Raw genomic sequence first — 57,671 nt, 5'->3', positions numbered from 1 at the left:
AACACAGATGGACGCAGATGTGGGGCCGTGCCTGGGGAGATGCCGTGCTGCTTCGGAGGGGCCGTGCTCGGAGATGGCGTGGCCCTTCGAAAGGCACCGTGGGAGCGGATTTATCCGCGATGACAATTTCTCGGTTGGCACGCCGCCAAACCGAAACCCCCTGTAGGCGCGGATTTATCCGCGCAATGGTTGCAGCTGCCGTTTTATTCTCTATTTGGTAACCTCGGTTTACATGGATATCACGATTGCTGATGCTCCTGAAAACGAATCTCGACGCATCGACCAGTTCGGCAGACAGATATGGCCCCATCCAACTTGAACACCAAGAACGGCGTTGCCGGCACGGCGGCTGCGATCACCTTGATGATGTCGGGTGCAGCGGTAGCCGTGGAACATATGACAATGCTGCCGGGTCAGGAGGAGAACTTCCTGTGCCCCAAGGCCACGGAGAGAGGCCTCGAGTTCGCCGGAGATCAGTTCCGCCGCTACCTGGAAGACAAGGCGGGCGAATCCTTGGCACTTCCGGAGGAGAATGAGGATTTTCTCGACCCTCTTGATGACGATGACCATGCACTCACCTGTGCTGGCCTGAACCAGTACTATGCGGACATGATCAATGCGACCAGGACAGGTAACGACGGCATCAAGTATCCGCAATACAATGTGAGCTATTTCAAGGCAGACGGCACGATCGTCGTTTCCGCTGAAGCATTAAGAAGCCCGGGATTTTATTTTTCCGGGCGCCCCGGATTATTCACGATCTTCCATGATGAAGATTTGAATGTGCTGGAATGGGGGCCTAGGATCATCCCTGATATTGCAACAGACCTTCTGCCCGATGGGCTCCGAGAGAAGATCAGAGGCGACAGATAAAGTATCTCTGCGGCCTCCCCGGAGTCTCTGTGCCTGATCAGCCTGGGCTGGCATTAGCACCGATAGAGCAGGAAACAATGGGGCGTCGGATTCCGGCCATTGCGCGGATGAATCCGCGCCTACAGCGGGGTTATAGAGGATGGCGTGCCAACCGAGAAATTGCCATCGCGGATAAATCCGCTCCTACGGTGCCTATAGCCACCTTTTGCCCATCTTCGAGCACGGCCCCTCCGAAGCAGCACGGGGGTTCATCAGGCACGGCCCACATCTAGCGTCCATTTCGCGTCCATCTCGCGGCTAAATGGTTTTTGGTTTTATCTCGTGTCCATTTCGTGTCCATTTCGTGGTCCCGATCATTTCCCGGGATGCCGCCCCACCCCGCCGCGACTGGCCTTGGCAATGCGTTCCTTGTAGTCGGCCCAGTTCTTCTCGAAGTCGCGGCCCATTTCGTAGAGGAACTGCCAGCCGTAAAGGCCGGAGTCGTGGCCGTCGTCGAAGACCAGGCGCACGGCGTAGTTACCCACCGGCTCGATCCGATCAATGGCCACCTCCTCCTTGCCGGTGACGAGCATCATGGGGCCACCGTGACCACGGACTTCGGCGGAGGGGGAATACACCCGCAGGTATTCCGCCGGCAGGCGGAAGGTTTCGCCATTGCTGAAGACCACTTCCAGGTCGCGGGACTGGCGGTGGTAGATGAGATTGGTGGGTTTGGGGGTGCTGGTCGTCATGGTCTCGGTCTGCCGGTATTGGTTTTCATCGTTGTCGTTGTCGCTATCGTTGTCGTAATCGGGTTTTCGAAAGCAGTAACGAGCAGCGAGCTAAAAGACAAAACTCTCGCCGTGTCCGCTTTTATGGTTTTGCTCCTAGCTCGCTACTCGCCGCTCGTGGCTTGAATAAAAGCCGAATACGACAACGACTACGACACAAATGCGTCTGGAACGCATTTGAACTCGCGCTCCGCGCGAGGCCCCGACCAACGGGACGGGTAAGTCTCATGGATGAGACGCATAACGATGGCCGGGGCTGCTTAGAGGATGTATCTCGACAGATCCTCATCCACCGCCAAGGTCGCCAGATGCTCATCAACATAAGCGGCATCGATATCCACCGTGTTGCCACTCTTGTCGGAAGCCTCATAGCTGAGGGTTTCCAGCAAACGCTCCATCACGGTATGCAGGCGACGGGCGCCGATGTTCTCGGTGCGTTCGTTGACCTGATGGGCGATCTCGGCCAGGCGGCTGACGCCATCTTCGGTGAAGTTGACGGTGACGCCTTCGGTTTCGATCAGGGCCCGATACTGGCGGGTCAGGGACGCCGAGGGCTCGGTCAGAATGCGCACGAAGTCGGCGGCATTGAGTGCTTCCAGTTCCACACGAATGGGCAGACGGCCCTGCAGTTCGGGAATCAGATCCGAAGGCTTGGACAGGTGGAAGGCACCCGAGGCAATGAACAGAATGTGATCGGTGCGTACCTGGCCGTGACGGGTGTGGACGGCGCAACCTTCCACCAGGGGCAGCAGGTCGCGCTGGACGCCTTCCCGTGACACATCGGCACCGCCTCGCTGCTCGTGACCGGAAGCCACCTTGTCCAGCTCATCAAGGAACACGATGCCATTCTGCTCCACATTCTCCATGGCCTCGTGCTTGATCTCTTCCTCATTGATCATGCTGGCCGCTTCTTCCTCGGTCAACAGTTGCAGGGCTTCCCGCACGCGGACCTTGCGGGTGCGCTTCTTGTCGCCACCCATGTTCTGGAACATGCTCTGTAGCTGACTGGTCATTTCTTCCATGCCGGGCGGGGCCATGATCTCCACCCCGGGGCCCATGGCGGACACCTGGATTTCGATTTCGCGCTCATCCAGCTCCCCGTCCCGCAGCTTGCGGCGAAACTTCTCGCGGGTTTCGGAACTGACTTCGGACTGGGGCTGGGGCTCATTGGCGAAGCCCTGAGGGCGGGGACGCGGCAGCAGCGCATCCAGCACCCGTTCCTCGGCGGCCTCCTCGGCCCGGTAACGCACCTTCTCCATGGCCGCTTCGCGGGTCATCTTGATGGAGGCATCCACCAGGTCCTTGATGATGGAATCCACTTCCCGGCCCACATAACCCACTTCAGTGAACTTGGTGGCCTCCACCTTCACGAAGGGCGCATTGGCCAGCTTGGCCAGGCGCCGGGCGATCTCGGTCTTGCCCACGCCGGTGGGGCCGATCATGAGGATGTTCTTGGGCGTGATTTCCGGGCGCAGTTTTTCATCCACCTGCATGCGGCGCCAGCGATTGCGCAGGGCAATGGCCACCGCCCGCTTGGCCTGCTCCTGACCGATGATGTGACGGTCCAGCTCCTGGACAATCTCGCGCGGGGTCATCATGGGGGGTGTTGTAGCCATTAAAACTCCAGAAGGAAGTCAGTGTTTGTTCATTTCATCGTTGTCGTTGTCGTAGTCGTTGTCGTAATCGGCTTTTCGAAAGCAGCTACGAGCTTCGAGCAAGAAGCGGCGAGCTAAAAGACGAAAATCGTGCCGTGCCGATCTTTAAGGTTTCACTCGTAATTCGTAAGTCGCTGGTTCTGGCTGGCTCAAATGCCGATTACGACAACGACAACGACAACGACAACGACAACGACAACGACAACGACAACGAGTCAGTCTAAGGACTCGAGAACGATGTTGTTGTTGGTATAAACACAGATATCCGCCGCGATCTCCAAACTCTTCTTTGCCACGTCGGCGGCGGACAGGTCGGTGTTGTGGATCAGGGCGCGGGCGGCGGCCTGGGCGAAGCTGCCGCCGGAGCCGATGGCCATGATGCCCTCTTCCGGTTCGATCACATCGCCGTTGCCGGAGATGATCAGGGAGGCCTCGCGGTCGGCCACGCAGAGCAGGGCTTCCAGACGGCGCAGGGCGCGGTCGGTGCGCCAGTCCTTGGCCAGTTCCACGGCGGCGCGGGTGAGGTTCCCACCGTGCTTCTGCAGCTGACCCTCGAAGCGTTCGAACAGGGTAAAGGCATCGGCCGTACCGCCGGCGAAACCGGCCAGCACCTTGCCCTCGTGCAGAGTGCGAACCTTGCGGGCATTGCCCTTCATGATGGTGTTGCCGAGGGAGACCTGACCGTCGCCGGCCATGGCCACATCGGTTCCGCGTCGAATACTGATCACGGTGGTGCCGCGATACTGCTCCATGATGGGCTCCTGAACTGGATTGGACGGCCGCCGGCAGCCTCCCGGGACCGGCGAAGACCTCAATGATGGCGGCTATTCTACCGTCTTGCGGCGCCGCGCCCGAGGGTGTGCCTTGTCGTATGTGCGGGCGAGATGCTGGAAATCAAGGTGGGTGTAGATCTGGGTGGTGCTGATGTCGGCATGCCCGAGCAGTTCCTGCACTGCTCGCAGGTCGCCGGAGGACTCCAGCAGGTGGCTGGCAAAGCTGTGGCGCAGCAGGTGGGGATACACCGGGGTGTCCACGGCCATGCGCTGTGACCAGTAACGCACGCGGGCCTGGATGTTGCGGTGGCTCAGGCGGTCACCCCGTCGGGACAGGAACAGGGCGATTTCCTCCGGCCGGGCGAAGGCGGCCCGATCCTTGAGCCAGACGCGCAGGGCCTCCATGGCCTTGCGCCCCATGGGCACGATACGGGTTTTCTGGCCCTTGCCGGTCACTCGCACCGTGCCCTCGGCAAAATCCAGGTCATGCAGGTCGAGGCCGGCCAGCTCGGCCAGGCGCAGGCCGGCCCCGTAGAACAGCTCCATCACGGCCCGGTCACGCCGTGCCAGCGGCCCCTCGTCGGGGATCTCCAGCAGGGCACCGAGGTGATCCGCGTCGAGGGTGGCCGGCAAGCGCTTGGGTGCCTTGGGCGCACTGACTTCCGCCACCGGGTTGTGGGCGAGGCGGCGATCGCGGATCAGGTGGCGAAAGAGATTGCGCGCCGAGGACAGGCGGCGCTGGATGCTCTTGCTGGCCATGCCCTTGCGACGCTGCTCGGCGGCCCACTGGCGCATGTGCTGGGCGTCCACGCGCTCCCAGGCCTCCACGCCCTGCCCTGCCAGCCACTGGCGCAGGCTGTCCAGGTCGCGGCGATAGGCACTGACGGTGTGCGGTGACAGTCGCCGAACCTGGGCGATGTAATCGAGGAAGCGGTCTAGCTCGGTCTGGAGGGAATCAGCGGCCGTCATGCCGGGCGGCGTCACTGGCGCGGTCCAGCGCGGCAGCTACCAGTTCGGCCAGGCGCTCCAGGAAGACCGTGCCCTGGGTGGGTGTGAAATGATCCTTGTTGCGGCTGCCCACGGCAATCAGGCCCTGGCGGCTGCCGGGCCCCAGGGGAATGAGGGCGGCGGATCCGACCCGGCCCTCGGCCTTGTCACCAAACAGGAACTGGAGCTGATCCACACCCAGGCGGCCGAGCTGGGGGCGGGCATTGCGAAGGAAGTTGCGGAAGGCGGACAGGCCCGCATCGTCCGGATGCACGATCCGCGCCGGCGACAGATTCGCCTCCGCTTCACGCTCGAACAGGCAGATGACCACCTCATCGGCATCAAAACGGCTGCGCAGGACATCGTCCAGGCCGGCCAGCAGTTCCTGGCGATCACCCGCGTTGACCAGGGCCAGGGCCAGGTGGTGCATGCGGTCCACCAGGCCGTCATTGCTGCGGGCCACGTCCACCAGGTCCACCAGGCGGCGCTCCAGCTGGCGATTCTGCTTGCGCAGGACGGCCACCTGCTTTTCCACCAGGGAAATGGCGCTGCCGCTGTCGTGGGGAACCCGCAGGCGCCCGACCAGCTCGGGATGGCGGTCGAAGAAGTCGGGGTGGGCGGTGAGAAATTCAACCACACCCTGTTCTTCGGTCTGGCTGTCGTCATTGCCCAGTTTGCGTTCGGTGCTCATAGCCGAATACTTCCCCTGAATACATACTCGGCCGGACCCTGCATCCACAAGGGCCCACCGTCTGACTCAAAGCTTATCACGAGATTTCCGCCTTGCAGCCCCATCTTCACTTCCGGGCCGAACCAGCCGGCCCGCCGGCCCGCGGCCATTGCCGCGCAGGCCCCGCTGCCGCAGGCCAGGGTCTCGCCGGCCCCCCGCTCCCAGACCCGCAGACGGGCATGGGCGGTGTCCAGCACCTCCAGGAAGCCCACATTGACCCGCTCGGGGAAGGCGGGATGGGTTTCCAGCGCCCGCCCCAGGGTTTCCACCAGGGCCTCGTCCACGTTCTCGACGCGAATCACCGCATGGGGATTGCCCATGGACACCAGGTGCAGATCCAGGCTGCCCTCCGCCAGCGGCAGGGACACCGGATTGCGCGCATCGGGAAAACGGGCCGGCAGATCCTTTGGGGAGAATCGCGGCACGCCCATGTTGACGCGGATGTCACCCCCTGCCGCCACTTCGGCCACCATCAGGCCGTCGCGGGTGGCCAATCGCACCGGCCCCGGTGCGATGCGACCGCTGTCCACGGCCAGGCGCGCCACGCAGCGGGCGCCGTTGCCGCACTGGCTGACCTCGCCGCCATCGGCATTGAAGACACGGTAATGGAAGTCGCTGTCCCCATCCCGGGGCGCCTCCAGCAACAGCAGCTGATCACAGCCGATGCCAAAGCGTCGGTCGGCAAGACGCCGTACCTGGGCCGGCTCCAGGTGCAGGGGCTCGTCCACGGCGTCAAAGACCACGAAGTCATTGCCCAGACCCTGCATTTTCACGAAGGGCCGACCGTTGGCGAAGAGGGAAGGGCCTTCAGCCATGATGGGCCTGCATCAGCGGCACCCCGTCGCGATAGATGCAGCGGTCCATGACCACGAACAGACCGGCCTCACGGGCGCGCCGGGCGGCGGCCTCGTCCACCACCCCGTCCTGCAGCCACAGGGCCGGCACCCCGGCCTCGATGGCATCGTCCACCACCTCGGCCACATGCTCGGGCCGGCGAAACACCACCGCCATGTCCACCGGCTCGGGCAGATCGCGCAGGGTGGGCACCGCGGGGAAGCCCATGACCTCGTCCGCCCCCGGGCGCACCCCCGTGAGCTCAAAGCCGAGGCGCGCCAGCGCCGCGCTCACCCCGTGGCTGGGTCGATCCGTCTTCGGCGAGATACCCACGACGGCGATCTTGCGCGTACGCCCCAGACGGGCGGCAATCTCATCCTGACTCGGGTTATCGAATTCCGTCATCCCTGGCTCTCCCTGATAGGGGTGTAAGGAGCATTATGGGGGCAGGATCGGGGCTGTTGCCAGTGGGGGCCCCGGCGCCCCCTGCCGCCCCACTCCGATTCACGATTCACGGTTCGCGATTCACTCGGAAAGGCCGATTACGATTACGATTACGATTACGACTACGAGCGGCACGGCCCACTCAGCACTCAGCACTCAGCACTCAGCACTCAGCACTCAGAACTCAGTACTCAAAACTCACTCAATCCCCAACTGCCCCCAGATCTCGTCGACCCGCTGGCGTACCTCATCACTCATGCGGATGGGGCGACCCCATTCGCGGGTGGTTTCGCCGGGCCATTTGCTGGTGGCGTCCATGCCCATCTTGGAACCCAGGCCGGAGACGGGGCTGGCGAAGTCCAGATAGTCGATGGGGGTGTTCTCCACCATCACGGTGTCACGGGCCGGGTCCATGCGGGTGGTCATGGCCCAGATGACATCCTTCCAGTCGCGGGGATTGACGTCGTCATCCACCACCACAACGAACTTGGTGTACATGAACTGGCGCAGGAAGGACCAGGTGCCCATCATTACCCGCTTGGCGTGGCCCGGGTACTGCTTTTTCATGCTGATCACCGCCATGCGGTAGGAACAGCCTTCGGGTGGCAGGTAGAAGTCCACGATCTCGGGAAAGGTCTTCTGCAGGATGGGCACGAAGACCTCGTTCAGGGCCACACCGAGCACGGCCGGCTCATCCGGTGGCCGGCCGGTGTAGGTGGAGTGGTAGATGGGGTTCTCACGCTGGGTGATGCGGTCGATGGTGAAGACCGGGAAGCGCTCAACCTCGTTGTAATACCCCGTGTGATCGCCAAAGGGGCCCTCCGGGGCCATGTCGTCCGGAAGGATGTGGCCCTCCAGCACGATCTCCGCCGAGGCCGGCACCTGAAGGTCGGAGCCGATGCACTTGACCAGCTCGGTCTTGGCACCGCGCAGCAGGCCGGCAAAGGCGTACTCGGAGAGGCGATCCGGCACCGGGGTGACGGCGGCCAGGATGGTGGCCGGGTCGGCGCCCAGGGTGACGGCGATGGGAAAGGGCTCGCCGGGATGGGCCTGTTGCCAGGCCTGGAAGTCCAGCGCCCCGCCCCGGTGACCCAGCCAGCGCATGATGACCCGGTTGCGGCCGATCACCTGCTGACGATAGATGCCCATGTTCTGGCGCCCGCCATCCGGCCCGCGGGTGGTCACCAGACCCCAGGTGATCAGGGGCCCGGCATCCCCGGGCCAGCAGGTCTGGATGGGCAGGCGGCCCAGATCAACCTCCTCCCCTTCGAAGACCTGAGCCTGACAGGGCGCCTTTTTCACCACCTTGGGTGCCATGTTCATCACCTGGCGGAAGATCGGCAGCTTCTCCCAGGCATCCCGCATGCCCTTGGGGGGATCCGGCTCCTTGAGAAAGGCCAGCAGCCTGCCGATTTCGCGCAGGGATTCGATGGATTCCGCGCCCATGCCCAGGGCCACCCGCCCGGTGGTGCCAAAGAGATTGCCCAGCACCGGCATGTCATGAGCGGCGGGATTCTCGAACAGCAGCGCCGGTCCCTCGGCCCGCAGGGTGCGATCACAGATTTCGGTCATCTCCAGATCCGGGCTGACCGGATAGGAAACCCGCCGCAGCTCGCCCCGCTGCTCCAGCTGTTGAATGAAATCTCGAAGGTCTTTGTATTGCATGACGTCAGGCTGCCCCGATTGAGAAGGTCGGTTCTGGTGGATAGGAGGTGATGATAGCAGGGTGGCGGTCACGCCCCCGAAGGGGGGGGCGTAATCGTAATCGGCCTTTCGATATCACCTTGCACACCGCGCGATTCGGCCCCCTGTAGGCGCGGATTCATCCGCGCAATGGCCTGAATCCGACGTTTGATTCTCTAATGGGAAACTGGCGGTTGGCTCCATTCCCGCCGTGATACCGTTTCGACGGGACACGAATCATGGTTGTCCGGCGGATTTTGGCCATTGCGCGGATGAATCCGCGCCTACAGGGGGTTATTGGCAGTTCTGCTTTTTGCTCCTAGCTCCTAGCTCCTTGCTCCTTCTTTCTGTTTTCCAGCTCGCGCCTTGCGGCATCTCTCCTATACTTACGCCCAATGCTCACACCAGCTGAAGGAGTCGGCATGCGTCAGATCATGGTTCTGAACCCGAAGGGTGGCTCGGGCAAGACCACCCTGGCGACCAATCTCGCCGCCTATTACGCCAGTGAAGGATACGATGTGGTGCTGGCGGATTTTGATCCGCAGGAGTCGAGTCTTGACTGGCTGCGGCGCCGGGAAGACAAGTGGCCGGAGATTCGCGGCCTGGTGGCCCACGAGGAAGGCCTTCAAGGGGTGGGTCAGCCGGATTACGTGATCATGGATGCGCCGGCCGGGGCGCGGGGTGCGGAACTGACGGATTTGCTGCGGCGCACGGAGACGGTACTGATTCCGGTGCTGCCCTCGCCGGTGGACATGGAGGCGGCCACCCGTTTCATCCGGGAACTGAAAGACAATGCCCGGTACAACCGGGTCAAGGCCGCCCTGGTGGGCAATCGGGCGAAGGATTACACCCGCATTACCGCCTCCCTGTACCGCTTCCTCGAAAAACAGCGCGTGCCCTATGTGGGCGCCCTGCGGGACACACAGAATTATGTGCGCGCCTATGACCGCGGCATCGGGGTGTGGGAGATGGCACCCTACATGACCTACCGGGACTGGGAGCAGTGGGATCCGATCATCGAATGGCTGGGTTCGGCGCGAAGCCGCCCCTGATGCACCGGGGGCGGCCAGAGGCCGCCCCGCATTCAGACCTCAGACCGGCTCACCACCTTCTCGGGCCAGTGCCTGCCGGATGGCACGCAGCATGGGCCCGGGGTCGCCATCCTTGACCACCACCGCGTCCATGCCGGCTGCCCGGCATTCGGCATGTTCCTCAGACGACACCGCCGCCGTCAGGCCGACCACCCGCAGACCCTGGTGGCGCCCCGCACGGATGGCGCGCGTGGTGGCCAGACCATCCAGTCGGGGCATGTGGCGATCCATGAGGACCAGATCAAAGCGTTCCTGATCGAGACGCTCCAGTACCGCCCGCCCATCGCCGACCACATCCACCTGATATCCGGAATTCGCCAGCACATCACTCACCACCCGGGCGTTGACCGGATTGTCCTCGGCCAGCAGCAGCCGGACATTGCCCGCTTCCCTGGCGTCAGGCACCGGATCAGCCGCAGCGGCGGGATCCACCTTCAGCCCACTCAGGCGATCCAGCCACTCAGCGAGACGGGCTTCGCGAACCGGCCATTCGATGCAGTCCGAATCCGGCGCCTGAAGGGTGATGTTTTCGCAGCGGATGCCATTGGCATCCATGCGCAGATGCAGGGCGTCCTCCGGGACCGCATCGTCGGGCGTCAACAGGATATGACCGGCCTCGCTGAGACGTCGCCAGAACAGGGCGCCGGCCGGATGATCCGGCAGGCTGAGGCAGATGGGGCGATTGGATCGTGATTCGACCCGGGTGCCGCCGTCGTCACTTTCGGCCGAAAAGAGGACGGTAAAACAGCTGCCCTGGCCGGGGTCGGTCTCCAGGCTGATCTCCCCACCCATCAGGCGCGCCAGTTCCCGGCAGATCACCAGGCCAAGGCCATTGCCCTCGATGTCGGTGCTGCCCGGTGCACGGCTGAAGGGCTGGAACAGGCGGGAGACTGCCTCCGCGCTCATGCCCGGGCCGGTATCGCTGACGCGCAGGCAGAGCCGGGCGGCATCCTGGCGTTTCAGCTCCACGGTAATGGCACCGGTCTCGGTGAACTTCACGGCATTGCTGAGCAGATTGCCCAGAATCTGCCGGAAGCGGACTTCGTCACCGACAATGCGGGCCGGGATATCACGGCTGACATGCACCAACAGGGGGAGACCCTTCTCCCGGGCCGCCACTGCATGCAGCGCCGCGGTATCCTCCACGGCCTGGATCACCGGGAAGGGAGCCGGGTGGATCTCCATGCGCCCGGCCTCGATGCGGGCGTGATCCAGGATATCGCTGAGAATGGCCATCAACCCCCGGCCGGCACTGTCGATGGCCTGAGCGTAGTCACGACTGCGGGGCTCGAGCGATTCCCGCAGTAGCAGTCCCGCGAGGCCGAGAATGCCGCTCACGGGGGTGCGAATCTCGTGGCTGAGCTTGGCCAGAAAGGCGGACTTGGCCCGGTTGGCGGCATCCGCCTCCGCCACCAGCAGGAACATGTCCATGGCCTGGGCAGCCTGATCCGCCGCCGCCAGCGATGCCGCCCTGTCCCGCCGGCTCAGGGGGCGCCCGCCGGACGGGCGCACATGCAGTTCCCCGAGACGGCGCCGACCGGTTCTGAGCTCGAAGGCGGCCACATTGGCATCCGCGCTGCTCAAAGGGGGATGACCCGGCTGTTCCGCGGCCACACTCAATGGCGGCAGCCGGCCACTGCGCTCCAGGCGAACCCGTGCCGCCTCCACCGGAAGCAGGGCCATAAGGCCTTCCAGGAAGCGACGCAGCAGGGTGTGGCGATCCGCCGGTTCCGCCAACTGGCTGGCCAGGCCATGCAGCTGCTCAACCCATTGCCGCTGCTCCCGTTCCCTTTGAAGGACAGCACGGCGGCGCTGCCACTGCCGCCATTGCCAGAGGCCCACCAGCAGCACAAGCAGGGCCAGCAAGGCGTAGGCGATCAACGCCGCCGGGGAACGCCAGGGCGCCGGGTGCACGCGAACGGGCAATACCAGCTGCTGCTCCTGCCATTGACCCTGGCTGCCCCGGGCCTGCAATTCGAAGCGATAGTCACCCGGGCCCAGGTTGGTGTAGGTGGCGAACGCCCGGTCAGCACCGCTGTACTGCCAGTTCTCGTCCAGGCCGTGTAGGCGATAGCGATAGCGGTGGGCCGCCGGGTGCCGGAAGTCGAGCAGGGCAAAATCCAGCGACAGGGCCGGCTGGTCATGCCTCAATTCAATACCCTGCCGGGGCCAGGCCGGCTGGTCCTGCATCAGCTCTGGCCGGGCCTGAATGGATTCTCCCATGATGCGCAGGTCGGTGATGCGCAGCGCCACCTCCTCGCCATCTTCCACAAGGGCGTTCGGCTGAATGCGCAGCAGGCCATCGGCACCGGCGAAAACCGGCCCGTCCGGCAGGGTCGCGTGGGCGCCCACATGCATGACCAGAGGCGGCACACCCTGGGCCAGGGCATAGGGACGGACCGTCCCCTCGGGGGTAATGCGGACCAGACCCAGGTCGGTCATGACCCAGACATGATCCTCGCCATCCACCTCCAGGCCGATGGCCGTGTCACTGGGCAGACCCTGTTCGACACCGAAATGATGAATGCGACCGTCGGGATCAAGCCGGGCCACGCCACCATCGTAGCTGGCGACCCAGATGCGGCCACGGCGATCGTGGGCGATGGCCTCCACCATGCCGCCGACCAGGCCCTGAGGCGAGGGAGCAAGGTGGCGGAAGCGGTCTTCTCCCGGGGCCAGCATGAACAGACCCGATCCCTCCGTACCCACCCAGAGGCGACCGTCGCCATCCTCGTGCAGGCGCGTGACACGGTCGTCAGTGAGGCCGTGACGATCGGCCCCGCTGGCCCGCCAGACCTGAAGGTCGCCACTGGCGGGGTCATAGCGGTGCAAACCGTCACCGTTGGTACTGATCCAGAGCTGGCCCTGGCGATCTTCCAAGAGATCCCAGATGGCGGCGGCACGCCCCATATCCACCGCGGCCATGGCCGCCGGATGCGCACGCCGCCCCGTCCCGGCAATGGCGTGGATTTCCATGTCCTCGGTTCCCACCCAGAGCGCATCGCGGCCACCTGCCAGGGCCCAGATATTCTCGCCCAGGCCGGCGGCGGCATCGAAGAGATGCCGCTCCTGAATCTGCCCCTGCTCGTCCACGGCGACGACACCGTGACGATCCGTCCCCAGCCATAGCCGTCCCTGCCAATGGATAGCGGCCCACACGGCGACCGCTGTGCCCTTATCCTGCAGGCCGATGGCCCGAATGCCGGCGGGCGGACGGACCAGGCGCCACAAGCCCTGGCTTTCGCTGCCTACCCATAGCAGCCCCTGGGCGTCCAGGTGCAGGCTGCGCAGGGCACCGGACGGCAGCTGCAGACGGCCATGGCCGGCGGTGTAGCGCTCGGCCTGATCCGCTCCGCGTTCAAGCCGCCAGAGGCCGTGGCGGGAAGCCAGCCAGACCGTGCCCCTGTGATCCCGTTGCACGGCAGTCAATGCCGGGCTGAAATCATCGGCGCCCTGCAGGGTGACGGCGGAAAACACCTCATCCGGGGAATGGCCCTGCCACAGGCCGCTGGCGGCCGCGACCACCACCGGCCCACTGGAGCCGGCCTCGATGGCGTTGATGGCCAGGTAGTCACCCAGCTCTTCACGGCCCTGAAGTGACACCTCTTGAAGGATGTCGGCACCGTTGGCGAGGAAATAGAGGCGATCCGCACTGCCAATCCAGAGGCCGTGAAGACTGCTGGCGAGAGAAAGGATATCCGCCCCTTCCGGCAGACCGCGGGGATGTTCCGGACGGGCAAGGCCCTGTCTCACATCCACCCGGCTGAGGCCGGCACCGGGATGGGCCACCCAGAGAGACTCCCCGTCGTCGCTGGCGACCAGGTCACTGACCCGATCACTCGCAAGACCCTCCGCCGCACCGAGGCGACGCACCTGCCCGGTCGGCGGGTCGATCACCGCAAGACCGGCGTTCAGTGTGGCAATCCAGATATGGCCCCTGGCGTCCTCGGCCAGGGCACGGATGTGATTGCCCGGCAGACTGCCGGCATCGCGGGGATCACGCCGGTAGACCTGCATGCGATGCCCGTCCCAGCGGGCCAGACCGCCCTGGGTGCCAATCCAGAGCAGGCCGTTGCGATCACGCAGAACGGCTTCGACCGTCTCCTGGGGCAGGCCGTCACGATGGTCGACGCCGAGGAAGAAGGCCTCTTCCGACTTGAGCGGACCGGCAAACAGGGCCGAGAACAGGGACAGAATGACAAACCCGAACCCTGAACGGCGCCCGGCGCGAACCACGTTGGCCATGAATCTCCCCCTTTCTTCTCCCCGATACGGCCCGCCACGCGCCCCCACAGCGCGTCATCCACCCGTCAGGCGTCCGCGGGCTCCGCGAGACTGGCACGGATACCGTCGTGCATGTCCGCAAATCGCAACTGCACACCCAGCTCCCGCAGCATGCGATCGGCACGAATGCGGCGACTGGCGCGCAGGAAATCCGCCGCCGGATCCCCCTCGGCCTGACCGTCACGTGGCAGGCGCGGCAGGCCGAAGGCATCGGCACAGGCATCCAGGTAGGCACCGAAACTCTGCGGATGCCCATCCGAAACATTGTATACACCCCCGCCCTTGCCCTGCAGGGCGGCCTGAAAGAGCACGCTTACCAGATCGTCCACATGGATGCGGTTACCGGGCCGGTCGGCCAGATCCGCAGACAGGGGCTCGGCGGCCCGCAGGCGTGACAGCGGCAGTCGCCCCGGGCCGTAGATGGCCGCGATGCGCAGGCGGATCAGATCGACACCGGCGCTCGCCGTCATGGATTCAGCCTGGCGCTCGGCGGATACCCGCCGCCAGGCCCGGTCGCTGTCCGGGCGCAGGGGGCTGTCCTCATCGGTCCAGCCGCTCTCATTGCCCGGCCCATACACCCCGGTGGTTGAGGCCAGCACGAGTCGCTCCGGTTGCTGGGCGGCGAGCAGGGCGGGCAGATGCCGGCGAATGCGTTCATCTTCGCGCCCCTGCCGGGGCGGGGGTGCCAGCCACACCATGACACCGCCCACGGGCAGCTCGGGGGGCGGGGCATCGGCATCGAGGTCAAATGAAAGCCAGTGAACGCCGGGAAGATCGGGGCAATCGTGGATTCGCCGGCGCAGGGCCGTCACCGGCCCGCCACCGGCCGCATGCCAGCGGCGCGCCAGGCGCTGGCCGCTGTCACCCGCACCGACAATCAGCAGGGGGAGATCGCGCAGCCGGCCAGGCAAGTCAGCGGCCTCAGTGCTGGCTGCCGCCAGGGCGCGGCACGATGGGTGGGGAGGTGCCGGGCACGTCGGCCTGGCGGTCCACCGCCAGCTCCAGCCCGCGGCGATAGGCGTCGCTGGCCAGGCCTGTCTCGTCCAGGTGCTCCAGCAAGCGGCCCAGTTCTTCGAAACTGTCCGGCCGTGGCGCAACGGCAATGCTCTGATCCAGATATTGTCGGGCCTTGCCCCAGAGCTTGTTGCGAATACACAGGCGAGCCAGTGTCAGCAACAGGCTGCCGTCTCCCGGGTGGGATTTCAGCCAGGCCTCCGCCTGACGCAGACGACGCTCGGGATCACCCCCTTCCAGGGTCCCGTAGAACAGCACCATGTCGGCATTCCACTGGCGTTTCAGGGCATCCTCGATTTCCCGCTCCGCCGCCTCCTGGGCGTTCACGTTGAGCAGGGCCCGGATGTAGGCCAGTCGTACACTCGGCTCGCGACGCAGACGCCGGGGCATCTTGTCCCACAGTTCATTCACAGCCTGCGTCGCACCGCTTCGGCCACGGTCTGCCAGCAATCGGCAATAACAGTCTCGTTCGATGCGATCCGCTTCGGCCTCCTTGAAGACGTGGCGCTTGCGCATGGCCGGCAGCAGCTGGTGAAGGGATTCCCAGTCCTGCACCGCCTGATAGGCCCGTATCAGCAAGCGCAGGCCGAAGCGATGGCCCGGCGACAGCTCCTGCAGGCGACGCAGGGTCGCCAGGGCATGTTCATGCTGGCCATGGGCCAGTTGTAGCTCGGCCTGGGTCAGCAGAACCGCCACCGTGGCCGAGGGGGTCTGCTCGTAGGCGTTCTTGAGATAGACATCGCGCCGGCGGTGCGCTCCCTGGAGCTGGGCGGCACGGGCGGCAACGAGGTAGTTGATCAGCGGCGTGTCACTGTGTTCGGCCCATTTGCTGAGCGCGTGCTCCGCCGTCTCCCAGCGGCCCTCCGCCAGGTCGATCAGGCCCCGGGTCAGACCCACTCGGGCACGACGACGCCGCCAGTTGTCGATACGCGAGCGCAGTCGCCTGGGCGCCCGAACCATGGCACGGAGGGTGCGAAAGAAGGTGAACAGAACGGTCAGGCCGATGATCAGAACGATGGCCAGCATGGACAGGCTCATCTCCACTGTCCAGCCACCCCAGCCCAGCAGGGCGTAACCGGTGTCCGCCCGCAGCAGAAGGCCGAGGCCGATGGCAGCGAGCAGGATGATCAGCAGGAAGATGAGGCGGCGCATCAGTTACGGGCCTCCACGACCCGGCGCAGGCGCTCAAGGGATTCGGAAATGTCAGGCCGTTCGCTGCGGATGGTGGTCTCGCTCAGGCGAGCGAGTTCTTCGTCCACGGCCTGCACGGCGTCTTCTTCCATGGCGAAATAGCCGTCCAGCCAGTCACGGGCCTCCAGCAGGCTGGCACGCCAGACTTCCGGCTGTTCCCGCAACAGCGCCAGACGGGCCGTGGCCAGGCTCAGGGCCAGGTTGCGACGCAGGAAATACTCCTGCTCCGGCGCCAGCAGCGGCCGCAGGGGTACGTCTTCGTGGCGCACCGTCACCAGTTGCCGGAGCACACGGGTACTGCGCTCACGCAGGCGTGGCCAGAAGTTTTCCGCATCCAGGTCTTCATCCAGATCCGTTTGCGGTGTCCGTTGCACGCCATCGGCCAGTGGCAGGCGGTCAACGCGCTCGATCAGGCTGCCCAGAGTCAGGGCAAGGCCGGTCACATCCGGCTGTTCCAGTGCACGCAGGCGTTCTCGGTCCCGGCTGATGGCCTCGCGCACCGGGGTCATGCCTGGATCGGCCAGGGCCTCGAGACGTTCGTCAGCCGCATCCAGGGCTGCCAGGGCATTGACCGGCTTACCGGCCAGCTGCAGCTCCCGGTTGGCCCGCCGCAGGAGGTACTCCACTTCGGCAATGCGCCAGGCTGAGCGCCCGGCATCCATGAACTCGCGCAGGGTTTCCGTGCGCTCGTCCAGGCGCTCCAGATCCCGTTCGATGCGCTGCCGATGAGCGGTCATGTCATCAAAGGCATCACTCAGGCGATCACTGCGTTGCGGCAGGTCACGCAGTCGATCCAGGGCACGTTCATGCCCTTCCAGGCGATCCTGTTGCTGATCCAGTTCCGACTGCAGGGTCTCCAGTGCCGCCAGGCGTTCCTCGCTCTGCTCCCAGTACCACCAGGCAGCGGCCAGCAACGCCAGTGACAGGAGAAAAGCCAGGGCGGCGAGCACCCCGGCGGAACCGCTCCCCTGCCTGCCCGCAGGCCGGGCAGTGGTGGTGCCGCCCGTGCTGGTCGATGGTTTGGCGGTTGACTGCTTGTCCCCGTTCTTGCTGTCTTCACTCATGACGATGTCCTGTGTCGCTGCCACCAGTCGGCGGCGGCCCGGAGCATGCCGCCATCGCCGGCTTCACCGGCCAGAAGGCGCGGACCCTGAAAACCCTTTTCCGCTGCCTGTTGTAACACACGCTCACTCGGGGCCACCACTGCCAGACCCAGCAGGCGCTGGCGCTGACCCTCGGGAACCACATCCAGCAGATGCCGAAGCGCGGTGGCGCTGGTCAGCATGATCAGATCAATCGCGCCCTGCTGCAGCCAGTCGGCGAGCCGCTCCGGATCGCAGGCTGGCAGACGACGATGATAGAGCATGGCTTCCCGGAAACGGATCCCCCGCTCGCTCAGACCCCGATCCAGCACCCGGCGCCCGCCCTCGCCGCGGCAGATAATGACCTGCTCATCCTTGCCCGGTGCGAAATCCGGGTTGGCCAGCAGGGCAGCGGCGCCTTCACCGGCCCGGGGCATCACGCTGACCAGCCAGCCGGCGGTTGCCAGAGCCCGGGCCGTTCCCTCACCCACGGCCGCGAAACGCACGCCTGGGAGTTCGATATCGTGTTCGGCGAGGCACTCCACCAGGCGGGACACGGCACCGGGGCTGACGGGAACCAGCCAGTCATTCGCACGTGCGCTGCGCAGGGCTTCGATGGCCGGCCCCGGGTCTTCCGGCGGCACCAGCTCCAGGAGTGGAAAGATCAGTGGCCGTCCACCCCGCGCCTTCACCGCATCCGCCAGCCCCGTCATTTCCGACGCTGGCCGGGTGAGCAGAATGCCGGCACCGTTGAGGGAGGCCGCAGCCTCAGTCATGGCCGGCTTCCGCCAGACGGTCAAGGATTTCGCGTCCGCCACCGGCGATGATCTCCTCGGCCACTGTCTCGCCCAGTGTCTCGGCCTCGCTGGCGTCACCCTCGCGTTGGGCGCGAATGACATGGCTTCCATCCGGCCAGCCCACCATGCCCCGAATCCGCAGTTGCTGACCATCAAGTTCGGCATAAGCGGCGATGGGCACCGAGCAGCTGCCTTCAAGGCGGGCGTTCATGGCCCGCTCGGCCAGGGTACGGATCCAGGTATCGGGATCATTGACCTGGGCCAGCAACTCTCGAATCTCGCTGTCATCGGCCCGGCATTCGATACCGATGGTGCCCTGACCCACGGAGGGCAGGGACTCTTCGGGCGAGAGGCGACGGCGGATACGCTCCTGCAGGTCCATGCGATCCATTCCCGAGGCCGCCAGGATGATGGCGTCGTAATCTCCGGCGTCCAGCTTGGCCAGGCGGGTCTGGACATTGCCGCGCAGAAAACGCACTTCAAGCCCCGGATACTGGGCCTTCATCAGGCACTGGCGACGCAGGCTGGAGGTACCCAGCACCGAGCCCTCGGGCATCTCGGCCGGGCTGGCGAAGCGTTCGGAAATGAAGGCGTCACGAGGGTCGTGGCGGGCCAGTACGGCCGGCACCACCATGCCCTCGGGCAGATGCGCGGGCAGATCCTTCATGGAGTGCACGGCAATGTCCGCCTCGCCGGCGAACAGGGCCCGCTCCAGCTCCTTGATGAAAAGACCCTTGCCGCCGATCTCGGACAGGGGCGCGGACTGGAACTCGTCACCGCGGGTGGACAGGGGAACCAGCTCCACCTGAAGGTTCGGCCGCGCCCGGCACAGAAGGTCGGCCGCAAACTGCGCCTGCCACAGGGCCAGCTTGCTCTTGCGGGTGGCGATACGAAGGCGATGCATGGGGATCTGTCCCGGGTTTGGATTTGGTGGGGGGTATTCTAACGGCTTTGGCTGGGACGGTGGGTGTGTTCGGTTTCGTGATCGTAATCGTAGTCGTAATCGTAATCGGCTTTCCTCGAGCCACGAATGACGAGCAGCGAGCTACGAGCAAAACCATAAAAGCTGGCACGGCGAGGTTTTCGTCTTTTAGCTCGCTGCTCGTTGCTCGAAGCTCGTAGCTGCTTTCAAAAAGCCGATTACGATTACGATTACGACAACGACAACGACAACGATGGCCGGGGGCGCAGCCCCCGGCCTACAAACCCAATCTCTCCCTTACCGCCGGCAGCATGCGGCGGCTGACTTCCAGGCTTTCGTCGCAGTCGCGCAGGTAGAGACGGAAGCGGCCGCGGCCGACTTTCTCCAGGCGCGAGACCTGGTCGATGGCGACCAGGGCGTTGCGATGGATGCGCTGGAAGCGGCGGGCGAATTCCTCTTCCAGCTGCTTGAGGGGTTCTTCCACCAGCACTTCGCCTTCGCGGTGACGAACCACCACGTACTTGTGTTCGGCCCGGAAGAAGAACACGTCTTCGATGGGAATGAGGTGAAGCTGGTCACCCATGCGGGCGCGAATGTGCTGACGGCCCTGCTCTTCTTCCGGTTCGCCGGACTTGAGGCGCAGATCAGCGAGCTGGGCACGGCTGGGGCGCTTGGCCCGCTCCAGGGCCTGATGCAGGCGTTCGGCACGGATGGGCTTGAGCAGATAATCAACGCCCTGAGCCTCAAAGGCCTCCATGGCGAAACGGTCATAGGCCGTGGTGAAAATGACGGCCGGGGGCTGATCCAGCTCGGCCAGCTTGCGGGCGGCACTCAGGCCGTCCATGCCGGGCATGCGGATATCCAGCAGCACCACATCGGCACCGCTGCGGGAAAACACGTCCAGCGCCTCGGCACCATTGCCGGCTTCACCGACCACGTCCCAGCCATCCATGCCTTCGATGAGATGGCGAAGCCGCCCCCTGGCCAGCGCCTCGTCGTCGACAATGAGGACCTTCATGTAGGCATTCTCCCCGTCATTCTTCCTCCCGAGGCAATCTCAGGCGGGTGGTGAAGCGGCTTTCCGTTCGCCGAGTCTCCAGGCGGGCCTGTGGGCCCAGCTTCAGACGAAGCCGCTGGGTGACATTGTCCAGAGCCATCTGGTGGCCACGGCGGGCGGTGGGCCGTTGATCCGTATCCGGCAAGGGGTTCTCGATCAACACTTCCACATGATCCGCATGGGGAGTGGCGGTCACCTCCACCCGGCCGCCTTCCGGCCGCGTCTCTATTCCATGATAGACGGCATTTTCCACCAGGGGCTGAATAATCAGCCGTGGCACGCGAACACGCTCCAGATCCTCGTCCCGCACCCGCCAGTCCACATCGAGGCGGTCACCCAGGCGCAGGCCCTCAAGATTGAGGTAGCGCCGGGCCAGTGACATCTCATCGGCCAGGCTGACACCGTCCGGGGTATCCGACAGGCTGGCACGAAACAGATCGGACAGATCTTCCACCGCCTGCTCGGCTCGTTCGGGGCGAACGGTAATCAGTGCCGCCACGGTATTGAGGCTGTTGAAGAGGAAGTGAGGGCGGATGCGAGCCTGCAGGGCCTCGATTCGGGCCGTGGCCTCGCGCTGCACGTTCTGCTTCCACTGATTCTGAATGTGGAAATAGCGCAGCATGACACCGGCCACGATGGCGCCGATGGCGGTATTGCGAAAGAGAAACTGACCCTGATCTGCCGGCAGCCAGGGGCTGCCCAGGCCGCTCCAGTCGGCGAGGTGCCAGGCCAGCAGTGAGAGCAGCAGGATGGCGGCCACCAGAGCCAGATAGGTCAAGGCGGCCGCTTGAAGGCGCGGCCGTTCAGCAAGGGGCCGGCGCATGACACAGACCAGGCCGGCACACACCAGCGCCAGCCACTGCAGGAAGAGCGAGACCACCCCCAGATCCACCCAGAATCCCATGCCCAGCTCGGAACGGGTCAGAACCAGCAACAGGGCCAGCAACTGGGTGGCAAGCACCACCACCAGCAGATTGGGTGCGGAACAGAAATCCGGCAGAAAATCGGCGCCGGTGCCGGTTTCATTCCCCTGCGGTTTTGCCGCGTTCATCCTCTTCCCCCTTCAAGGCGCCATTATTGTCCAGTTGCGCCTGTTTGATCCGGAACAGCGCCGAAACATCCTCGTCACCGTGACCGGCCTCGATCAGGCGCCGGTAATGCAGACGGGTCATTTCGATGATGGGCAGCTGAGCCTCGGCCTCGGCCGCCAGGGCCTGGCAGATGGCCAGATCCTTGTCATGCAGGCTGACCCTGAACCCCAGAGGATAGACCCCGTCACGCATATTGGGCGCACGCTTGCGCAAAAACCAGCTGTCGGCGGCGCCGCCTGACAGGGCCTCGATCACCCGGTCGGCATCCAGGCCCTGTGAGGCAGCGAGGGCCATGGCTTCTGATACCGCCTGATTCACCCCCGCCACGGCCACCTGGTTGACGGCCTTGGCCGCCTGCCCGGCACCGGCGGGGCCCATGTGAATGATGCGTGAGGCCATGGCTTCCAGAATCGGTCGGGCCACGGCCAGGGCCTCCGTGGAGCCGCCCACCATCATGGACAGGGTGGCAGCTTCGGCGCCTTCCGTGCCCCCCGACACCGGGGCATCGAGAAAGCTGGCCCCCCGCTCGGCCACGGCTTCGGCCATCTGCCGCGCCGTGGCCGGCTGCACGGTGGAGCAATCCACCACCACATGGCCCTCTTCCAGGCCAGGCAACAGGGCCTCCACCACCGCCTGCACATCCTCATCGGCGCTGACACAGAGCAGCAGAACGCGTGCCCGCGCCGGCAGGGCCGCCAGATCGTCCACGGCCGCCAGCCCCGTGTCTTCGGCAAAGGCCGAACGGCGCGCCGGGCTGCGATTCCACACCGCCGCGAGCAGGCCGGCCCGGTGCAGATTCCGGGCCATGGGCCAGCCCATGCTGCCAAGGCCGATGAAGGCCGCCTGTTGTCCCTTCATGAGCCACTCTCCAGATAGGTATAGGCCTTCAGACCGTCGTCGAGATAGGCCAGCAGGTCACGGGCATCGGCCTGATCCAGGCGAGCGGCGGCCACCTTGTGCCGATAGCGGGCGCGCAGCTCCTCGGGGTCGAAATGCACGTAACGCAGCAGCTCGTCGGTGCTGTCGCCCTGCTCCGCTCCGCTGAAGGCGAAGTCGCTGTCCTCGCTGCCTTCATGCACTTCCACATTGACCGAGTCGGTGTCTCCGAAGAGGTTGTGCATGTCCCCCAGGATTTCCTGGTAGGCGCCCACCATGAAAAAGGCGATGCGGTCCTCGCCGGCCGGGCGGGGCTCGGGGAAGGGCAGGGTCGCTTCCAGGCCATTGTGATCCACATAGCGATCCACCCGGCCGTCGGAATCACAGGTCAGGTCACGAATCACCACGCGATGATCCAGAGGCTCATTCAGGCGCGACAGCGGCAGAATGGGAAAGACCTGTTCGATGGCCCAGACGTCGGGCAGGGACTGGAACAGGGAAAAGTTGCAGAACAGGCGATGGGCCAGCTTCTCATTGAGTTCGTCCATGATGTCGCGGTGATGGCGGATGTCGCCGTTCAGGCGCTGGCGCACGCGATGACAGATGGCCTGGTAGAGCTGTTCGGCCTCGGCCCGCTGCCCCAGGTCGAGCACCCCGTGGGTGTAGGCGCCCTGGGCCTCCGACAGCCAGTGCAGGGCATCGTGATAGGCCTCAACGGGCGAGCGTTCATCCAGACCCTGGAGCAGCTCACGCAGGTCACGCAGCATCATGGGCGCGGCATTCTCCGATGCCGGCGGCACCGTGTCGGGCACGGATTCCAGGTCTACTACATTGGTGACGAGCACGGCGTGGTGTGCTGTCAGGGCACGGCCGGATTCACTGATGATGTCCGGATGGGGCAGGCCGCGAGCCTCGCAGATCTCCCACAGGGTGCGCACGATGGCCTGGGCATACTGCTGCATGCTGTAGTTCATGGAGCAGTAGCTGCGTGAACCGGTGCCCTCGTAATCCACGCCCAGACCACCCCCAACATCCATGACCCGAATGTTGACGCCCATGGCCTGCAGCTCGGCATAGAAGCGGGCCGCTTCGCGCATGCCGCGCTGGATGTCACGGATATTGGCCAGCTGGGAACCCAGATGGAAGTGCAGCAACTGCAGGGCATCCTGCATGCCCGCTTCGCGCAGGTGGCGGATCGCCGACAGCACCTGGTTGGCGGACAGGCCGAACTTGGATTTCTCGCCCCCGGTGTTTTGCCAGTTGCCGGAGCCCACGCTGGCGAGACGAATGCGCACGCCGATGCGCGGCGCCACGTCCAGGGCGCGGGCCTCCTCCAGCAGCAGGCGCAGTTCTGAAAGCTTTTCCACCACGATATAGACACGGTGGCCGAGCTTCTCCCCGATCAGGGCCAGGCGCAGGTACTCGCGATCCTTGTAACCATTGCAGACGATCACCGCCTCTTCCGGGGCCACGCCAAGCACGGCCATCAGCTCGGGCTTGGAGCCGGCCTCCAGGCCGACACGATCCCCGCCATGGCGAACGATCTCCTCCACCACGGCGCGCTGCTGATTGACCTTGACGGGGTAAACGGCCGTATAACGGCCCTGGTAATCGTCCTGCTCCCGGGCCTGTGCAAAGGCACCGGTGAGCTGGTCCACCCGGTCGCGCAGGATGCCCTGGAAGCGCAACAGCACGGGCAGTTGCAGATTCTCGTCGGGCAGGCGGTCGACAATCGCGTCCAGGCTCACACCCCGGCCCTGCCGGTCGGGTCGTACCCTTACCCGGCCCTCGCGATCGATGGCGAAGTAGCCCTCACTCCATCGTTCCACGGCATAGACCTCGGCGGCGGTATCGAGTGGCTGGCTCATGGGCCTGATGATCCTTGTGCGGTAAGCCTCGGGCAAATGCGACCCCGCCGTTCACGGGGAGACAGGAAACGCTCCGATTGTAACCAATCAGGGGCCGGCGAATGCCACCATGGGTATAATCCGCCCCATTCCATTTCAGTTTGCTTTCAGGAGCCGGCAAATGACGGTCGAGGAAAAACGCGACGAGACCCTGTGGTTCACGGAACGGGCGGACGAGGCAGGCATGGGCCTGCAGCTGCGCATTCACGAACGCCTGCACCATGAGCAGTCCGATTACCAGCGCATAGAGATCTATGACACTACGTCTTTCGGCAAGCTGATGGTGATCGACGGCTTCGTCATGCTCACCGATCGTGACAATTTCGTCTATCACGAAATGATGAGCCACCCGGTGCTGTTCACCCATCCGGCACCGAAGCGGGTGGTGGTGATCGGCGGTGGCGACTGCGGCACCCTGCGCGAGGTGCTGCGCCACCCCGGCGTGGAAGAAGCCATCCAGGTTGAGATTGATGAGCGCGTTACCCGTCTGGCCGAACAGTACTTCCCCGAGCTCTGCGACAGCAATGACGATCCGCGCGCACGGCTGCTGTTCGAGGATGGCATCGAGTGGATGCGCAACGCCCCGGACGGCAGCGTGGATGTGATCATCGTCGACAGCACCGACCCCGTCGGCCCCGCCGAGGGCCTGTTCAACCGGGCCTTCTACGAGCAGTGCCATCGCGCCCTGGGCGACGGCGGCCTGCTGGTCCAGCAGAGCGAGAGCCCCCTGCTGCACCTGGAACTGATCAAGGCCATGCGCGCCGCCATGCAGGACGGCGGCTTTGCCGCCTGCCATACCCACCAGTTCCCCCAGCCCACCTACCCCAGCGGCTGGTGGTCCGCCACCATGGCCCGCAAGGGCCGGGGCTTCGAGGGCTTTCGCGAAGACGACGCCGCCCGGCGAGGCTTCGAGACCCTTTATTACACCCCCGAAGTCCATCGCGGCGCCCTGGCCATGCCACCCTTCTTCTGCAAGGCGACCGGGCAGAAGGGATAAAGACGCCGCGAAATGCACGCTAAATGGACGCGAGATTTGGGCCGTGCAGGGTGAGGGGCCGTGCGGTTTCGGAGGGGCCGTGCCAGCGGATGGCATGGGGGTGGCTATCGGCAGCGTGGGAGCGGATTTATCCGCGATAACAATCTCTCGGTTGGCAGGCCCGTCTGGCGAAACCCCCTGTAGGCGCGGATTTATCCGCGCAATGGCTGGAATCCGACGGCCAACCGCATTTCGTGAACCCATCCAAAATCCGTCAATTGGGGTATGGATGGAACCGGGCGGTTTCCATTAGGGAATCAAACGGCGGATTTGGGCCATTGCGCGGATGAATCCGCGCCTACAGGGGGCAATAGAACCCGCCCAGACACCACGTTTCCCCCGGGTCAGCGGTGCCCGTCCCGCCGATAAGGCGGGAGGCCGAGTGGCTGGGTGGCTGTGGTGGTCTCTCGCGCCGCGCTGGACTGAGGGGCGTAGCAGCGCTACGTGCCGAGGGAAGCGCAAGCGAGAGGCCGCCACAGACAGCCAGACGCCGGCCAGCGTGATGCCGTCTGCCTGCACCACATCCAACTCAAAGCCGCTGAGCTTCGATTCAGCACGGGCTCCCTTACGGGAGCGGTCCCGCCTGATCGGCGGGACTACTCACAATACTGATCGATCTGCCGCTGCAGGCGGTCGATCTCGGCCTGGGCCACTTCCGGTTCCAGCTCTTCCTGCTCACCCTCGGCGTTGATGCGAAACAGCACGTCGGCATCGCGGTACTCCGCCAGGCGTTCCCGCATACCATCGCACTCGCCTTCGCTCAGGCGCGGACGATCCGGATCCTCCTCATCGTCTCCCTCTGCGGTTTCGACGGGCGACGGTACCGGGCTGCCGCGAAGCTGTACCCGTTCAACCTCTTCATCATCCGGCGGCGGCGTGTCGCTGAACTGGACATTGCCTTCCTCGTCCACCCAGCGATAGACCTGCTGGGCGGAAACCGGCAGGAAGACAAGCAGGAGAAGGAGGACGGTCAGACGTTTGATGAGCATGGGTGCACCCCCGGTGCTTACAGGGCATCGCCATCGGTTTCGCCGGTGCGAATGCGGATGGCCTGTGCCAGTTCGTAAATGAAGATCTTGCCGTCGCCGATCTTGCCGGTGCGGGCGGCATCGGTAATGGCCTCCACCACCGCATCACTCATGTCGTCGGAGACCGCGACTTCAATCTTCATCTTGGGCAGAAAGTCGACCACGTATTCGGCGCCACGATAAAGCTCGGTATGGCCCTTCTGGCGGCCGAAGCCCTTGACCTCGGTGACGGTGATGCCCTGGACACCGACTTCGGAGAGGGCCTCCCGGACATCGTCGAGCTTGAACGGCTTGATGACGGCAACCACCATCTTCATGGTCATGCTTCCCTGGCTGACTTTCTGTGGACAATGATCGCATTCTGCGAAGGATGTCCCGTTTTCGCAAGCGGCCGGGCTGCATGAACGGACTGATCCCTTATACTGGACGGTAACAGCGAGCCATTCCTTCCCAGCCGGAGCACTGCCATGGCCTTTGATCCCCGCAAGCTCGATGAAATCGCCCGCCAGCTGGCCGAGAGCCTGCCCGAGGGACTGCGGCATCTGAAATCGGACGCGGAGAAGAACTTCCGTGAAGTGCTGCAGGCGACCCTGGCGAGGCTGGACCTGGTGACCCGGGAAGAATTCGACGCCCAGTCGGAAGTGCTGGCCCGGGCCCGGGCACAGTTGGAGTCCCTCAGCGAGCGGCTTGAGCGCCTGGAGCAGGAGCTCAAGAGCCAGGGCTGAACGCCGCATCAACCGCCCCTCACGCCACCGGCGATGGGCCTTCTTGACGAAGGCGTGTTACTGTACTATAACAGTACAGTGATTCCATTGATCCCCCGGGAGGCGACATGAACCGCATTTCTCTTTCTCGTGGCCGGCCACTGCTGGCACTGGCCGCCGGCCTGCTGCTGTGCGGCGCGGCCCTGGCCAGCGAGCCGGCCAACATTCCCGCCGGCAGCGAACACGCCGGCAACGTGGAAACCCGCAACAGCCCGATCACTGTCGGCGACAACGCCCGCATCGACGGCCATGTGCTGTCTCGAAACGGGCGCGTCCGCATCGGCGATCAGGTGACCGCCGAGAATGTCAGCAGCCGAAACGGCACCATTTCCATCGGCAATGGCAGCCGGGTGGGAGCGATTGAGGCCCGCAATGGTGCGATCACCCTGGGCGACGATGTCCACAGCCGACGCATTGAAGCGCGCAATGGCGCCATCCGGATTGGCGCCGGCAGTCAGGTCCGCGGGGTGGACAGCCGCAATGGGGCCATCGAGATCGGGCGCGACACCCAGGTCGAGGGTACGGTGGATACCCGCAATGGGGCCATTCGCCTGCATGACAATGTGCAGATCAACGGCAGTGTGCACACAAGAAACGGGGCAGTGACGCTGTCCCCGGGTGTTCAGGTGGACGGTGACACTGTCTCGCGCAATGGTCGCATCGCGCTGGACAGCGCCACCATCACCGGCAGCGTCCGCTCCCTGAATGGCGGCATTCACCTGAATAACGGCAGCGAAGTGGGCAAGGATGTCATCATCGACGCCCGCGATTCGGCCCGTCAGCGGGGCGGCTTTCTGGGATTCGGGGGCAGTCGCAGCTACAACGATGCCGGCAGCATTCACATCCTGGATGGCAGCATCGTCCGGGGCGACGTCAAGCTGCTGCTGCCCGAAGACTACGACGCCGAGATCCCGACCGTGACCGTGGATGCCGACAGCCGCATCGAAGGCAGCCTGCGGGTGGACGCGCGCGTCAAGCTGGAGATCGCCGATGAAGGCCGGATCGGCAACATCATCCGTGAATGAATGAGCTCAGCGGGCGGGCTCGACGGCCCGCCCGCCTGTCAAAACCTTCCTACACGCATCACCGCCGTTCCCTGATCGCCCCGCCCGCCCTGCCTGTCCGACAATCAATCCCTCTTATCGCGCTATTGGAGTAATGAAAGGGGGAATCATGCGCCTGGCGACAGTGGCCAGCCGTGCCTCGGTGGGGATCGAGGCGCCGGCGGTTCAGGTGGAAGTGAACATCTCGCGGGGGCTGCCGTCCCTGTCCATCGTGGGGCTGCCGGAGGCGGCGGTGCGGGAAAGCCGCGACCGGGTCCGGGCGGCGATTGCCAATGCGGGTTTCGAGTTTCCGCGCCGGCGGGTAATCGTGAATCTGGCTCCCGCCGATCTGCCCAAGGTGTTAAAAACATCGCTTTTTTGGAATACACAACGGTCGGCTGGAATATCACAACGATATTCTGGAATGGAAGCCGACTAGATGAGCACAATAAAGCACGAAACTTTAGCCTTTCCAGACACTTGGCGCTTACTCTCCTTCGGAAAATGGAAATTCCATCGAGAGCTACGGCAGGAGCCCGTCATCCAGGTCACCTTGGGCGAGATCTATGGGGCAGGCGTTGAGCCGAGCAAAGCCCCGCGGCTGACCGGCCAGATCCGCGACTGCGAGCTCCCAGTCGGTGAATTGCCGCCCCTCTACCTCAACGCGATCCTCTCCGACGGAAAAGTCCTCCCAGCGCAGAACCTGGCTCCCCCGACTGAAAATCGCCTGAAGCATCCAGAAACGCTCGATTTCTCGCGCACGAACTGCCGGATCATCACCCGTGAGCATCAGGACGAAACTGGAAATGTCGTCATCCCGCGTCGTCGAAAGCTTTTCGAGCTTCGAGGCGATCGCGAAAGCCTGTTCCTGGCCATTGGTAAAGGCTCAGACCCCTACGCGCGCATCGTGCCGTGCATGGAAATCGTGCGGTTCTTCTACGCATCGAGCACCGGGATGGCGCGGGCGGTGTTCAGCGAGGCCTTCACAAGACCCGATGAGACGCTCTGGAATCCCGCCAGATGCGATTGGGATCGCCAGCGCGGCCATGTACACATCCACCTAAGGAAAAGCCGTATGGACGCGGATGCGCGGCTGCTCGCGTATTTCTACACGCAGCCCGTCGCGTTTAAGCACGCCGCAAGTATCTTCAAACAGGTCGCAGTCAGCGCCGCCGCGCCTGGCGCCGGCGGGGCCCACGCGGTCCAGGCCTATGCGCCCTTAGACGGTAAGGCACCCGCCCGGTACCGATACATTCCGATCGGGGTGGGGGGGCGAGATCGCCGGTTGATCACCCGATTCCACACAGTAGACCTTCCAGTCGCATTTCGTTCGCTGGAATGGACCCGAGACGGAGACAGCCGATCAACGCCCGACCGGCGTTATGTTCCGGTGACTCCTGGTAAACCGTCAGCGCCCCGCATCGACGATGACACGCTACCTGAGGAATATACCTTCACGGATGAGGCGCAGAATCGAGAACAGTCACCTCGCCACATTGTATTTCACGAGACGGAGGGTCGGTTTCGAACATTGTCTGCCGTGCCGGCGAAGAAGTCCGAGAAGCACACCCAGCAGTTCCGGTCACAATCGAATCGCAAATCCCAGCCGGATTCGGGAGCGGCCACCACATTAGCCGCAAGCGGCGGAGATCCCGGCAGACGGCGCATATCTCTGCAGAATGAACGTACCGAAGAGGATTCGACACAGGAAACGGACACCCAACAAAACTCGGACGATCCGTTCGACAACCTCGTCAAGCAACTCCAAGCCCTCGGGATTCTCGTCGGGGTGAAAGTGGAATTTCTTGGGCTTCTGGGGCGCCAGTTCTGGGAGGGATCCGTTGTCTATAACGCTTTCGAAGCAAAGTACGCGTGGGAAAAGCGCCATGCTCCCCATGTGGGGGCGTGGTACTTCAGCGATGATGCCGGAGCACCCCGTCTGTTGGTCGCTGCAGAAATACGGGTGAAAAGCCCGTCTGGTGATCAGTTCTATTATGTCGTCGACATGCAAGCGCGGAAGGGGCGCCGTGAGGGAATACGGTTGTTGTGTAGGCCGGGGTTTGCTCAGATTGACTCTGGTGTTCTCGCCCGCGCGCTTCGCAATGAGCCTCGCCATCAGGCGCTAAGAATCAAGCTCGAAGGTGTGAACATTCAGTCGCAGCGTCATGTCTGGCCGTTCGGCAGAGATGCCAGGCCCAAGCAATTCCTAAAGGCTGTCATCCAGAAGCTCGGTGATGCTCCGCCCTAGAGTCTTGTTAATTTGCGCGCGTTTTGCGTCTCTTGCGGGATGATTGAGACCAGGACTCCCCAGCTCGACCTGATCAACGCTAGCGTAAGCCTAGGCTACCAGCTACAACTACTTGAAAACCTAAGTGATCCGAATAACGCTCTACTCGTGGCATCGGTCTAAGCTGTAACCTATACTTCTCGTCAGAGCCCAAAGCTTTAGGGACAGACGCTGAGATGCCTTACCCCTTTTTGCGCAAAGCGCGATTTATCCTTACAGGACTTATTACGGCACTAGGTGCGTTCCTGTCCTCCCTCTTTGTTTTCGAGAGTGCGCCATTGGTTTTGTGGTTCGCATGGCAAATAACTGTGCTGGTTGACCAACTCTATAGTGATGTATTTTCTGGCTTTTTCGAACCTATCACTCCTGTGAGTTTGCATGCGACCGAAATCAAGAGGATTGCTCGTCCTCCGATTTTTCCAGGAGCTCACCGATGACAGAACCATTGATGTCGCATGTGCACGTTTGAGCGAGCTTGAATGGTGCACCTCCCGGGCGCAGTTGTGGTTAGCAGTCAATGCAGCTATGTCGAGTGCAGTTATTGATGGCCAGATTCCAGCATTAGCCCAGGAGGCACCTAGGGCCACTGTGACGAGGAAGACACGGAGATTGATATGTCCGTAGAAGAAGATCGTGCGATCGCAATATTGGACTCGGCGGGCTGCCTGCCCGGTGATTGGCACGTTGATAGTCAGCAGCATTCGGGTGGTGATATCCGCCTTCGACTCAGCAACCATGGTGATGGACGGACAGTTTGGCTTCGGATCACGAGAGAGACGATGGACGACTTTCTTTTTATCCACCAAAGTTCGAAGTTTTCCGATCAAGGGCAGCGCAAGCTTGGCAGTCTCTTCGAGACCGAGGTGGAGACTTTTCAGGACGGCGAGGAGCGGGTTTTTTAAGTCAATAGTCGAACATCAAAAGGATTTGGATTCCATCAGTTCATTGAATGAATGCTATCGGTGGACAGAAGCATCGGTATTGCACCAATTGAAGTCAACGGGTAACTGGGATCCGGAATTACCTTAGGAATGTTGCCTGTGGTTGAAGCGTTTACGATCGCTTTACCACCCTAAGTGAGAGCTCAACACGAATAGTTCCTTGCTGTTAGTTTCAACGAATGGTCATTGAGATTATCCGATCTAGGATCGCTTAGTCCATATAGGAGTGATAGACACACCTACATTGATCGATCAGGGGAGGAGTCAGGGGTGTTAAACCCACACCTAACTATCCCGATTATTCGTAAGGAGATGTAGAATGATCGATTTTGAACGTTTAGTTGGTCGTTCCCAGGCGAGCATACGATACGAGCTGCTGGAGCTCTACGAGACTCTTGACGTTAGGAGTAGTCATACCGAGCTTAGAGACTCACAACGTGAAGCGTTGAACGAGCTTACAGAACGGAATGAGGAAAAAGATCTGATCTTAAAGATTAGCACTGGCGCTGGAAAAACGACTATCGGATTGTTGTATCTGTATGGCCACATGAGAGTCAGCGGCGAACCAGTTGTTTACCTTTGCCCAACCAGGCAGCTTTCAGAGCAGGTATGTCAGGAAGCGAGGCGGCTTGGGATTCCGGCCTCAATCTACGCTGGAGGGGCTAGGTATCCGGATTTGGCTTGCAGCCGAGGTGAATCCATTATCGTATGCACATACGAAAAATTATTCAATGCGCGAACCACATTCCATCGATCCGATGTAAGCATCACGCCAAAGGCTATTGTGTTGGATGATGCCCACGCGGGCGTCGAGGCTATCCGCAAGCAATTTACGCTTAAACTGTCAGGGAAACCATTTGGGGCGCTTATCGAAATCATCCGGGCACGGTGCAAGGATTACAATCCAACAAAGTGGGCTGACCTTGAACACGGAGAGCCGCAGGCGATAATGGAGATACCGTACTGGATTTGGCATGATCTATCTCCGAAGATTCAAGAAGGCCTCCATGAGTTTTCGGATACAAATGACTTTGGATTTGTCTGGCCGTATATAGAGGACATTATCCCGTATTGTCGATGCGTAGTTGCATCTGACTACGCGGAGATAGCCCCGGAAATCTCACCGATCCAAAAGGTATGGGCATACGCGGGTGCGTCACACCGACTATTTATGTCCGCAACTCTTGTCGATGACTCGGTCTTGATACGAGAGCTAGGCGCAGAGAAATGCGCCGTGGACTCACCCCTGCATCCAGAGTCTGATCGTGGCATGGGCGAGAGGATGATTGTTGCTCCAGCCTTGATTTCTCCGGACTTGTCACGAGAATGGGTAATGCGTCTGTGTCGGGAGATTTCAGACAGGTCAAATGTCGTCGTTCTGACATCGAGCAGCTCGCAAGCAGAAGAATGGGAAGAAGCGGGTGCTTCATCGTGCATAGGAGACGATTTTTCTACCGGACTAGAACGAGTAAAAGCTGGAGAGATCCCGTTTGCTGTTTTCGCACAGCGTTTCGATGGCGTAGACCTTCCTGATGAATCTTGTCGCGTTTTAGTTATTGATGGAATCCCCTATGGGGAGTCGTTGATTGACTTAGCTGACTCCCTTCAGATGGTCTCCTTGGCTGGCGTTAGGAATAGAACAATATTCAGAGTCGAGCAGGGAATGGGGCGCGCGGTTCGTTCGCATGCAGATTTTGCCGTCGTTCTTCTCGTCGGGGAAGACTTGTCTTCATTTGTAGGGAGAAAGAGCGTTCAGAACGCGATGACGCCGGACACGAGGAACCAAATTAATCTGTCAATTGAACTGGCAGAGCTTGCAAAACAACATAGACCCGAAAACCCTGAACAATCCGTGGCTGAACTTATAGGCCAATGCCTTAATCGCGACAAGGGGTGGAAGCGATATTACAATTCAAAGGTCCGTCAGGCAAAGAAGGAAGCTGGGGCGAAGAGACCCGGGCTGGCAATGCTAGCTGCTGCAGAAAGAACAGCATTTGAGTACGCGATGGCCAATATGGCAAGCGATGGAAGACACCATCTTACCAACGCACTCAATAATGTGAGCCTGGAGGACAATGAAGGAGCGGTGTACCTACAGCGACTGGCGAGATTGATTTATCCTCTAGATAAATCAGAAGCCATGAAGATTCAGAAGCGGGCGCGCAAAGACTGCAATTCGGTATTTCTGCCGCCAGAAATGCCTAAGAAGCCTTCAGAACCTCCTAACAGGCCTGCTGCGGATCTATTTTGTGATTGGATGGGAAACTTTTCTGAGCCCAATGCAGCGGTTATTGAGGCAGACCGGATATCCGGTTCACTGGATCTAGAGGCGTCTCCGAAGAATGTCGAAGCTTCACTGCACGATCTAGGCGCAGCATTGGGAGCTCGATCTTTTAGGCCAGAAGACGAGTACGGCGAGGGACCTGACAATTTGTGGTTTTGGGGGGATTTGCTTTTTGTGATCGAAGCGAAAAGCGGAAACAAGAACTCCCTACACAAAAAAGACTCTGGGCAGCTGCATGACAGCCTAGAATGGGCTAAGTCCAACTACAAGAGTTATAAAGGTCGGATAGTCCCGCTGATTGTCGCCAAAATATGTTTGGCAGATAGCGACGCCCATTTTCCAGAAGACACCCGCGTGCTTACGCAAGAAGGGCTCGATGATATTGGTGCTTCTCTGAAGCGTCTATGTCGAAAAGTTGCAGAGCAGGGTCCGCTTTTCATCAAGGGCGAAGTGGTCCAACCAATCATGGAATCTGAAGGGATCGCACCAAGCTCACGACTCCGCACTCACACTCAAAAGATCATATAGACAGGCTATGTTGATTCTCCCCGTATTGGGCGAGTGCGGAGCAGGTATCTCGGATAGAGTTTGGGAAGAACTATGAGTCGTACGCTCTACGCCGCAAAGGTGCGGATTGGGAGGGACCGACGCCAGTCTACTGGATGGTAGGTGGTCCTTGGCGAGTCGCCAAGAAATTGAACACCTCCGGTGGCGGGGTACGACCAACGAGATTGAATTTAACCGCCTCACAAAGGTCTGGATTCTGGCGATCGGTCGGCGCGCAGCACTCCCCGTAGTTTCCTTTCGGATGCATGCAACCACAGCGTTCGGAGTCTTTCAGTTCAATAAGGCGTTCGTAGCGGCTGTGCGCCGCTTGTCCGCCTGGCCACCTCCCATGGAACTCGAAAAATAGGTGCTTGACCGCCCATAAGGAGTAGAGATCGAGCAAAGTGACCAAGGAATCCCCGTAGAGCCATGTCCTGTCTTTGGGTTCGAAAGCGCAGATAGAACCATCCGGCGGATTGGTATGCCTAGGACCAATCCAATTGCCATCGCTCCAGAATCCCCATGTTCTGGGCATTGGCGACCTCGGGCCAATACCTTGGTAAGGCAGACGACAACGGAAAGTCTTTGGGAGAGCAGTCACGAAGTACGCCCGAGGTCGAGGACCAGGAACCAGCTTGCTTGGCGTGATTAACCAAATAGCATCGCCAGTTTCATAATCCTCCACCCCGGGGTACGCGCTCCTGAGCTCCGAAAGCCCCGTTAGATCAGCGGATCCACGGGATTGCTTGACGTCCGGTGCTTCGGTATCGGCCGGGGCCGATCCTCCGGCCGTCCCGGCTGTGTTGGCCTGCCCTTGCCCTCCGGAGGGCCTTTTCCGCGACCGGGCTTCGGATCCTCTCTTTCTCGATTGGACATCGTCTTCTGCCTCCTCACCCGGCATTTGGATGTGGTCCGAAGGGGGGCCGGGCAAAATTACCCCTCCGTTCCGCGCGTGCACATCACGATCCCCATCGAGCAGGCCCCCGATCTGTCCGACAAGCGCGAGGTCGTCTGGCCCGAAAGCTATTCGCTGCTTCCCGCGGGATTCATGTTTTGAATTCGGATTGGGCATTGTTCAGTGCCTCGTTGCTACTTGCTGTCAGCCCCAATCAGCAATCCGGCAGTTCCAGCAGATTATTCCTCGGTGTTGAGTCCCAATCGGTCCGCAGATACTTGCCGTTGGGCCCGTCAACAACTTTGATACTCGCCCGGTTTCCACGCGGGCCAACCGCTGTGTACTTGACGGTGCCGCTGTCGATGTCACTGATCGCGCCTGCAGCGTTTCGTGGGCTCCAGGGCGCGCCCGGGCGGCAAAGCGCCGTAATGGTCCCGTCGGACTTGTCTTTTCTCGTTCGTGTAACTTCACGCTCCATTGGTAGTGCTCCTTCGTGGTTTTCCGTGCAAACAAACCCTTTATTGGGCTATCATTCACACTAGACCAGTTAATATGGTTCAGTCAAGTTTTTGTGGGTTCACTATTATTTTACAATGGAGAATGGGATGACAGGCCCAAAAGAGGACGCCAGAGCCCGCCACAATTGGGGCCAACGCCGGAGACTGGCTTTCATCGAGTTCCGGTTGCTGTGGGAACGGAGAGTTAATCGGCGGGACATTCGGAATTTCTTCAACATCTCCGCGCAGCAGGCGACGAACGACCTTCGGGAGTATTCCGAGATTCAAGGCGAGGGCGTCGCGTACGATCCAAGCGAGCGGACTTACCGACCTACATCTCTATTCAAGCCCAAACTTACCTCCGGCAACGCGGAAGAGTACCTGCACGAGCTGATCGCCAACTGGGCCGCTTATGTGGATTCGTCCTCATCTTTTATTGGTTCGGCAGCGCCTAACGGGCTTGTTTCGCTGCCGCAACGGATTGTCGATAGCTCCGTCCTTAGAGAAATCTTGCGGGCAATACGAGAGTCAAAAGCACTCCATATCCGTTATTTCTCATTGAACAGCGGAGATTCTTGGAGATGGATTGTCCCACACGGTCTTGCCTGGGACGGTCTTCGCTGGCATGTGAGGGCATATTCAATAAATCGAGATCAGTATAGGGACTTTGTGCTAACACGAATATCTGAAACGGGAGAGACAAGTCCAACTTCGATTACAGGTGAGGATGACTGGCTTTGGCACGAGTTTGTCACCGTACGCCTTGGTCCTCACCCTGGCTTGGAGGAAGGACAAAGGAAAGCGCTCCAAATGGACTATGAAATGGTGAACGGCGAAATCGCGGTAAATATTCGAGGCGCGCTCGTTTTCTATCTATTCAATAGATTGGGCTTGGAGGAGAGCGGATGGAGTGCCAAGCCTAAAGTCCAGCAACTTGAACTGAAGAACAAAAAAGAACTAGCACATATCTTAAAGGAAATCTATTAAGACCAATAACAATGAGCGACCCAATATGGGGCTCAGTCGAATGAGCCCGAAGATGAAGGCGGCCCTGGTCGATTAGGCTCTACTTTGAGCGCTGCTAAAAATGGGGGCCGGTATTACCATGTGTGTTTTGACCTCTCTGCTATCAACGAATAGTTGCCTACCCCCTTCGGCATCCCGCCATTTGATGAATGTTGGCGTCTATATGCTAATGGCATAGAAACACAGGAGCGCTCCAACCTAGAATTCCGGCAGGTTGCCCAAGTTGTCATTCGCTTGATCATTTGCGTCCGTTCGTAGAAATCGCCGCTGGCCCACGCTCATGGGCTGCACCTTTTCTCCCTCATACCATCCATCATCATTGGAGAGTATGGTGACAAAGGTCTTTCCGTCATCGATCTTTGCTAGCACATCTTTTCGAGCCCACTCTTCATGTTTGCCAAATTCCTCTCCAAGGTCTTTATGCACTTTAACTTTGTCAATGTACTGGCCATTGCGATCATAATGCACTTCGGATATCCCATAGTCTGCCCATGTTTCCATCTTGCGACCCTCCTATAGTTGTTTCGGCTCAAGCAAGCCTCAGCCTAGCTCATTCAAGAATCTAAAGGGGGATGAGCTAGATAGCACTTATGCGAGAAAAAATTCTCTGCGAGGTTTTATAAAGCCCAACTCTTCTATTGGCAGCGGCCCGACGAGAGGGCACCTTCAATCTCTTGAGACACCTCGATGACCGAGTTATTTTTACTAGCCACCACGCCAGGATAGCTCAACTGGCATAAGTTTTCACAAAGTTGCTTTCAGAACATCATTTGTGGCCACGCCTGAGGGAATAGATACCGAGTTTTGACGAGGCCGTATAAACAGATGATTTCCGCAACGCTTGGCTATAGCCATCGATTCATATGCAATCGAAAAGCCCATGGAGATATGTGTAACTTGTTAGTTTTCGGTGAAGTTGAAGGCAGAGTATTGCTAGCCATTGTGCTGGGTGAAATTGCTGCTCGCCTGGGTCATTCGCACACTAGCGCTGATGATCGTATCTCGTTCAGGCGTGTTGGCCCGATACCCGGGACACGCTTCACCTCAGAAAGCTCCGACCATGGCCGCCCATGGACCAGCTCCTTTGCCCGTTCGGGTCCAATGTGAGGGATCCGCTGAAGTTCTTCGGTAGAGGCGGTATTCAGGTCTATACAGACTTCTTCACTGAGCTTTCCCTGTTCAACTGCAACCCCACGTTGCCAATTTGGTACTCTTAAGGGCCCCGACCGCATAGCTCGGGCTTCTACCGAGCCGACAAGAAGGTAAACGGGGGCATGGTCGGAAACATGGTTGCGAGCCGCCTGGTGGCTCCAATACCGCTCGCCAGTGTCGGTCAGACTCTCGGGAAATGCATCGATCCCGGCTGCGATGATCCCGAAGCCGTGCTCCAGGGGTAGCAAGATGTTGTCGTAGAGATTGGCGTAGTGGCGATCTTGAGGCGACAAGGTGGTCGCGCCTTCTGTTATCAACGGTTCAGCCAGTTCAAGCATCGGGCTCCACGCTGAGTGATCCGGCGGGAGGTTGAAATCCCCCAACAGAAGAATCCGGTCGCGGTCTTCTGGGTATATTTCCTCAAGCCAACGCCAATAGTCAGCCAGGGCCTGGACTTCAGGTGTCCGATCACTTACCCGGTCTCCGTACAACACATGGATGGTCGCCGCAGCAAACACCATGTCGGTCTCACGGACCCGAAACCGTGCCGAAAACGGCTCTCGAGCGAACAAATCGCGGTCGTCAAGGTAGACAACCGCCCCATCCACATACTCAACCGCCTGCTGACGCCACAGGAACGCGTAATGCTCCTGATAAGTTCCTCGACCTAGAGATTCCGAATAAATCGCTTCCCAAGGTTCCCCTGTCTTATCAGACAGCTTGTCCGCGAGCGCCTCGGCCGCCTCCGGTCGCATTAGTTCCTGAATGGCCAAAAAATCGTACTGGGAGGCGACACGCGCGACGGCATGGAGGGATTTGTCGTTATTCCAGCCTAGGTTTTCGATATTCCAGGACGCAATCCGCACATCTCCGTAGGCCAATGTGCAGAACACTAGAGCTGGGAAGGCAAGAACCTGCCATATCGTTAGTCGCATAGTGCTGCTCGATGCCGAATCGCCTGGTCCAAATATCGATGGTTCACCGCCGTTTCGCAACCACCGCGACGGTAAACCTCCGAAAGGCTCCAGCCATTGCCATACCCCCTTGGCGACGAGCAAGCCGTTGCAAGCGGCATGACAGTGATCCATCGCCGTTTGGATCGACGAACCAACGCGGTCGGACAGGCATGATCAGACTTGTCCTACATCCTTGCGCTGACTTCTTTTGTATTCTGATCTTGTCGTCACCGACGCAGCCGCCGGCGGGCTGCTCAAGCGGGACGGCACCCTCCTATGGGTCCGGCTAACAGTCCGCAGTCATCGCCTGGAAGTTGCCATGGCCAAGAATTTACATCTGAAACGGGGAAGTTACTTAGGCGGGCTAGACGGAGAGCAATAGTGTCCTATCGGCCAAGGTGATCTCCGCGACGGCACCTGAGTTGAACTCAAGAAAATCCGCCTCTATCCCATCGCTGAAAATCACTCCATTCCGCGGCATCATCGACACGACGCTCAACGGGACCTCGTCAGAGGCTCGACCGTAAACAAGCTCGGTCCCACATCCCACGCCTGGAAATGGCTCCCTGACGGCGAATAGGAGCTCCTGAGTGTCCCAGGGAAGCGGTTTTGGCATGCCGGCAGAAATACCAGAATCCAGAGCGCCGGCAACAGCCAGCGCACTCGCATGGATAGAGCGCATCCAGCCCGTCGAACCGGCGCCTGTGGAAACAATAACGCCGCTCGACGACTGGAATTCCGCCTGGCCTCCATAGGAGAGACGATATCGGGCAGACACATGGCTCTTGGACCCAATGAATAGATCATTCACCGCAAGGAGGCGCTGGCCATCGCTAAGGCGAGCTTCAGCCATCGTCACACGCTTCAGGTTTCCCCTCTCTGCCAATGTCTGCGTGAAGACCGTCCCAAACTCTGAATTCGTAACCGGGCACAAAATGCCGTCAATCCGCTCCGGGTCCGGATTGACGGGGATAACCGGTTGGCCATCCAGATACTTTGCGGTATTGACCACCAGACCGTCCGGCCCAAGCGTGACGACGAGATCTGAGGTGCGAAACTGGTATTGAGGCAGAAGATCCCGGTCAATCTGATGGTATTTCAGTGTTCCCGGGATTTGTTTGCGCAGTTCGCTAATCAGCTGATGGTACGCATCGTGCTCTTCGACGATCGGCGCGAACGACTCACCCGCCTGGGTCAGGTAGAACTCTGCCTGAGCACGCGTCTGGAAGCGCACCACCAACTCTTCGAGGGTGGTGCGCTTCGTCACAAGGACAACCCGGTCAATACCCATCACTCAGCCCGCTTTTCAGACTGGGTCTGGGAGTGCCCGATCCAGTTCGAAACTGCCGTGAGGACCTCGGGCGTCAAATTCAGCTGGCCGATATTTGGATTTGTGGCCGCCCAGTCCCGGAATGCCACCATCGCCAGTGTAGAGGGAGCGGTCTCGAGATACGGTGAGAGCCGCAGCTTATCAGCCTCCGCATCGGCTTCTGCAACCCGAAGCTTGTTCTTGGATTCTGATTCGACCAACGATTCACGGCGGTTCTCGACTTGAATGTCAGTATCCAGCTCGGCCTCACGCAGCTTGCGCTCTTCTTCAACGGCCGCCGCGCGTCGAGCGTAGATCGCCTGGTCAGCTCTGCGATTCAAGGATTCTCGGAAATCGGCCTCAAGTGCCTTTTTCATCTCGGGTGTTGCCGTAATTCTCACCACATAAACGCTTTCGACATGGATGCCGAGCTCGGACAGGGCGCCGTCAGCACGCAGATTTTCGGTGAGTTCTGACGATAGCTGGGATGCGATCCGCAAGGATTCTTCCAGGGACAGCTGTCTCAGGGTCGGTCGCGCACGCGATTGCAGTGCGTTCACTATGCGCACCTGCAGTTTCTCGAGATCATTGGATTTGTACTCGCCAGAGGCTGGATCGAATGTAAAATCCAGCGCTTTGGCGGCCTTGGAAGGCTCGGTAATACGGTAGGTGAGACTGCCCTGAACCGTCACATCCTGGTAGTCCGAGGTGCTTTCCTGGATCACGAATTGGGCATCTCGGCTCGAAACAGGGACAACGATCAGGTTCGTAGTGTGCGGAAGATAGAAGAAAGACGCGCCAACGCCTTCTCTAATGGTTTTCCCGTTCCTGACTGCGATCACATGGTGGCTCGGATCGCCCTTGAAGTAACGAATTAACATGATTCCGCCCTCCTCGTTGCTAGCGGAAATATTCCAGACGGTGGCCGGTTTTTGCTCGATATAGCTTGGCCGGCCGGCTGGGACCTCCTCGGCGCTCATTTCCCGTCGGCTCCACAAGCCCGAGGCCGAGTATGAATTTCCTGAAATTGCGCTTATCGAGCTGCTCCCCCTTGACCGCCTCGTAGACCCGCTGGAGATCGGACAAGGCGAATTCGTCGGGAAGGAACTGAAAAGCGACCGTGGAATAGTCGAGCTTGGACGCGAGACGCTGGCGCGCCAGCTGGATGATCTGGGCATGGTCGAATGCGAGCTCAGGAAGAGCATCTGCAGGGAACCAGGCGGCTGCGTCCGCATCGGTCCGGGCGGTGAGAGTAAGGCCTTCCCCGGGTACTAGCGCGTAGTAGGCCACACTGATCACCCGCTCCCGTGGATCCCGGCCCTGATCACCGAAAGTATAGAGCTGCTCCAGGAAAAACCCGGAAACCCCAGCTTCTTCGCTCAATTCCCGTGCGGCACACTCTTCTAGGGTGGCGTCGTCTGTCCTCAAAAAGCCTCCTGGAAGCGCCCAAGAGCCTTTGAACGGTGCTCCTCGCCTCCGAATCAGGAGTAGCTTCAGCTCATCACCCAGAAGCGTAAATAGCGCGACGTCGGTCGCAATAGCGAAATGCGGGTATTCGTATTGATACATGCGCTCAGACCATTCGTGTCCATTGAACACTAACGATAGTGTGCTGCGGACACGAAGTCAAGGTCTTCCGGGTGAATTTCACGTGCCCATCCATGAGCCGGCGAGCGCTGTGTCGTACCATGGGCCGACACGCACCGGGATATGAGCCTCGGTCGACCAGCTCGGCGTGCGACTAAATACTGTTCATCTCAGCCAGCCTGGAGGTAGTAGGAAGGACCTCGGAGTCACGGAAGCCTGCGTGCAAAGAGAGAAGCCCTATGAAGAAAGATCTAATGATGCGAGGAATGGCGCGCTACGCTTACGAGCGAATGATGCTCGCGTTCCCATCTTTCAATTACGGAGGCTTGTGGACCCAAGGTAGCTCATACTTCATCAATTGCCTGCAGGCTGACGAAGAGTATACAGCCCCGGAACTTCCAGACGTTCTCGACTGTACAGGTGATCCGGTAATACCTCCCCCCCACAGATGACGCCGAGCATCTAGCAGTGGATATGGGTGAAAAGGGCCGCCAGTTCGATCGCAAAGAATGCCACTGGGTTCATCTGCGGCTATTAACTCCGCGATAAATGCGCCAGCAGTGATTACAAAATTGTTGGGTTGAGCAATCTTAGAAATTGACTGAAGCAATAGTCAACGACTTTCTACTTTAGCCACAAGTGAATCAAATGAATATCCCCTGGATTAGAGTTTTGCTCGGGATACTTCCAGTTCCTCCGATGCACGGTTTGACAAGTATGAACTTGGCTATTAGGAGCCCAGGAATCGACTCTATTATGTTTTGGAGACCAAACACCTACACCTTTTGCCTTTTTTTTAAAAAGTGTGGCCAACCCAGACTCCGCGTCCCACCTATTTTCACGAATATAACCCAACATGAAGCCTTGCCGAATCGCCCACGCGTAATCTCCTTTCACAAAGCGGACTATGCCGTCACTCCCGTAACGGAGCAATTTCGTGTCGGCAATAATTTTAGCTTCGAAGAAAAGGGCCCAATATCGAGAATAGACTGTTCCGGGCGGTGACTTCCTCGGTCTGATTACGATATCTGGCCGCTTTGCCAGCGTTGATCCATCGTAGTTTTTAAGTTCCTCTGCAGTCGTCGGTGTTTCGAAATTGCTTTCATTAAATGCCCCCCTCGGCCCAAGGCGTCCCCGACGAATATGTTCGAGTACCTCGGCGACCTGATAAGTTATATGCGCCTCATCATCCGTAAGAATGTCCATTGAATGGCTCGGGTCGGCTCTAAGGTAGTTCCACGCTGACACCACTGCCGATAATGCGGAAACGATTAAAGGATTCGCGATATCCTCAAGTGGCAACTCGTTGCCCTGCGACCGCCCCAGGGCGGCCATAGACGCTCTCTCACCCATTACTGGCTTCCCTTCCACCCGTAGAAAAATGCGATAGAAGATCCAGGATGTTCATGGTAGCCCGAGTCGGCGTCCAATATTGGTACTGATTCCGCATCGCCACAACGATCTGGTCACCTGCTTGGTGTAATAATGCCCGCGTTGCGCCTTCGTTTTCTGCAATAACCTTCAGCAACTGCATTGCAATGGGCTCTTCCCGCGTGCGGCCGCCATTGGATCTCTTGACACCAATAAATTTCCACGTCTCACTACCAGATTCGACCAATCTTACGCTGAACTTCTCCCCCATATCATCACCGAATTCGTTCAGACCTTCCTCCAGGTTCTTCGCAAACTGATTAAGCTCTTTTGATGTCGGAGGCTTCTGAGCTCGCTCCTTTGCGCGAGCATATGGCGAGCGTAGTTCGAGCGCTTCATTAACCACTTGAGCCTCAAATGCGTCGATGCCATATAACTCATAAACGAATGAATCCAGCGATCGTTGATCTATTCGGTTATATTTCAAAATGGAGTCAGCTAACGCGATTATTCTCGCACGCGCTCTTAGATCAAGACTGGACAACTCAGGAACCGGAAACTGCGAGAACTCCCTGAGGAGTAATGCCTTTCGCTCTACACCAATTCTCGAGCTAGTCATTAGATTATAATAAGCGAAGAGCGAGCTATTGGACAGGACGAATATATACTTCGTCAACGCGTCTCCATCGTCATGGCCATAACCACTAAAGCCAAAGTACGACTCATTAAAGGCAATCATGCCAGAGCCGCCGGCCCAGTGCGCTTTCACTACCCCCTCTATATCCCCAGGTGCTTCCGCTAGGATCGCTAAAGGAAGTTTATAGCCGGCTGGCTTTCGCGCTCGTTCCAGCTCTTCATAGCTAAACTTGCGAAGGTCGCTATGCCTAATTCTGTACTTAGGGCTATCGGATTTCTCCAACATCCGTGCATACCGGAGCAGCTCAGGAGGCACTGGCCCTTTATCACTCCCCTTGCGATATCCTTGGCTCAGTCGCAATCCAAGGCGTTCAGTCCAATAATCACCTAACCTGGACCATACCATGGGTGAGTTATTAACTGAGCTCCAGTTCGCCCCTGCATAGTTTTGCGGAAGAACCAACCTTGACTCTAATTTATGGATAACCGAGGCATCGAAATCCGTACCTGTGAATAGCACCTTGGCGATTGTTGGTTCATTTATTATCGTTTTACTGTGAATAGGCCTTGCATTTTCATAGTCCACGACAATATGGGTTCGGCCTGTCGGGCTAGAATTCGGAACGGGGTCGACATAATAGAATTGTTCATCTTGCTTCGGCCGATCATTCGTGGCGAGAAGTACGCAAAATGGTGTACCCATCCCGTCCCAGACAGAGTGAACAATTTCCGACCCGTTAAGTATTCCTTTCACAGATACTGCATTGAATATAGCCTCTCTTGCGGCCGCAGGTTTTGGCTGTTGTTTAAAAAGGAATCGACCGTGCAGAACAAATGAAAGTACGCCGCCGGGTTTCGCCCACTCCATCGAGCGCCATACAAATGGAAGGTCTGGCACCAAGTCCGGATTGGAATATAGCGATTTGATTTCATCTTCCGAAGATACGCTCCTTCTCCGCTCGATGATTCCGTTGATTATCTTGTCGACTCTTTGATTTGCAGCCTTTCCTGGTTTTCCTTTCCAGCTCGTCCAAGGGGGATTTGCCGCGACGATGTCGAATTGACTCCGCATTTTATCGATCGGCATCGCCAAACTTCCGAGCAACCCTTCGGGAGAGCCGTCATCTGCATCACCGCCTATAGTCAGTAAATTTTCGCCTAAAAGATTCGGGAAGATCAGATCTTCCGGCGGACCTGGTTCTGGATCCAACTCTATTGCAGTTAAATACAGCGATAGAGCGGAAAGTCGTAACGCAGATCCATTTTTGTCAAACCCGAAGATTTGTTCATGAAGTATGCGCCTTATCTCTGCAGTTGTCGGTCGGCAGCCAGCTTCTCGCCAATTCTCGGCGATCAATCGCTGAAAGGCTAGTGTCAAAAACACGCCAGCACCTGCTGCCGGGTCAAGAACTTTTGCATCCGCCGGAGAACTCGTCGTCAACGCTTCAAATGCTTCATCTATTACATATTTGGCAACGGAGCTTGGCGTGTAATGAACGCTATCCGCTTTAGCTTTGTCTCCATAGAACCGGTGACTGTAATCTTCGTACACTTGGCTAAGCAGGCCCACAGGAACATGCGCAAAATTGATATCGCCCCAATCCAAAAGCTGCTGACCACTAGCCTCGGCGCGTGCAGCGATCTTTGTTAGCTCATGGAATATAGGATGTGAGCCATCGTTTTCAAATGCACCAAAGAACTTATTATATTTACCTTCACAAAGTGGCAGCAGGTTGCCGTTGAATGTCCTATCTAGCCACGCACAAGTTTTGGCGGCATTCCGCGCGTTTGAGAAGCACCTCGTCGCATCCCCTTGATTCTGTCGAAACAGCCATGGAAACGTTTTTTCATTTAATATATCTCGATCGATTAGGAATCGCGTAAACAATGCGCGTCCTACAAGGGATATCACTTGGTCCCTGTTATCTCGCAAACCCTCTGAGCTCAAGAGCTCCTTGGTAGCGTGCGTCAGCACATTGAACATCAACTCGTGAATTGAGTGGCGATCCGCTGATCGTCGCTTATGGTCGCCCTTGTCCTCTAGACCACCTTGCGCCAGATCGAGAATATAGCTTTCGGCTTTCGGCGTTCCCGCCTGTATGCTTTCGCGTAACGAAAGGGTTCTAAGTCGATCTACGGAATATAGATCCAACTGCCCTGGTTTAAGCACTGCCATGTACGCATTGTCACCGCGAAAAGCGAGGACACTCTTGAGCCGCTCCAACGCGATCTTCCCATGATTTCCAATTCCGACGGCGAGGGGCTCTCTAACAACAAAAACCAGGGGGCTCCCGCCTGCCTCAATTACGGCGCTAGGCCGTAACGGCAGATCTTCTGTTCCAGAGTGTCCTGAGAACAGATCTCGATACTGCAACGAATCGTATGACGGTTCACTGAGAAGGCGTACGGCGGACTCCGGCGCGCCATAGCTCTGAAGTTCAGACTTTATATCGAGTAGAGACATAGTCTTATTATCCTTCGAGAATTTAATAGCCAGCTTTGGGCTGTTTTCCGTCTTTCTCGAATTTTTGTTTTTCTTCTATTCCACCGGGCAAAGAGTCCAGTTCGTCACTCTGTGTACCCAACCTAATATCTATAAGACGAACCACATCTTCTCGAAGGTCGATAACAATCGCAGGCTTATCAAAATCATGACAGGTCGATTCGTTAGCTCTTTCCAACAAGACATCCCCACTTGCTGGGAAAATATAAAGCCGGAAATGCGCTAATCTCGGCCAATTGGGACCGTTTAGTTTCGCAAAAAGGGCCTGGCCAGCGGTGGCCAAATACCGGACTTCGCACCCACATTCTGAAATGGCGCGCCGAACAACGCGCAGAGCCAGGACATCCCCCAAGGTAAACGAGGGGTTATTCCCAGATTTCTTCTGCAAAGGCATCAGAAACCGGCGCCAATACCTGAGTTGGGCGCGTGTAACACCGCTAAACGCCTGTGCTTCTTGTGGGCGCAACAAAGCTGGATCGCTCATTTGCGAGGGCTTCACTATGGGCTCGTGTTAAGGATAGCACATAAACTGGTCGTATATAGCCACTTTTTCGGCTATACCGGGCCAGTAGTGAGGCTCGGCAGTCTGGAATGGCTGACGGAGAGGTTGGTTTTCCGCAAGGCCAAAACCTGTCTGGTCTTTACAGGATCTGGGCGCAATTGGACAACGGAACTAGAGGAGCCTCGGGTGCGGGGGCAATTGAGGTGTCGTGGTGATAGGAAAAGGATGGCTAGGTCCTACTAGCAGACGAGCTCTATTTCCGTGGTTTCGATACCGTATGGCCGACCAGAGTGCGCAGGGCGAGGTCAGATGGGTTCAGCCAGCGGCGGAGAAGATATGCCCGCGCCGCGTCGACTTCAGCCGCTGTAACACGATACCAGGGTCGGTCTACCCCTTCCTTCAGGGCGATTTCAAACCAAAACGGCAATTCCGATTTCCAATGATAACGACGGAAGCTCGATCCCATAACATCTGCAGCCTGGCACGATGCGATGAAGCGTGCAGGCCAGTCACGCAGCAACCATCCCGCTAAGAGAATCAGGTTTGCCCGGTCCTGGATGCCCCATTCCTCGAATGGCCGACCGTGCTTATCGGGCATCGTCACATTTGGGCATCCGACCTGCGATCTCATGCCTTCCAGCAGCAGCATGGTGCGTGCATTGGACGAAATCGCAGCCAGAAGGATGTGAAGCCCGACAAATAGGCAAAGCGGATGGCCAATCGGAAACGGAATTCCATTCGAAACTGCAGATATACCGGGCGTGAGCGCCTGATCAAGGGCACGAACGAGCCACAACATGTCCGCTGGCGCCCAAGATCGGGTGAAACCGTTTCCCAGAGGTCGGCCACAACGCCAGCAAGCACGCAATCGGTCGAATGGCGGCGTGAGGGTATGACCGTAGTCACACTGGTGGAAAGCCGCATTCGCCCCGCACGCAGCGCAACGATCCACCATCAGACAACCGTGGATGGGGCACGCCACAGCCCATGCGAGACGCCACTCCCGGCGGAAATACGGCACCTCGTCCGTCGCGAGGCAAATCGGGCAGTAGCTGGTAAAAGGCCGTTTGGCGAGCCGACTTGTTTTGCCGATGGGTAACACCCAGGCCAACTGGCCAGAGCGAGCAGCTCGCTCGAACAACACACCCTCGTATGCCGGCAGGGTCGTATCCCAGATCCGCCGGCGAGGCACCCCGGTCAGCCGATTGAGTCCCGCAAGCATCCGCACTGGCGGTGTGCGGTCCAGGTCGATCATCCACTTGAGCGCATCTCGGCCGAAATGCTCTCTCGTGAAGGGTTCGAGCTTCTGCCTGTTCGCCCAAGCTAGGCGTACAAGCCAAGAGGTGAGCAGCTCATTCGGTTGGGGGCGCGGCCGAAAGAAAAGCAGCCGTTGCCCGATGTCCATGGCCCCTACAGCCGCCCGCGCCGGCCGGGACGCTGCCAATAGATCTTTTTCAGCGAATCCTTCGAGAGATCGTCCGGCACGATCCGCTCGGCACCGGATTCCATGGCCTGCGCGGCAAGGCGCTGCAGCAATGTGACGACCTCTCCTATGATCCCGTCGGTCTCCTGGTGAACCCGGTCCGCTAGGGCTGGTTGGATCAACTTCGAGGGCTTGCGGAGCCCGAGCTTCGGCTCGATCGTCGCGAGCAGCTGCAGAAAACGCTCATCCGGCTCCCAGCGGGGCAAGTCCAGCGGCTGAAAGCGGTTGGCGATCTGCCGGTCGGCCTGGAGCGCGTTTCGCGTCTCCGGCGTACCAGCTACCACGATGGGAACCTCAAGCTCGTTTCCGAGGTATTTGACGGCATTCAAGAACCGGCGCTGGCGATTGCCAGTCCCGGCGACCGCGTGCTGGAACTCGTCGAGGATGATCATCCGAGTTTCCAGGCTAAACAGGAGTGATTTCAGCCGGTAGAGCTTCGAATCCGCCGGCTCACGCTGAGCGCCTGGCGCGTAGAGTTTCTCCAGCATGGAGTTGTACAGCCGACTTTCATCGGGTGCGGGCGGCGTCTGGAGCTTGAGGATCGGAATCTGAGTTTGCTCCGCCGTGGGATCGGGCTCAGGCGTGTTCCGGTCATAGAACCGGTTAAGCAACATGGTCTTGCCGTTGTTCGTCTCGCCGATCACCGCTGCGTTCGGCATGCGGTGCGATTGCGGATGGTGGAGCAGATCTTCAAGAATGCCCAGGATCTCCTTTGCCTTGGGGTAACCGATCCAGAACGGCCGGAAGAGCTCGCGCTTGCGCAGCGCGAGCTGCTCGACTTGCTTCTCCTGCTCCAGAGCCACCTAGAGGTCCTCTACTTCGTCGAAGGGCTTGATGTCGTCGAGAGCGCGCACCGCTTCCAGTTTCGGCTTCTCGGGCTTAGTGGGCGCTTCTCGCGCCTTTTTCGCGGCCTGCTGGCCATGGATCCGCCGGCTTCGGCTCAGCCGTGCCGATCGCGTCTTGCGCTTCGCCGTCTCTTCTATGTTCCTCATGTTGTGATAAGCGTCGAATATAGCCTCTTCGTCGATATCCTCCTTCTGCTGTTCCCGAAGCGTCGCTCGAATTTTCTTCAGTTCCCACAAGGTTATCGGGGGATGTCGGGTGTCGGCATAAGGGATCTCGAAATACTGCTCGGCATCCGGGTCGTAGAAATAGACCCGCGAAATGTCCCGGGGGTCCCGGCGGAACACGAACCGGCGCTTCCGCTTCAGATCGTTCGGCTCTCGCGCCTCAATCCAGCGGTGGAGCACATCGGCCTGGTAGTGGATGTAGTCCCAGACGATGCCATTCGATCGAATGGGCTTACGCTCCATCGGCATGAAGTCGAGGCGCAGACGCAAAGGGTCCTGAACCATCGGGATGTAGCCGATGCCCGGTTGCTCGTCCGTTCCAAGGATCCCTTGCTCGTATTTCTTGAGCGGCGTGGTCTCCAGCTGGCTGTGCACCTTGTTGTGATACATGCCCACAGCTAGGTGCAGGAGCCATTCTTCAAGCTCGCGCAAGGTCAGAGCTGATTGGCGGTCAGTGTCGTAGTCGCCCTTGGCCTTCGGATTGGAGAAGGTCGAGCCAGGCAACGCCTGAATTTCCTTCATGAAGGTGCCGAGCAATCGTTCGATATGCCCGCCATAGTTCGGCTTTTTGACCTTTCGGAACTGGAGGTCGATGCCGTAGGTACGGCAAGCCTCGCCAAGGGTGTTCCCACGAAATTCCTTGGCATTGTCGGCATGGATGACTCGGGGCAAGCCGTGGCATGGCCATTGCGCGTCGATCCCGAACTCTTCCAGCAATGGCTCTTTCGGCAGGATGGCGTTCGCCAGACACATACCCGTGCCGAGACTGCCTGGCGGATCGAGCGAAATGTAATAGCCGGCCATCAAGCGGCTGAAAATATCGACAGCCACTGTGATCCAGGGCCGCCCGATAGCCCGGCGCAGCTCCTCGTCGACCACAGTGAGATCCACCTGTGTGTGGTCAATTTGGAGCACAGAGTATGGGTACTCGGCATCCGGAAATTTCCCACGCCGAGCACGATACTTGAGCGCGGCATTCCGGCCTTTGCGTTGCCGATAGGCTTCTTCCAGTGGTATGGCTTTCACCCGATCGTAGTAGGTATTTTTGTGCGGGATCGGCAGGTCCAGGGTGCGACAGCGCCTTTTCAATTCCCGGTAGCTCTGTTCCACCGTTCGTTGCTGGCTGGTCATATGGAAGTCTTCGATGACACCCTTGATGACCTCCTCGACGCTCTCAGCCAGTTTGGTGCTTCCTCTGTCTTTGCGTCGTTGACGCAACAGAGCCGTGACCACGCCGTGCTCGGCGAACTTCTGCATCCACCCGTATAGCGTGGTGCTCGAAACAGCCTCCCGATCCGCCACCTCTGCGACATCGGCGGCGGTCCGGTCCGGCTTATCGAGCAAGGGGCGGATGACTTCGTAGCGCCTCAGGGCCTCTTGCCACTGCTTCTCGGGCATCTCGTCCAGATCTGGCGCACCCGGGGAGAAACAGGTGGATTCCGTCAAATCGGCAATTCGAAGCTCGCTTTCGGTCTGTGAGTCCAGATCCAGCACCCGTACACGGGTCGTGTCGACGAATCCCCGAATGCAGTAGCGGCGACCACCGGAGTTCACGACGGCGCCCTTGGCGACATGGACAACGCGATTACTCACAACACCTCCAGTTTCCGGCGGGTGAACTCGGTCTCCAGGCTGCGAATGCGGGTGGCCATCGTCAGCGGCCGATCCAGGTCGGCCTCCACAAAGCCTTCAAGCACGGCATTCCAGAGCCAGGGAAGAAGCCTCGCTTGTTCCTGGATGTCGCCGCTGAGCGTCTCAAGCACGCCCCTCGGGGTCGATTCACCCAGCTCGGCCAAACCGAGCCGCACGAGGCGCTGTCTGCGGAGCCCTTGGGTCTGATCCGGATCTATCCGCTGCCGGCGGAAACGCAGAAGAAAGCGAGCATTGGGGAGGTAAGGGGTCCGGATCTCCTTGTCGGTCACGATCTTGAAATACCAGCCGCTAGCCCGGGCGACGGCCATCGCCTGGCGAAAGCGCGGTCGGAGCTCGTCCCAGTCGCGGCGCAGTACCACCCTTGGCTTAACCTCGAAAAGACGCGGGGGCCGGGAGCAGTATTCCACCAGGACATCCGGGGTATAGGCCCGGCGCCGTCCAGTGCGGTCCGTCCAGCGCATGGTCAGCGGCTGGACGCTGTAGCGAACAACATCCGAATTTGCCTCAAGGAGGGTCAGGAAATCCTGCTCAAGGGAGGACTCGACCGGCTGCGGTAGATCATTTTTCTCCGTAACCACCCGCCCAGTGACGCTGACCTTCGAGGGGCCGATTGAGCGCACGGGGCTGCCGACCCTCTCCCAGAGGGCCCGTGTCACGGCCTGTTTGGCGAGTCGATCCTTCGTCATGGACCTATTCTAGCGCGCAAAAACGGTCCTGGTAGGCGGGAATTCCCAAAATTATGGGTGGGGCTTGTTGGACCTCACACCGTCGAACCCCCCTCTGTCCGGGTCGTCGTCCCCGTGGAACGATATTGAGGGGCGGATAAGGAGCCTGAAGTGGGTCATTCCAATTTATCGTTGTGTATTCCAAAAAAGCGATGTTTTTGACACAAGGAAGGGGCACGCTTTGACCTGGCCATCGCCCTGGGGATTCTGGCCGCGGCCGGCGAGATCCCCGAGGAGGCCATCGAGGGTCGCTGCTTTCTCGGCGAACTGTCCCTGTCCGGCGAACTGCGGCCGGTGCAGGGCATTCTGCCGGCGGCCTGTGCGGCCGGGCGTGCCGGGCAGCAACTGATCGTGCCGGACGACAACGGCGCCGAGGCGGCGCTGGCTTCGGGCACCGATACCCGCGCGGCCACCTCCCTGCTGGCCGTCACCGAGGCGCTGATCGGGGACCAGCCCCTGCCCCGGGCCAGGAGCGAGTCCATCCGGCCCGGCAGCGACATGGCGGATCTGGCCGATGTGCGCGGACAGCACCAGGCACGCCGGGCCCTGGAAGTGGCCGCGGCCGGGGGGCATTCCCTGCTCTTCATCGGCCCGCCCGGCACGGGCAAGAGCATGCTGGCCTCGCGCCTGCCGGGCATCCTGCCGCCCATGAGCGAGGAGGAAGCCCTGGAAGCGGCGGCGGTGGCCTCGGTGAGCGGGGAAGGCCTGGATCCGGCGCGCTGGAAGGTTCGCCGTTTCCGCAGCCCGCATCACACCTGTTCGGGGGTGGCCCTGGTGGGTGGCGGCTCACAGCCGCGGCCCGGCGAGATCTCACTGGCCCACCACGGCGTGCTCTTTCTGGATGAACTGCCCGAGTACGACCGCAAGGTACTGGAAGTGCTGCGCGAGCCCATCGAGACCGGGGAGATCCATATCTCGCGGGCCGCGCGGCGAGCCACCTTTCCGGCCCGTTTTCAGCTGGTGGCGGCCATGAACCCCTGCCCCTGTGGCTATCTGGGCGATCCGAAGAAGGCCTGCCGCTGCACCGAGGAACAGGTCAGCCGCTACCGCAACAAGATTTCCGGGCCCCTGCTGGACCGGATTGATCTGCAGGTCACGGTGCCCCGGCCGGACAAGGATCTGCTGCGGCCGAACGCTCCCCGGGGCGAATGCAGCGGCTCGGTGCGCGAGCGGGTGATGGCGGCCCGCAGCATTCAGATGGCACGCCAGGGCCGCCCCAATGCCGCCCTGGGCAGCCGCCAGATCGAGGCCCACTGCCTGCCGGATCCGGACGGCAGTGCCCTGCTGGAACAGGCCATGGATCGCCTGGGCCTGTCAGCCCGTGCCTATCACCGCATCCTGCGCCTGGCCCGCACCCTGGCCGACCTGGACGGCAGCGAAGCCATTGCCGCCGGCCACATCGGTGAAGCCATCCAGTACCGCAGCCTAGAACGGGGCGAGAGCGCGACGGCGGCCTAGTGGCTGAAGCGAGGCGCGTCGCGTAGCCTCAATCACGGCCGAGAAATGCACGGATATCCTTCAGCAGTTCCGCGCCGTGTTCATCACTGGGCCAACCGCGACGGCGATCCTGCAACTCGCCTTCTTCGAGGAAGAAGAAGACCGGTGTGGCACTGAAGGCAACCGTCTCCGGCCACTCGGCGTTCTGCCAGGCAATGGCGATCACCGCCTGTGTGGCCTCGCGATTCCAGTCAGCGATGCCGGTGAGGGGCCGACCCGTGCCTCGTTGGCCGCTCACCAGCAGCAGCCGCTCCCCTGGATAGTCTGACGCATCCAGGGCATCAATGTAATCCAGGGCGCGGGCGGAAAAATGGCAAGCGGTACTGACCGATGCGACAACCCAGCGGCCCGTGAGGTCCACGCCGTCTTTCAGAAGGCGTATACCAGCCTCCTCATGATCCGTCTGCAGCAAACGGATCGGATGCGCTTCCGTCTCTGAAACCCTCTGTGGATGATCATCAGCGAGGGGATTATCGATCTGTTCGTGATGCTGAGCGTAAAACTCGGCCGCCTCATCGAAACGCCTTGCGTCCAGTGCCGCCCACCAGCTTTGCTGGAAATGAGAGGCGTCCGGAGTTGACGGCTCATCGCGAGTGTTGTCGCGGCGTGCCTGCTCGGAGGACAGGCTGAGCATGACATCGGCGGCCACCGGGTCGGCGGTGTAGAAGCTCGTCGTAAACGCGGCCTCATAGAGCGCCTTCAATGCCTCGGGGCTCAGCGAGCGGTGCGTTTCTGCCTCATGACAGGGTGCCATGCGCTGACGAAAGTTGTCGGTCACCGCTTGAAATTCGTCCCGCGGCTTTTCCAGTTCGATACCGTGCGCCGCACGCGCCCGGCTGCCTTCATGGATCAGGGCCACGGTATGGTTCAGTCGCCGGGCTTCACTCTCGATTAGCTCATTGCATCGGTCTTCCGCCTGAACGAGGCTGGTCGTGAGTAGCAACACCATGAGGATGGGCCATCGAATCTTCACCGAAACACTCCCTGTTTGCCGAATTGCGTCCCCGGGTCGATCACCCGCAGACCCCATCCGATACTGCTAGGGCCGGCTGCTTCCACCCGGCAGGCCGTCAGTCTGGCGAATGTCGTAATGAATCACGTCGGTGGGCATTTCCACCAGGAAGTCCTGTTCCTTGGTGTAATAGCGGGCCTTGTCGGCCCGGCCGCCGGTAAAGGCCTCGATGGCTTCGCGGCTTTCCCACAGGGTCAGGATGACGACCTCACTGCGGTTATTGGGCAGATCGCGGGTCATGACCATGACGCCATGGTTGCCCTTGAGACCGGTATGGGCCTTGATACCGGTTTTTTCCATGTAGGCCAGGTACTCATCGCGTTTCGAGGTCGGCGTCACGCCGCGCCATTCACGAAGAATCATGCCGTGCTCTCCTCACGCCAGTGGGCTTTCGGCCAGCTTACCATCCCGGCGGCGGATGCAAAGCCCGGCGCAAGGCCCTATGCTGATAGATCTGTCTGGCGCACCGTCGCCAGAAAACACACTCGATCAAGAGGGGCCCTTGGAGCGATGCTGAAACGTCTGGAGCAGCGACTGAAACTGAAGATGATTCCGGCGGTGTTCTACACTTCGGCGGCGCTGGCGATTGTCTTCGTGGCCATTGCCGCCCCCTTCAATGAGCCCGTGGCCGCCTTCTTTGCCGATGTCACCGGCTGGATCTCCACCTACCTCGGCTGGTTCTACATTCTCAGCGTGACCGGGCTGCTGGCCTTTCTTATCTGGGTGGCCATGAGCCGCTACGGCACCATTCGCCTGGGTGGCGACGATGCCCGCCCCGAGTACAGCACCCTGGCCTGGTTCACCATGCTGTTCGCGGCCGGCATTGGCACCATCCTCATGTTCTGGGGCGTTGCCGAACCCATGACCCGCCTGGCCAACCCGCCTCTGGCGGAGATCGAGCCGGGCAGCCAGGAAGCGGCCCGTCTGGCCATGAGCATTTCCCTGTACCACTTCGGCCTGCACACCTGGACCATCTTTACCCTGCCGGCCCTGGCCATTGGCTATTTCAGCTACCGCCACGGCCTGCCCATGCGCATCAGCAGCATCTTCTATCCCGTCTTTGGCGAACGGGTACACGGCCCCATCGGCTGGACCATCGACATCATCGCCCTGCTCGGCACCCTGTTCGGCGTGGCAGTGTCGGTGAGCCTGGGCACCCTGCAGCTCAACAGCGGCCTTAACTACCTGGTGGGCCTGCCCACCACCCATCTTTCGGAAACCCTCATCATTGCCGTGGTCACCGGCCTGGCGGTGATTTCCGTGGCCCTGGGCCTGGACCGCGGCATCCGCCGCCTGTCCCAGTTCAACATTGCCATTGCGGTGCTGCTGCTGGTCTTCATCTGGGTGGTGGGCCCCACCCTGTTCATCACCAAGGGGCTGGTGGAGAACGTGGGCAACTACCTCAGCGATCTGCCCTGGCTGGCCTTCTGGACGGAAACCTTCCAGGAAACGGACTGGCAGCGCGGCGCCACGGTGTTCTACTGGGCCTGGACCATTTCCTGGGCCCCCTATGTGGGCATCTTCATCGCCCGCATTTCCCGCGGCCGCACCATCCGACAGTTCGTGCTCGGCGCTCTGGGCGCGCCCACCCTGTTCACGGTGCTGTGGTTCTCCACCTTCGGCCTGGCCGCCCTCAACCTGGAGTTTGAGCGGGGCGTGGCCCTGGCCAGTCAGGTTCAGGAGGATGTGCCCGTGGCCCTGTTCTCCTTCCTGGAACAGTACCCCCTGGCCACCCTGAGCTCGCTGGCCAGCGTGGTGATCATCATCATCTTCCTGACCACCTCGGCGGACTCAGCCGCCCTGGTGGTGGATCTGCTCTCGCGCCGGGATGACCAGCCCAGCCAGACCCATCAGCGGGTGTTCTGGACCATCCTGCTAGGCGGTGTGGCCGCCACCCTGTTGCTGGGGGGTGGTCTGGATGCCCTGCAGAACGTAATCATCACCCTGGGCCTGCCCTTTTGTGCCCTGCTGGTGTTCATGGCCGTTTCCCTGAGCCGGGCTCTGCACGCGGACTACCTCGGCTACAGCCTCAAGGATCTGGCCGGTGGACGGGCACCGGACATGAACATCATGGGCGAGGCACCCAGTGGCGAGGACAAGGGCACCGAGCCCTTCATGGAAGATCGGCGGGAGCAGGAGGAGAAGCCCCGGGAGTAAACGGGGAAGGGTGGTTTGGCGGGGTTCTGGGCGTTTGAGGTCTGGAGCTCATCAAATGTCGATTACGACTACGACTACGACTACGATTACGACAACGAGCACGGGGGCTTTTGGGGTCTGAGGGTTTGGGTGGGGAATCAGAGGGTCGCGGAAATTTCAAGCCTCCCGCCGGCACTGGCAGGTGCGTAGAATGCGGATCCATGTCCGCCATTGACCAGCAGCTCAGGCATCTCAACCCGGAACAGCGTGCCGCCGTCACGGCCATCGACGGGCCGGTGCTGGTGCTGGCCGGCGCCGGCAGCGGCAAGACCCGGGTGATCACCCACAAGATCGCCTGGTTGCTGGACGAATGCCAGATCCCGCCGGAGCGGGTGGCCGCGGTGACCTTCACCAACAAGGCCGCACGCGAGATGAAGGAGCGGGTCGGCCGCCTGATTCCCGCCGAGCGGGCCAAGCGCCTGATCGTTTCCACCTTCCACACCCTGGGCCTGCGCATCCTGCGCGAGGACTACAAGCTGCTGGGCCTGAAGCGCAATTTCAGCATCTTCGACGCCGAGGACAGCCGCAATCTGATCCGGGAACTGCTCAAGGGCGACAACCGCGACGCCCAGGACGTGATCGACGTGGTGCAATGGCGCATCTCCGGCTGGAAATCGGCCCGGGTGGGGGCCGAACAGGCCGTGGGCCTGGCCGAGAACAATCAGGAAGTGATGGCCGCGCGCATCTACGGCCAGTACGAGCGTCATCTGCTGGCCTACAACGCGGTGGATTTCGATGACCTGATCGCCAAGCCGGTCATGCTGTTCGAGGACGAACCGGAGGCCAGGGAACGCTGGCAGAACCGCTTCCGCTACCTGCTGGTGGACGAATACCAGGACACCAATGGCGCCCAGTACGAGCTGCTGCGCCAGCTCACCGGCGTGCGGGCAGCCTTCACGGTGGTGGGCGATGACGACCAGAGCATCTACGCCTGGCGCGGCGCCCAACCGGAAAACCTGGCCAATCTCAAGAACGACTTCCCGAATCTGAAGGTGGTCAAGCTGGAGCAGAACTTCCGCTCCACCAGCCGCATCCTGCGGGTGGCCAACACCCTGATCGCCAACAACCCCCACCTGTTCGACAAGCGCCTGTGGAGCCAGCGCGGCGAGGGTGACAACGTTCGCATCATCCCCTGCAAGGACGGTTTCGGCGAGGCCGAACAGGTGGTGGCGCGCATTCTGCAGCACAAGATGGAGAACGGCGGCAGCTGGGGTGATTACGCCATCCTCTATCGCGGCAACTTCCAGGCCAAGCCTTTCGAGAAGATGCTGCGCGAGCATCGCATTCCCTATCACATCTCGGGCGGGCAGAGCTTCTTCGACCGCGCCGAGGTGAAGGACCTGATCGCCTACCTGCGCCTGCTGGCCAACCCGGATGACGACAGCGCCTTTCTGCGCATCATCAATGTGCCCCGGCGCGAAGTGGGTGCCACCACGCTGGAGAAACTCGGGGGCTACGCCCGCGAACGCAATGTCAGCCTGTTCTCTGCCTGCCTGGAGTTCGGCCTGCACCATGTGCTGCCGGCGCGCACGGCCAGCCGCCTGGAAGAGTTCGCCGTGTGGATGGGCAAGCTGGGCGAGGAAGCCGAGCACAGTGACGAGCCGGTGGCGG

46 protein-coding genes and 2 pseudogenes (1 of these 48 cut by a window edge) are annotated in these 57,671 nt (G+C 60.5%); 13 read left to right on the top strand and 35 right to left on the bottom strand.

Going from position 1 to position 57,671, the window contains the following annotated elements; genetic code table 11:
• Positions 1–300 precede the first annotated feature (300 nt).
• Positions 301–873: a hypothetical protein gene (locus tag RBH19_RS08230; protein WP_306728351.1), complete on the top strand. Its 573-nt coding sequence runs from the start codon at positions 301–303 to the stop codon at positions 871–873.
• Between the two features lie 353 nt (positions 874–1,226).
• Here RBH19_RS08230 and RBH19_RS08225 read toward each other — a convergent pair whose 3' ends face one another.
• From RBH19_RS08225 to ubiD, 8 genes are all read right to left on the bottom strand, one after another.
• Positions 1,227–1,604: a gamma-butyrobetaine hydroxylase family protein gene (locus RBH19_RS08225; protein WP_306728350.1), complete on the bottom strand. Its 378-nt coding sequence runs from the start codon at positions 1,602–1,604 to the stop codon at positions 1,227–1,229.
• A gap of 299 nt (positions 1,605–1,903) precedes the next feature.
• On the bottom strand, positions 1,904–3,259 hold the full coding sequence (gene hslU / locus RBH19_RS08220; RefSeq protein WP_306728349.1) for an ATP-dependent protease ATPase subunit HslU: 1,356 nt from the start codon (positions 3,257–3,259) through the stop codon (positions 1,904–1,906).
• Between the two features lie 254 nt (positions 3,260–3,513).
• On the bottom strand, positions 3,514–4,050 hold the full coding sequence (hslV, locus tag RBH19_RS08215; protein WP_306728348.1) for an ATP-dependent protease subunit HslV: 537 nt from the start codon (positions 4,048–4,050) through the stop codon (positions 3,514–3,516).
• A 72-nt stretch (positions 4,051–4,122) separates the two neighbouring features.
• Complete coding sequence (xerC, locus tag RBH19_RS08210) at positions 4,123–5,040, bottom strand: tyrosine recombinase XerC (protein ID WP_306728347.1); 918 nt, start codon at positions 5,038–5,040, stop codon at positions 4,123–4,125.
• A complete protein-coding gene (locus RBH19_RS08205) occupies positions 5,027–5,749 on the bottom strand; it encodes a DUF484 family protein (RefSeq protein WP_306728346.1) in 723 nt (240 codons plus the stop codon). Before RBH19_RS08205 ends, xerC begins: the two co-directional genes overlap by 14 nt.
• Positions 5,746–6,603: a diaminopimelate epimerase gene (dapF, locus tag RBH19_RS08200; RefSeq protein ID WP_306728345.1), complete on the bottom strand. Its 858-nt coding sequence runs from the start codon at positions 6,601–6,603 to the stop codon at positions 5,746–5,748. The genes RBH19_RS08205 and dapF overlap by 4 nt, the downstream gene beginning before the upstream one ends.
• Positions 6,596–7,027 carry a CoA-binding protein gene (locus tag RBH19_RS08195; protein ID WP_306728344.1) on the bottom strand — a complete coding sequence of 144 codons (432 nt, stop codon included), beginning with the start codon at positions 7,025–7,027 and terminating at the stop codon, positions 6,596–6,598. Before RBH19_RS08195 ends, dapF begins: the two co-directional genes overlap by 8 nt.
• 237 nt (positions 7,028–7,264) lie before the next feature.
• The gene (ubiD, locus tag RBH19_RS08190; protein ID WP_306728343.1) at positions 7,265–8,731 is read right to left on the bottom strand and encodes a 4-hydroxy-3-polyprenylbenzoate decarboxylase; all 1,467 of its coding nucleotides are present in this window, start codon (positions 8,729–8,731) and stop codon (positions 7,265–7,267) included.
• A 440-nt stretch (positions 8,732–9,171) separates the two neighbouring features.
• On the opposite strand from ubiD, the gene RBH19_RS08185 reads away from it, so the two are divergent.
• The gene (locus tag RBH19_RS08185) at positions 9,172–9,801 is read left to right on the top strand and encodes a nucleotide-binding protein (protein ID WP_306728342.1); all 630 of its coding nucleotides are present in this window, start codon (positions 9,172–9,174) and stop codon (positions 9,799–9,801) included.
• A 39-nt stretch (positions 9,802–9,840) separates the two neighbouring features.
• Here RBH19_RS08185 and RBH19_RS08180 read toward each other — a convergent pair whose 3' ends face one another.
• From RBH19_RS08180 to speA, 10 genes are all read right to left on the bottom strand, one after another.
• Entirely contained in the window at positions 9,841–14,085 is a 4,245-nt protein-coding gene (locus RBH19_RS08180; protein WP_306728341.1) for a hybrid sensor histidine kinase/response regulator, read from the bottom strand.
• Between the two features lie 65 nt (positions 14,086–14,150).
• The gene (locus tag RBH19_RS08175) at positions 14,151–15,035 is read right to left on the bottom strand and encodes an NAD-dependent epimerase/dehydratase family protein (RefSeq protein WP_306728340.1); all 885 of its coding nucleotides are present in this window, start codon (positions 15,033–15,035) and stop codon (positions 14,151–14,153) included.
• Between the two features lie 10 nt (positions 15,036–15,045).
• The gene (locus RBH19_RS08170) at positions 15,046–16,290 is read right to left on the bottom strand and encodes a heme biosynthesis protein HemY (RefSeq protein WP_306728339.1); all 1,245 of its coding nucleotides are present in this window, start codon (positions 16,288–16,290) and stop codon (positions 15,046–15,048) included.
• Positions 16,290–17,393 carry a uroporphyrinogen-III C-methyltransferase gene (locus RBH19_RS08165; RefSeq protein ID WP_306728338.1) on the bottom strand — a complete coding sequence of 368 codons (1,104 nt, stop codon included), beginning with the start codon at positions 17,391–17,393 and terminating at the stop codon, positions 16,290–16,292. The genes RBH19_RS08170 and RBH19_RS08165 overlap by 1 nt, the downstream gene beginning before the upstream one ends.
• Positions 17,390–18,187: a uroporphyrinogen-III synthase gene (locus tag RBH19_RS08160; RefSeq protein WP_306728337.1), complete on the bottom strand. Its 798-nt coding sequence runs from the start codon at positions 18,185–18,187 to the stop codon at positions 17,390–17,392. Before RBH19_RS08160 ends, RBH19_RS08165 begins: the two co-directional genes overlap by 4 nt.
• Entirely contained in the window at positions 18,180–19,112 is a 933-nt protein-coding gene (gene hemC, locus RBH19_RS08155; RefSeq protein WP_306728336.1) for a hydroxymethylbilane synthase, read from the bottom strand. Before hemC ends, RBH19_RS08160 begins: the two co-directional genes overlap by 8 nt.
• 295 nt (positions 19,113–19,407) lie before the next feature.
• Entirely contained in the window at positions 19,408–20,148 is a 741-nt protein-coding gene (locus tag RBH19_RS08150) for a LytR/AlgR family response regulator transcription factor (RefSeq protein WP_306728335.1), read from the bottom strand.
• 16 nt (positions 20,149–20,164) lie between these two features.
• A complete protein-coding gene (locus tag RBH19_RS08145) occupies positions 20,165–21,238 on the bottom strand; it encodes a sensor histidine kinase (protein WP_306728334.1) in 1,074 nt (357 codons plus the stop codon).
• Positions 21,210–22,136: an NAD(P)-dependent oxidoreductase gene (locus tag RBH19_RS08140; protein ID WP_306728333.1), complete on the bottom strand. Its 927-nt coding sequence runs from the start codon at positions 22,134–22,136 to the stop codon at positions 21,210–21,212. The genes RBH19_RS08145 and RBH19_RS08140 overlap by 29 nt, the downstream gene beginning before the upstream one ends.
• Positions 22,133–24,022 (bottom strand): biosynthetic arginine decarboxylase, encoded by a 1,890-nt coding sequence (speA, locus tag RBH19_RS08135; protein WP_306728332.1) that lies wholly within the window; start codon positions 24,020–24,022, stop codon positions 22,133–22,135. Before speA ends, RBH19_RS08140 begins: the two co-directional genes overlap by 4 nt.
• A gap of 160 nt (positions 24,023–24,182) precedes the next feature.
• Between speA and speE the strand changes: the two genes are divergently transcribed.
• Positions 24,183–25,058 (top strand): polyamine aminopropyltransferase, encoded by an 876-nt coding sequence (gene speE, locus RBH19_RS08130; RefSeq protein WP_306728331.1) that lies wholly within the window; start codon positions 24,183–24,185, stop codon positions 25,056–25,058.
• Positions 25,059–25,693: 635 nt separating this feature from the next.
• On the opposite strand, the gene RBH19_RS08125 is transcribed toward speE, so the two are convergent.
• Positions 25,694–26,086, bottom strand: a complete 393-nt coding sequence (locus RBH19_RS08125) for a DUF4124 domain-containing protein (RefSeq protein WP_306728330.1) — start codon at positions 26,084–26,086, stop codon at positions 25,694–25,696.
• A 17-nt stretch (positions 26,087–26,103) separates the two neighbouring features.
• Positions 26,104–26,442, bottom strand: a complete 339-nt coding sequence (glnK, locus tag RBH19_RS08120) for a P-II family nitrogen regulator (protein ID WP_306728329.1) — start codon at positions 26,440–26,442, stop codon at positions 26,104–26,106.
• A 150-nt stretch (positions 26,443–26,592) separates the two neighbouring features.
• On the opposite strand from glnK, the gene ubiK reads away from it, so the two are divergent.
• From ubiK to RBH19_RS08090, 6 genes and pseudogenes are all read left to right on the top strand, one after another.
• Positions 26,593–26,850, top strand: a complete 258-nt coding sequence (gene ubiK, locus RBH19_RS08115; RefSeq protein WP_306728328.1) for a ubiquinone biosynthesis accessory factor UbiK — start codon at positions 26,593–26,595, stop codon at positions 26,848–26,850.
• A gap of 107 nt (positions 26,851–26,957) precedes the next feature.
• Complete coding sequence (locus RBH19_RS08110; protein ID WP_306728327.1) at positions 26,958–27,914, top strand: hypothetical protein; 957 nt, start codon at positions 26,958–26,960, stop codon at positions 27,912–27,914.
• A 148-nt stretch (positions 27,915–28,062) separates the two neighbouring features.
• A pseudogene (locus RBH19_RS08105) lies at positions 28,063–28,290 on the top strand (magnesium chelatase domain-containing protein); the annotation flags it as partial.
• Positions 28,291–28,371: 81 nt separating this feature from the next.
• Positions 28,372–30,180 carry a hypothetical protein gene (locus RBH19_RS08100; protein ID WP_306728326.1) on the top strand — a complete coding sequence of 603 codons (1,809 nt, stop codon included), beginning with the start codon at positions 28,372–28,374 and terminating at the stop codon, positions 30,178–30,180.
• 653 nt (positions 30,181–30,833) lie between these two features.
• Positions 30,834–31,121 (top strand): hypothetical protein, encoded by a 288-nt coding sequence (locus tag RBH19_RS08095; RefSeq protein ID WP_306728325.1) that lies wholly within the window; start codon positions 30,834–30,836, stop codon positions 31,119–31,121.
• Positions 31,122–31,479: 358 nt separating this feature from the next.
• Positions 31,480–33,972 carry a DEAD/DEAH box helicase gene (locus RBH19_RS08090; RefSeq protein WP_306728324.1) on the top strand — a complete coding sequence of 831 codons (2,493 nt, stop codon included), beginning with the start codon at positions 31,480–31,482 and terminating at the stop codon, positions 33,970–33,972.
• A gap of 1,127 nt (positions 33,973–35,099) precedes the next feature.
• On the opposite strand, the gene RBH19_RS08085 is transcribed toward RBH19_RS08090, so the two are convergent.
• Positions 35,100–35,363: a DUF3892 domain-containing protein gene (locus RBH19_RS08085; RefSeq protein ID WP_306728323.1), complete on the bottom strand. Its 264-nt coding sequence runs from the start codon at positions 35,361–35,363 to the stop codon at positions 35,100–35,102.
• Positions 35,364–35,490: 127 nt separating this feature from the next.
• Between RBH19_RS08085 and RBH19_RS08080 the strand changes: the two genes are divergently transcribed.
• Positions 35,491–36,369: a BrxR family helix-turn-helix transcriptional regulator gene (locus RBH19_RS08080; protein WP_306728322.1), complete on the top strand. Its 879-nt coding sequence runs from the start codon at positions 35,491–35,493 to the stop codon at positions 36,367–36,369.
• Positions 36,370–36,606: 237 nt separating this feature from the next.
• Here the strand turns inward: RBH19_RS08080 and RBH19_RS08075 are convergent, their stop codons facing one another.
• The 12 genes from RBH19_RS08075 to RBH19_RS08020 form a co-directional block, all read right to left on the bottom strand.
• Positions 36,607–36,909, bottom strand: a complete 303-nt coding sequence (locus RBH19_RS08075; protein WP_306728321.1) for a DUF3892 domain-containing protein — start codon at positions 36,907–36,909, stop codon at positions 36,607–36,609.
• Between the two features lie 470 nt (positions 36,910–37,379).
• Positions 37,380–38,495: a helix-hairpin-helix domain-containing protein gene (locus RBH19_RS08070; RefSeq protein WP_306728320.1), complete on the bottom strand. Its 1,116-nt coding sequence runs from the start codon at positions 38,493–38,495 to the stop codon at positions 37,380–37,382.
• 385 nt (positions 38,496–38,880) lie between these two features.
• Complete coding sequence (locus RBH19_RS08065; protein ID WP_445353972.1) at positions 38,881–39,807, bottom strand: diacylglycerol kinase catalytic domain-containing protein; 927 nt, start codon at positions 39,805–39,807, stop codon at positions 38,881–38,883.
• The gene (locus tag RBH19_RS08060; RefSeq protein WP_306728318.1) at positions 39,807–40,805 is read right to left on the bottom strand and encodes an SPFH domain-containing protein; all 999 of its coding nucleotides are present in this window, start codon (positions 40,803–40,805) and stop codon (positions 39,807–39,809) included. Before RBH19_RS08060 ends, RBH19_RS08065 begins: the two co-directional genes overlap by 1 nt.
• Positions 40,726–41,394, bottom strand: coding sequence for an NUDIX hydrolase (locus RBH19_RS08055; RefSeq protein ID WP_306728317.1), 669 nt, complete (start codon positions 41,392–41,394; stop codon positions 40,726–40,728). The genes RBH19_RS08060 and RBH19_RS08055 overlap by 80 nt, the downstream gene beginning before the upstream one ends.
• Positions 41,395–42,036: 642 nt before the next feature.
• Positions 42,037–42,765: a hypothetical protein gene (locus RBH19_RS08050; protein WP_306728316.1), complete on the bottom strand. Its 729-nt coding sequence runs from the start codon at positions 42,763–42,765 to the stop codon at positions 42,037–42,039.
• On the bottom strand, positions 42,758–45,883 hold the full coding sequence (locus tag RBH19_RS08045; protein ID WP_306728315.1) for an HsdM family class I SAM-dependent methyltransferase: 3,126 nt from the start codon (positions 45,881–45,883) through the stop codon (positions 42,758–42,760). The genes RBH19_RS08050 and RBH19_RS08045 overlap by 8 nt, the downstream gene beginning before the upstream one ends.
• A gap of 22 nt (positions 45,884–45,905) precedes the next feature.
• Positions 45,906–46,406 carry a MerR family transcriptional regulator gene (locus tag RBH19_RS08040; protein ID WP_306728314.1) on the bottom strand — a complete coding sequence of 167 codons (501 nt, stop codon included), beginning with the start codon at positions 46,404–46,406 and terminating at the stop codon, positions 45,906–45,908.
• Between the two features lie 271 nt (positions 46,407–46,677).
• Complete coding sequence (locus RBH19_RS13675; RefSeq protein ID WP_510184479.1) at positions 46,678–47,829, bottom strand: TniQ family protein; 1,152 nt, start codon at positions 47,827–47,829, stop codon at positions 46,678–46,680.
• Positions 47,830–47,834: 5 nt separating this feature from the next.
• Complete coding sequence (locus RBH19_RS08030) at positions 47,835–48,710, bottom strand: TniB family NTP-binding protein (RefSeq protein ID WP_306728312.1); 876 nt, start codon at positions 48,708–48,710, stop codon at positions 47,835–47,837.
• Positions 48,711–50,570 (bottom strand): TnsB C-terminal domain-containing protein, encoded by a 1,860-nt coding sequence (locus RBH19_RS08025; protein ID WP_306728311.1) that lies wholly within the window; start codon positions 50,568–50,570, stop codon positions 48,711–48,713. It abuts the gene before it with no gap.
• The gene (locus tag RBH19_RS08020) at positions 50,567–51,316 is read right to left on the bottom strand and encodes a TnsA endonuclease N-terminal domain-containing protein (RefSeq protein ID WP_306728310.1); all 750 of its coding nucleotides are present in this window, start codon (positions 51,314–51,316) and stop codon (positions 50,567–50,569) included. Before RBH19_RS08020 ends, RBH19_RS08025 begins: the two co-directional genes overlap by 4 nt.
• A 216-nt stretch (positions 51,317–51,532) precedes the next feature.
• Here RBH19_RS08020 and RBH19_RS08015 point away from each other — a divergent pair.
• Positions 51,533–52,813: pseudogene (locus RBH19_RS08015) on the top strand (YifB family Mg chelatase-like AAA ATPase); the annotation flags it as partial.
• A 28-nt stretch (positions 52,814–52,841) separates the two neighbouring features.
• Here the strand turns inward: RBH19_RS08015 and RBH19_RS08010 are convergent.
• Entirely contained in the window at positions 52,842–53,825 is a 984-nt protein-coding gene (locus RBH19_RS08010; protein ID WP_306728309.1) for a hypothetical protein, read from the bottom strand.
• A 66-nt stretch (positions 53,826–53,891) separates the two neighbouring features.
• Positions 53,892–54,227 carry an ABM domain-containing protein gene (locus RBH19_RS08005; RefSeq protein ID WP_306728308.1) on the bottom strand — a complete coding sequence of 112 codons (336 nt, stop codon included), beginning with the start codon at positions 54,225–54,227 and terminating at the stop codon, positions 53,892–53,894.
• A 147-nt stretch (positions 54,228–54,374) separates the two neighbouring features.
• On the opposite strand from RBH19_RS08005, the gene RBH19_RS08000 reads away from it, so the two are divergent.
• Positions 54,375–56,021, top strand: a complete 1,647-nt coding sequence (locus RBH19_RS08000) for a BCCT family transporter (protein ID WP_306728307.1) — start codon at positions 54,375–54,377, stop codon at positions 56,019–56,021.
• A 200-nt stretch (positions 56,022–56,221) separates the two neighbouring features.
• Positions 56,222–57,671 carry the 5' portion of a UvrD-helicase domain-containing protein gene (locus RBH19_RS07995; RefSeq protein ID WP_306728306.1) on the top strand. The gene runs 584 nt beyond the window's last position, so 1,450 of the gene's 2,034 nt are visible here — the first part of the coding sequence; the start codon lies at positions 56,222–56,224; its stop codon lies off the right edge, out of view.

The sequence above is a fragment of the Natronospira bacteriovora genome (assembly GCF_030848495.1).
GTDB classification, from domain to species: domain Bacteria; phylum Pseudomonadota; class Gammaproteobacteria; order Natronospirales; family Natronospiraceae; genus Natronospira; species Natronospira bacteriovora.
The sequence above is the reverse complement of the archived record's forward strand: the minus strand, read 5'-3'. Positions and strand labels throughout refer to the sequence as shown.

Coding starts and splice junctions, on each gene's coding strand:
- dapF (WP_306728345.1), bottom strand. CDS start 6,603: ATGGCTGAAGGCCCTTCCCTCTTCGCCAACGGTCGGCCCTTCGTGAAA.
- RBH19_RS08195 (WP_306728344.1), bottom strand. CDS start 7,027: ATGACGGAATTCGATAACCCGAGTCAGGATGAGATTGCCGCCCGTCTG.
- RBH19_RS08185 (WP_306728342.1), top strand. CDS start 9,172: ATGCGTCAGATCATGGTTCTGAACCCGAAGGGTGGCTCGGGCAAGACC.
- RBH19_RS08050 (WP_306728316.1), bottom strand. CDS start 42,765: ATGGGTGAGAGAGCGTCTATGGCCGCCCTGGGGCGGTCGCAGGGCAAC.
- RBH19_RS08095 (WP_306728325.1), top strand. CDS start 30,834: ATGTCCGTAGAAGAAGATCGTGCGATCGCAATATTGGACTCGGCGGGC.
- ubiK (WP_306728328.1), top strand. CDS start 26,593: ATGGCCTTTGATCCCCGCAAGCTCGATGAAATCGCCCGCCAGCTGGCC.
- hslV (WP_306728348.1), bottom strand. CDS start 4,050: ATGGAGCAGTATCGCGGCACCACCGTGATCAGTATTCGACGCGGAACC.
- RBH19_RS08085 (WP_306728323.1), bottom strand. CDS start 35,363: ATGGAGCGTGAAGTTACACGAACGAGAAAAGACAAGTCCGACGGGACC.
- RBH19_RS13675 (WP_510184479.1), bottom strand. CDS start 47,829: ATGGACATCGGGCAACGGCTGCTTTTCTTTCGGCCGCGCCCCCAACCG.
- speE (WP_306728331.1), top strand. CDS start 24,183: ATGACGGTCGAGGAAAAACGCGACGAGACCCTGTGGTTCACGGAACGG.
- RBH19_RS08040 (WP_306728314.1), bottom strand. CDS start 46,406: ATGAGCGATCCAGCTTTGTTGCGCCCACAAGAAGCACAGGCGTTTAGC.
- RBH19_RS08005 (WP_306728308.1), bottom strand. CDS start 54,227: ATGATTCTTCGTGAATGGCGCGGCGTGACGCCGACCTCGAAACGCGAT.
- xerC (WP_306728347.1), bottom strand. CDS start 5,040: ATGACGGCCGCTGATTCCCTCCAGACCGAGCTAGACCGCTTCCTCGAT.
- RBH19_RS08205 (WP_306728346.1), bottom strand. CDS start 5,749: ATGAGCACCGAACGCAAACTGGGCAATGACGACAGCCAGACCGAAGAA.
- RBH19_RS08180 (WP_306728341.1), bottom strand. CDS start 14,085: ATGGCCAACGTGGTTCGCGCCGGGCGCCGTTCAGGGTTCGGGTTTGTC.
- glnK (WP_306728329.1), bottom strand. CDS start 26,442: ATGAAGATGGTGGTTGCCGTCATCAAGCCGTTCAAGCTCGACGATGTC.
- RBH19_RS08125 (WP_306728330.1), bottom strand. CDS start 26,086: ATGCTCATCAAACGTCTGACCGTCCTCCTTCTCCTGCTTGTCTTCCTG.
- RBH19_RS08075 (WP_306728321.1), bottom strand. CDS start 36,909: ATGGAAACATGGGCAGACTATGGGATATCCGAAGTGCATTATGATCGC.
- RBH19_RS08160 (WP_306728337.1), bottom strand. CDS start 18,187: ATGACTGAGGCTGCGGCCTCCCTCAACGGTGCCGGCATTCTGCTCACC.
- RBH19_RS08020 (WP_306728310.1), bottom strand. CDS start 51,316: ATGACGAAGGATCGACTCGCCAAACAGGCCGTGACACGGGCCCTCTGG.
- hemC (WP_306728336.1), bottom strand. CDS start 19,112: ATGCATCGCCTTCGTATCGCCACCCGCAAGAGCAAGCTGGCCCTGTGG.
- hslU (WP_306728349.1), bottom strand. CDS start 3,259: ATGGCTACAACACCCCCCATGATGACCCCGCGCGAGATTGTCCAGGAG.
- RBH19_RS08225 (WP_306728350.1), bottom strand. CDS start 1,604: ATGACGACCAGCACCCCCAAACCCACCAATCTCATCTACCACCGCCAG.
- ubiD (WP_306728343.1), bottom strand. CDS start 8,731: ATGCAATACAAAGACCTTCGAGATTTCATTCAACAGCTGGAGCAGCGG.
- RBH19_RS08045 (WP_306728315.1), bottom strand. CDS start 45,883: ATGTCTCTACTCGATATAAAGTCTGAACTTCAGAGCTATGGCGCGCCG.
- RBH19_RS08100 (WP_306728326.1), top strand. CDS start 28,372: ATGAGCACAATAAAGCACGAAACTTTAGCCTTTCCAGACACTTGGCGC.
- RBH19_RS08110 (WP_306728327.1), top strand. CDS start 26,958: ATGAACCGCATTTCTCTTTCTCGTGGCCGGCCACTGCTGGCACTGGCC.
- speA (WP_306728332.1), bottom strand. CDS start 24,022: ATGAGCCAGCCACTCGATACCGCCGCCGAGGTCTATGCCGTGGAACGA.
- RBH19_RS08000 (WP_306728307.1), top strand. CDS start 54,375: ATGCTGAAACGTCTGGAGCAGCGACTGAAACTGAAGATGATTCCGGCG.
- RBH19_RS08080 (WP_306728322.1), top strand. CDS start 35,491: ATGACAGGCCCAAAAGAGGACGCCAGAGCCCGCCACAATTGGGGCCAA.
- RBH19_RS08090 (WP_306728324.1), top strand. CDS start 31,480: ATGATCGATTTTGAACGTTTAGTTGGTCGTTCCCAGGCGAGCATACGA.
- RBH19_RS08060 (WP_306728318.1), bottom strand. CDS start 40,805: ATGAGCGCCGAGGAGGTCCCAGCCGGCCGGCCAAGCTATATCGAGCAA.
- RBH19_RS08150 (WP_306728335.1), bottom strand. CDS start 20,148: ATGAAGGTCCTCATTGTCGACGACGAGGCGCTGGCCAGGGGGCGGCTT.
- RBH19_RS08145 (WP_306728334.1), bottom strand. CDS start 21,238: ATGAACGCGGCAAAACCGCAGGGGAATGAAACCGGCACCGGCGCCGAT.
- RBH19_RS08170 (WP_306728339.1), bottom strand. CDS start 16,290: ATGCGCCGCCTCATCTTCCTGCTGATCATCCTGCTCGCTGCCATCGGC.
- RBH19_RS08230 (WP_306728351.1), top strand. CDS start 301: ATGGCCCCATCCAACTTGAACACCAAGAACGGCGTTGCCGGCACGGCG.
- RBH19_RS08070 (WP_306728320.1), bottom strand. CDS start 38,495: ATGCGACTAACGATATGGCAGGTTCTTGCCTTCCCAGCTCTAGTGTTC.
- RBH19_RS08140 (WP_306728333.1), bottom strand. CDS start 22,136: ATGAAGGGACAACAGGCGGCCTTCATCGGCCTTGGCAGCATGGGCTGG.
- RBH19_RS08165 (WP_306728338.1), bottom strand. CDS start 17,393: ATGAGTGAAGACAGCAAGAACGGGGACAAGCAGTCAACCGCCAAACCA.
- RBH19_RS08065 (WP_445353972.1), bottom strand. CDS start 39,807: ATGGGTATTGACCGGGTTGTCCTTGTGACGAAGCGCACCACCCTCGAA.
- RBH19_RS08055 (WP_306728317.1), bottom strand. CDS start 41,394: ATGTATCAATACGAATACCCGCATTTCGCTATTGCGACCGACGTCGCG.